The 57,671-nt window shown below is 52.5% G+C and carries 47 protein-coding genes and 1 other annotated feature (2 of these 48 running past the window's edge); of the genes, 20 read left to right on the top strand and 27 right to left on the bottom strand.

Annotated features, from left to right (window positions below; all coding sequences use genetic code 11):
- Window positions 1-396: the end of a metal ABC transporter substrate-binding protein gene (locus D5398_RS03850; protein WP_120506406.1), read on the top strand. It extends 483 nt beyond the left edge of the window; 396 of the gene's 879 nt are visible here — the last part of the coding sequence; the start codon falls outside the window, past its left edge; the stop codon is at window positions 394-396.
- A 125-nt stretch (window positions 397-521) separates the two neighbouring features.
- Here the strand turns inward: D5398_RS03850 and ykgO are convergent, their stop codons facing one another.
- The 4 genes from ykgO to D5398_RS03830 form a co-directional block, all read right to left on the bottom strand.
- Window positions 522-662 (bottom strand): type B 50S ribosomal protein L36, encoded by a 141-nt coding sequence (ykgO, locus tag D5398_RS03845; protein ID WP_015698299.1) that lies wholly within the window; start codon window positions 660-662, stop codon window positions 522-524.
- A gap of 20 nt (window positions 663-682) precedes the next feature.
- Entirely contained in the window at window positions 683-937 is a 255-nt protein-coding gene (locus D5398_RS03840; protein WP_120506405.1) for a type B 50S ribosomal protein L31, read from the bottom strand.
- A 119-nt stretch (window positions 938-1,056) separates the two neighbouring features.
- Window positions 1,057-4,209 (bottom strand): multidrug efflux RND transporter permease subunit AcrB, encoded by a 3,153-nt coding sequence (gene acrB / locus D5398_RS03835; protein ID WP_120506404.1) that lies wholly within the window; start codon window positions 4,207-4,209, stop codon window positions 1,057-1,059.
- Between the two features lie 16 nt (window positions 4,210-4,225).
- Window positions 4,226-5,401: an efflux RND transporter periplasmic adaptor subunit gene (locus tag D5398_RS03830; RefSeq protein WP_120132735.1), complete on the bottom strand. Its 1,176-nt coding sequence runs from the start codon at window positions 5,399-5,401 to the stop codon at window positions 4,226-4,228.
- A 141-nt stretch (window positions 5,402-5,542) separates the two neighbouring features.
- Between D5398_RS03830 and acrR the strand changes: the two genes are divergently transcribed.
- Both acrR and mscK read left to right on the top strand, forming a co-directional pair.
- The gene (gene acrR / locus D5398_RS03825; RefSeq protein ID WP_120506403.1) at window positions 5,543-6,181 is read left to right on the top strand and encodes a multidrug efflux transporter transcriptional repressor AcrR; all 639 of its coding nucleotides are present in this window, start codon (window positions 5,543-5,545) and stop codon (window positions 6,179-6,181) included.
- Window positions 6,182-6,398: 217 nt separating this feature from the next.
- Window positions 6,399-9,755, top strand: coding sequence for a mechanosensitive channel MscK (mscK, locus tag D5398_RS03820; RefSeq protein WP_415838485.1), 3,357 nt, complete (start codon window positions 6,399-6,401; stop codon window positions 9,753-9,755).
- 52 nt (window positions 9,756-9,807) lie between these two features.
- Here mscK and rsmS read toward each other — a convergent pair whose 3' ends face one another.
- Window positions 9,808-9,981 (bottom strand): pleiotropic regulatory protein RsmS, encoded by a 174-nt coding sequence (rsmS, locus tag D5398_RS03815; RefSeq protein ID WP_015690305.1) that lies wholly within the window; start codon window positions 9,979-9,981, stop codon window positions 9,808-9,810.
- Between the two features lie 95 nt (window positions 9,982-10,076).
- Window positions 10,077-10,613 carry a primosomal replication protein PriC gene (gene priC, locus D5398_RS03810; RefSeq protein WP_120506401.1) on the bottom strand — a complete coding sequence of 179 codons (537 nt, stop codon included), beginning with the start codon at window positions 10,611-10,613 and terminating at the stop codon, window positions 10,077-10,079.
- A gap of 123 nt (window positions 10,614-10,736) precedes the next feature.
- Here priC and D5398_RS03805 point away from each other — a divergent pair, with 123 nt between their 5' ends.
- Together D5398_RS03805 and apt are read left to right on the top strand one after the other, a co-directional pair.
- Window positions 10,737-11,105: a DUF454 family protein gene (locus D5398_RS03805; protein WP_120506400.1), complete on the top strand. Its 369-nt coding sequence runs from the start codon at window positions 10,737-10,739 to the stop codon at window positions 11,103-11,105.
- Window positions 11,106-11,289: 184 nt separating this feature from the next.
- Window positions 11,290-11,841 carry an adenine phosphoribosyltransferase gene (gene apt, locus D5398_RS03800; RefSeq protein ID WP_120506399.1) on the top strand — a complete coding sequence of 184 codons (552 nt, stop codon included), beginning with the start codon at window positions 11,290-11,292 and terminating at the stop codon, window positions 11,839-11,841.
- 59 nt (window positions 11,842-11,900) lie between these two features.
- Here apt and D5398_RS03795 read toward each other — a convergent pair whose 3' ends face one another.
- Entirely contained in the window at window positions 11,901-13,973 is a 2,073-nt protein-coding gene (locus D5398_RS03795) for an alpha-amylase (protein WP_120506398.1), read from the bottom strand.
- Window positions 13,974-14,294: 321 nt separating this feature from the next.
- On the opposite strand from D5398_RS03795, the gene dnaX reads away from it, so the two are divergent.
- The 7 genes from dnaX (at window position 14,295) to D5398_RS03755 (ending at window position 22,651) form a co-directional block, all read left to right on the top strand.
- Window positions 14,295-16,244 (top strand): DNA polymerase III subunit gamma/tau, encoded by a 1,950-nt coding sequence (dnaX, locus tag D5398_RS03785; RefSeq protein WP_120506396.1) that lies wholly within the window; start codon window positions 14,295-14,297, stop codon window positions 16,242-16,244.
- Window positions 15,580-15,644, top strand: a sequence feature (DnaX frameshifting element). It overlaps the preceding gene by 65 nt.
- 41 nt (window positions 16,245-16,285) lie before the next feature.
- Window positions 16,286-16,615 carry a YbaB/EbfC family nucleoid-associated protein gene (locus tag D5398_RS03780; protein WP_120506395.1) on the top strand — a complete coding sequence of 110 codons (330 nt, stop codon included), beginning with the start codon at window positions 16,286-16,288 and terminating at the stop codon, window positions 16,613-16,615.
- A complete protein-coding gene (gene recR, locus D5398_RS03775) occupies window positions 16,615-17,220 on the top strand; it encodes a recombination mediator RecR (RefSeq protein WP_120132727.1) in 606 nt (201 codons plus the stop codon). The genes D5398_RS03780 and recR overlap by 1 nt, the downstream gene beginning before the upstream one ends.
- Before the next feature lie 163 nt (window positions 17,221-17,383).
- On the top strand, window positions 17,384-19,249 hold the full coding sequence (gene htpG / locus D5398_RS03770) for a molecular chaperone HtpG (RefSeq protein WP_162940720.1): 1,866 nt from the start codon (window positions 17,384-17,386) through the stop codon (window positions 19,247-19,249).
- Window positions 19,250-19,430: 181 nt separating this feature from the next.
- A complete protein-coding gene (gene adk, locus D5398_RS03765) occupies window positions 19,431-20,075 on the top strand; it encodes an adenylate kinase (RefSeq protein WP_120506393.1) in 645 nt (214 codons plus the stop codon).
- Window positions 20,076-20,330: 255 nt separating this feature from the next.
- A complete protein-coding gene (gene hemH, locus D5398_RS03760) occupies window positions 20,331-21,293 on the top strand; it encodes a ferrochelatase (protein ID WP_120506392.1) in 963 nt (320 codons plus the stop codon).
- Window positions 21,294-21,331: 38 nt separating this feature from the next.
- Complete coding sequence (locus D5398_RS03755; protein WP_120506391.1) at window positions 21,332-22,651, top strand: inosine/guanosine kinase; 1,320 nt, start codon at window positions 21,332-21,334, stop codon at window positions 22,649-22,651.
- A 56-nt stretch (window positions 22,652-22,707) separates the two neighbouring features.
- Here the strand turns inward: D5398_RS03755 and D5398_RS03750 are convergent, their stop codons facing one another.
- The 7 genes from D5398_RS03750 to copA all read right to left on the bottom strand — a co-directional run bounded on the left by D5398_RS03750 (window position 22,708) and on the right by copA (window position 31,438).
- Window positions 22,708-23,952 carry a sensor domain-containing diguanylate cyclase gene (locus D5398_RS03750; RefSeq protein WP_120506390.1) on the bottom strand — a complete coding sequence of 415 codons (1,245 nt, stop codon included), beginning with the start codon at window positions 23,950-23,952 and terminating at the stop codon, window positions 22,708-22,710.
- Between the two features lie 146 nt (window positions 23,953-24,098).
- Window positions 24,099-25,790 carry a YbaL family putative K(+) efflux transporter gene (ybaL, locus tag D5398_RS03745; protein ID WP_120506389.1) on the bottom strand — a complete coding sequence of 564 codons (1,692 nt, stop codon included), beginning with the start codon at window positions 25,788-25,790 and terminating at the stop codon, window positions 24,099-24,101.
- A gap of 238 nt (window positions 25,791-26,028) precedes the next feature.
- A complete protein-coding gene (locus D5398_RS03740) occupies window positions 26,029-27,240 on the bottom strand; it encodes an MFS transporter (protein WP_120506388.1) in 1,212 nt (403 codons plus the stop codon).
- Between the two features lie 45 nt (window positions 27,241-27,285).
- Window positions 27,286-27,765 (bottom strand): Cys-tRNA(Pro)/Cys-tRNA(Cys) deacylase YbaK, encoded by a 480-nt coding sequence (gene ybaK / locus D5398_RS03735; protein WP_120506387.1) that lies wholly within the window; start codon window positions 27,763-27,765, stop codon window positions 27,286-27,288.
- 81 nt (window positions 27,766-27,846) lie between these two features.
- The gene (locus tag D5398_RS25420) at window positions 27,847-28,011 is read right to left on the bottom strand and encodes a hypothetical protein (RefSeq protein ID WP_162940712.1); all 165 of its coding nucleotides are present in this window, start codon (window positions 28,009-28,011) and stop codon (window positions 27,847-27,849) included.
- A gap of 4 nt (window positions 28,012-28,015) precedes the next feature.
- The gene (locus tag D5398_RS03730) at window positions 28,016-28,816 is read right to left on the bottom strand and encodes a TraB/GumN family protein (protein ID WP_120506386.1); all 801 of its coding nucleotides are present in this window, start codon (window positions 28,814-28,816) and stop codon (window positions 28,016-28,018) included.
- A gap of 90 nt (window positions 28,817-28,906) precedes the next feature.
- Window positions 28,907-31,438 carry a copper-exporting P-type ATPase CopA gene (gene copA, locus D5398_RS03725; protein ID WP_120506385.1) on the bottom strand — a complete coding sequence of 844 codons (2,532 nt, stop codon included), beginning with the start codon at window positions 31,436-31,438 and terminating at the stop codon, window positions 28,907-28,909.
- A gap of 193 nt (window positions 31,439-31,631) precedes the next feature.
- On the opposite strand from copA, the gene D5398_RS03720 reads away from it, so the two are divergent.
- From D5398_RS03720 to cueR, 3 genes are all read left to right on the top strand, one after another.
- Window positions 31,632-32,543, top strand: coding sequence for an extracellular solute-binding protein (locus tag D5398_RS03720; protein WP_415838487.1), 912 nt, complete (start codon window positions 31,632-31,634; stop codon window positions 32,541-32,543).
- Complete coding sequence (locus D5398_RS03715) at window positions 32,515-33,300, top strand: molybdate ABC transporter permease subunit (protein WP_208645866.1); 786 nt, start codon at window positions 32,515-32,517, stop codon at window positions 33,298-33,300. Before D5398_RS03720 ends, D5398_RS03715 begins: the two co-directional genes overlap by 29 nt.
- Window positions 33,301-33,363: 63 nt before the next feature.
- Window positions 33,364-33,771 (top strand): Cu(I)-responsive transcriptional regulator, encoded by a 408-nt coding sequence (cueR, locus tag D5398_RS03710; RefSeq protein ID WP_120506382.1) that lies wholly within the window; start codon window positions 33,364-33,366, stop codon window positions 33,769-33,771.
- Here the strand turns inward: cueR and D5398_RS03705 are convergent.
- The 6 genes from D5398_RS03705 to tesA all read right to left on the bottom strand — a co-directional run bounded on the left by D5398_RS03705 (window position 33,768) and on the right by tesA (window position 44,176).
- Window positions 33,768-34,223, bottom strand: coding sequence for an NfeD family protein (locus D5398_RS03705; RefSeq protein WP_120506381.1), 456 nt, complete (start codon window positions 34,221-34,223; stop codon window positions 33,768-33,770). The genes cueR and D5398_RS03705 overlap by 4 nt on opposite strands.
- The gene (locus D5398_RS03700; RefSeq protein ID WP_120506380.1) at window positions 34,223-35,143 is read right to left on the bottom strand and encodes an SPFH domain-containing protein; all 921 of its coding nucleotides are present in this window, start codon (window positions 35,141-35,143) and stop codon (window positions 34,223-34,225) included. The genes D5398_RS03705 and D5398_RS03700 overlap by 1 nt, the downstream gene beginning before the upstream one ends.
- A gap of 238 nt (window positions 35,144-35,381) precedes the next feature.
- A complete protein-coding gene (locus D5398_RS03695; protein WP_120506379.1) occupies window positions 35,382-41,384 on the bottom strand; it encodes a S6 family peptidase in 6,003 nt (2,000 codons plus the stop codon).
- A gap of 320 nt (window positions 41,385-41,704) precedes the next feature.
- Complete coding sequence (locus tag D5398_RS03690; protein ID WP_120506378.1) at window positions 41,705-42,562, bottom strand: co-chaperone YbbN; 858 nt, start codon at window positions 42,560-42,562, stop codon at window positions 41,705-41,707.
- A gap of 87 nt (window positions 42,563-42,649) precedes the next feature.
- Complete coding sequence (locus D5398_RS03685; RefSeq protein ID WP_120506377.1) at window positions 42,650-43,426, bottom strand: SDR family oxidoreductase; 777 nt, start codon at window positions 43,424-43,426, stop codon at window positions 42,650-42,652.
- Between the two features lie 120 nt (window positions 43,427-43,546).
- A complete protein-coding gene (tesA, locus tag D5398_RS03680; protein WP_120506679.1) occupies window positions 43,547-44,176 on the bottom strand; it encodes a multifunctional acyl-CoA thioesterase I/protease I/lysophospholipase L1 in 630 nt (209 codons plus the stop codon).
- Here tesA and ybbA point away from each other — a divergent pair.
- Together ybbA and ybbP are read left to right on the top strand one after the other, a co-directional pair.
- The gene (gene ybbA / locus D5398_RS03675) at window positions 44,147-44,833 is read left to right on the top strand and encodes a putative ABC transporter ATP-binding protein YbbA (protein ID WP_120506376.1); all 687 of its coding nucleotides are present in this window, start codon (window positions 44,147-44,149) and stop codon (window positions 44,831-44,833) included. The genes tesA and ybbA overlap by 30 nt on opposite strands.
- A complete protein-coding gene (gene ybbP, locus D5398_RS03670) occupies window positions 44,830-47,262 on the top strand; it encodes a putative ABC transporter permease subunit YbbP (RefSeq protein WP_120506375.1) in 2,433 nt (810 codons plus the stop codon). Before ybbA ends, ybbP begins: the two co-directional genes overlap by 4 nt.
- A gap of 41 nt (window positions 47,263-47,303) precedes the next feature.
- Here ybbP and purK read toward each other — a convergent pair whose 3' ends face one another.
- Both purK and purE read right to left on the bottom strand, forming a co-directional pair.
- Complete coding sequence (gene purK / locus D5398_RS03665) at window positions 47,304-48,368, bottom strand: 5-(carboxyamino)imidazole ribonucleotide synthase (protein WP_120506374.1); 1,065 nt, start codon at window positions 48,366-48,368, stop codon at window positions 47,304-47,306.
- Window positions 48,365-48,874 carry a 5-(carboxyamino)imidazole ribonucleotide mutase gene (gene purE / locus D5398_RS03660; protein ID WP_120506373.1) on the bottom strand — a complete coding sequence of 170 codons (510 nt, stop codon included), beginning with the start codon at window positions 48,872-48,874 and terminating at the stop codon, window positions 48,365-48,367. Before purE ends, purK begins: the two co-directional genes overlap by 4 nt.
- A gap of 180 nt (window positions 48,875-49,054) precedes the next feature.
- Between purE and D5398_RS03655 the strand changes: the two genes are divergently transcribed.
- Window positions 49,055-49,687, top strand: coding sequence for a MiaE family protein (locus D5398_RS03655; protein WP_120506372.1), 633 nt, complete (start codon window positions 49,055-49,057; stop codon window positions 49,685-49,687).
- Between the two features lie 111 nt (window positions 49,688-49,798).
- Here D5398_RS03655 and lpxH read toward each other — a convergent pair whose 3' ends face one another.
- Both lpxH and ppiB read right to left on the bottom strand, forming a co-directional pair.
- On the bottom strand, window positions 49,799-50,521 hold the full coding sequence (gene lpxH / locus D5398_RS03650; RefSeq protein ID WP_120506371.1) for a UDP-2,3-diacylglucosamine diphosphatase: 723 nt from the start codon (window positions 50,519-50,521) through the stop codon (window positions 49,799-49,801).
- 11 nt (window positions 50,522-50,532) lie between these two features.
- Window positions 50,533-51,027, bottom strand: coding sequence for a peptidylprolyl isomerase B (ppiB, locus tag D5398_RS03645; protein ID WP_120506370.1), 495 nt, complete (start codon window positions 51,025-51,027; stop codon window positions 50,533-50,535).
- A gap of 227 nt (window positions 51,028-51,254) precedes the next feature.
- Here ppiB and cysS point away from each other — a divergent pair, with 227 nt between their 5' ends.
- A complete protein-coding gene (gene cysS / locus D5398_RS03640) occupies window positions 51,255-52,646 on the top strand; it encodes a cysteine--tRNA ligase (protein WP_120506369.1) in 1,392 nt (463 codons plus the stop codon).
- A 91-nt stretch (window positions 52,647-52,737) separates the two neighbouring features.
- The gene (alkA, locus tag D5398_RS03635) at window positions 52,738-53,601 is read left to right on the top strand and encodes a DNA-3-methyladenine glycosylase 2 (protein ID WP_244216711.1); all 864 of its coding nucleotides are present in this window, start codon (window positions 52,738-52,740) and stop codon (window positions 53,599-53,601) included.
- A gap of 10 nt (window positions 53,602-53,611) precedes the next feature.
- On the opposite strand, the gene D5398_RS03630 is transcribed toward alkA, so the two are convergent.
- The 3 genes from D5398_RS03630 to D5398_RS03620 form a co-directional block, all read right to left on the bottom strand.
- Window positions 53,612-55,948 (bottom strand): diguanylate cyclase, encoded by a 2,337-nt coding sequence (locus D5398_RS03630; RefSeq protein ID WP_244216706.1) that lies wholly within the window; start codon window positions 55,946-55,948, stop codon window positions 53,612-53,614.
- 134 nt (window positions 55,949-56,082) lie between these two features.
- A complete protein-coding gene (mgtE, locus tag D5398_RS03625; protein ID WP_120506367.1) occupies window positions 56,083-57,522 on the bottom strand; it encodes a magnesium transporter in 1,440 nt (479 codons plus the stop codon).
- Between the two features lie 9 nt (window positions 57,523-57,531).
- Window positions 57,532-57,671 carry the 3' portion of a YfgG family protein gene (locus tag D5398_RS03620; protein ID WP_120506366.1) on the bottom strand. The gene runs 79 nt beyond the window's last position, so 140 of the gene's 219 nt are visible here — the last part of the coding sequence; its start codon lies off the right edge, out of view; its stop codon occupies window positions 57,532-57,534.

Genomic DNA, 57,671 nt, shown 5'->3' with positions numbered 1-57,671 from the left:
GAGCAACTGCAAAAACTTGATGCGTGGGCAAAAACGGAATTCACCGGTATACCCCAGTCAAAACGTAAAGTGCTGACCAGCCATGATGCGTTTGGTTATTTTGGTCAGGAATATCACGTCAGCTTTATGGCGCCTGTCGGTTTCTCAACCGAAGCTGAAGCCAGTGCCAGCGGTGTGGCTTCGTTAATTAAGCAGATCAAAGCGGAGAAAGTGAAAACTTACTTCATCGAAAACCAGACCGATCCCCGCCTGGTGAAACAGATTGCTGCGGCGAGCGGCGCGCAACCTGGTGGTGAACTGTATCCGGAAGCGTTGTCAGGCCCCCAGGGGCCGGCCACAACCTATATCAAAGCGTTCAAACATAACGTTGAGACGATTGTTGCCAGTATGAAATAAGATTTTCCCTCCTCACGGTGTATCTGTGAGGAGGTTTTACATCATGTCTTAACAGAAGAAAAAGCCCCGTCGGGCAAGCGGCGGGGCTTTTGTTTTTATGGCGGGCGTAAAGGCAAGGCGCGGTATTAACGCTTTTTCTTTTTGCCCTGTACGGCTTTAAAGCGCGGATTACTTTTACAGATCACATAAATGCGGCCTTTACGGCGCACTACACGACAATCCGGATGACGTTTTTTCGCTGAACGTAATGAACTCAGAACCTGCATAACAATTTCCCTGATGTTGTTTACTTCTTACCGAGGAAGCTGCCGAAGCGTTGATTGAATCGCGCGGTGCTGCCTTCTTTTGAATACTCTTTCTGCTTACCGGTGTAATACGGATGGGAAGCTGAAGAAACTTCAATTGTGATATAAGGGTAGGTAGCCCCTTCCAGTTCAATGGTGCGGTCTGTCGAGATAGTTGAACCGACCTTGAAGTACTCATCAGCACTGGTGTCGTGGAAAACCACGGTGCGATATGCAGGATGGATAGTGGGTTTCATAATGCCTCAATTTGTTATGTTATACTATAACAATAAGTATGCACCCATCTGTTTTCCGGTTCAAGACTCAGGCGAAAAAAAAGGCCGCATAAGCGGCCTTTCGTCAGGTTGAGGATCCGTTACAGCGTCGGATGCTCTGGTTTGTGCGTATGTTCAATGTCCTCGTTCTTCTTACCGAAGCGGCGACGAACCACCACGAAGAAGACCGGAACAAAGAAGATCGCCAGCAGTGTCGCCGTGATCATCCCGCCCATTACGCCGGTACCAACAGCGTTCTGAGAACCGGAACCCGCGCCGGAGCTGATAACCAGCGGCATTACACCGAGGATAAACGCCAGTGAGGTCATCAGTATCGGACGAAGACGCATACGAACCGCTTCAAGCGTGGATTCGATCAGACCCTTACCTTCTTTGTCCATCAGGTCCTTGGCGAATTCGACAATCAATATGGCGTTCTTCGCGGACAACCCAATGGTGGTCAGCAGGCCTACCTGGAAGTAAACGTCGTTACTGAGTCCTCGCATCGTTGCTGCCAGAAGCGCACCCACAACCCCGAGCGGAACCACCAGCATTACCGAGAACGGTATTGACCAGCTTTCATACAACGCTGCCAGACACAGGAATACGACAATCAGGGAGATAGCATATAAGGCCGGAGCCTGGTTTCCTGATAAACGTTCCTGATAGGACAAACCGGTCCAGTCATAGCCGATACCGCTTGGCAGTTTGGAAGCCAGAGACTCCATCATTTCCATAGCAGCACCCGAACTTTGGCCCGGAGCTGGCTGACCCAAAATTTCCATTGATGGCAGACCATTATAACGTTCCAGACGCGGTGAACCGTATTCCCATTTCGCGCTGGAGAATGCGGAGAACGGCACCATCTGGCCTGCGCTGCCACGGACATACAAGTTATTGATGTCTGACGGCAACATACGGTATTTATTTTCAGCCTGAACGTACACTTTCTTCACACGACCGCGGTCGATGAAGTCGTTGACGTAGCTACCACCAATCGAAGCACCCAGAGTGGTGTTGATGTCGGAAATTGAAACGCCAAGTGCCGTTGCTTTTTCCTGATCAATTTCGATTTTGAACTGTGGCGTATCTTCCAGACCGTTAGGACGAACCTGAGTCAGCAAGTCCGGGTGTTGAGCAACCATGCCCAGCAACTGGTTACGTGCTTGTGTCAGTTTGTCATGCCCAAGGTTAGCCTGGTCAATCAGCTGGAAGTCGAAGCCTGTTGCCGTACCCAACTCAACAATCGCTGGTAAGTTGAACGGGAACACCAGTGCATCTTTAATGGTGCTGAATGCACCCATTGCACGGCCTGCTATTGCAGGAACTTTGTTCTCGGAGCCATTACGTTCGGACCAGTCTTTCAGACTGATAAACGCAATACCGGTGTTCTGACCACGACCTGCGAAGCCAAAGCCGTTAACCGTAAACACGGAGTTCACGTTGGCTTTTTCTTTCGTCAGATAGTAGTTGCTGACTTCATCGAGCACTTTCTGCGTACGTTCCTGGGTTGCACCTGCTGGCAACTGCGCCATGGTCAGGAATACACCTTGGTCTTCTTCCGGCAGGAAGGAGGTTGGCAGGCGGATAAACAGGAAGGCCATGCCGACAACGATCAACAGATAAATCACCAGATAGCGACCGGTGCTGCGCAGAATGTTGCCTACGCTGTCGGTGTAGTGGTGTGTGCTTTGGTCGAATTTCTTGTTAAACCAACCGAAGAAACCTTTCTTCTCGTGATGCTCACCTTTGGCAACCGGCTTAAGCATGGTCGCACAAAGTGCAGGCGTCAGGATCATCGCCACCAGAACTGACAGCACCATGGCAGAAACGATGGTGATGGAGAACTGACGGTAGATAACACCGGTAGAACCGCCGAAGAAGGCCATCGGGATGAATACTGCGGACAGCACCATTGCGATACCGACCAATGCCCCTTGGATCTGCTCCATGGATTTTTTGGTGGCTTCTTTCGGAGGCAGGCCATCTTCGACCATGACGCGTTCGACGTTCTCGACGACGACGATGGCGTCATCGACGAGCAAGCCTATCGCGAGCACCATCCCGAACATCGTCAGGGTGTTTATCGAATAGCCAAACGCTGCCAGGATTGCAAAGGTACCGAGCAAGACCACCGGCACCGCAATGGTTGGGATAAGCGTTGCGCGGAAGTTTTGCAGGAACAAGAACATGACCAGGAATACCAGGACGATGGCCTCGAACAGCGTTTTACCTACTTCTTTAATCGAGATTTTTACGAACGGCGTGGTGTCGTATGGGTAAACGACTTCCAGGCCAGCCGGGAAGAACGGCTCAAGCTTAGCCAGCGTAGCTTTTACAGACGCTGCGGTGTTCAGGGCGTTCGCACCGGTTGCCAGTTTGATACCCAAACCTGACGCGGGTTGTCCGTTGAAACGGGCAATAACGTCGTAGTTTTCACCACCCAGTTCGATTTTAGCCACATCTTTCAGGCGAACCTGAGAACCATCCTGATTTACTTTCAGAATGATTTTACCGAATTCATCTGGTGACTTCAGACGGGTCTGCGCCACGATAGAGGAGTTCAGCTGCTGGCCAGGAACCGGTGGAGTACCACCAAGCTGACCTGCTGCGATCTGGTTGTTCTGAACCTTGATGGCGTTGATAACATCGACCGGCGTCAGCTGGTAGTTATTCAGTTTGCTCGGGTCCATCCAGATACGCATCGCGTACTGAGCACCGAACAGCTGAACGTCACCTACACCCGCAGTACGGCTAATAGGATCCTTGATGTTGGAACCTACGTAGTCGGCGATGTCATCCTGGGTCATTGAACCGTTATTGGAAATAAAGCCGGCTACCATCAGGAAGCTGCTGCTTGATTTCTCAACCGAAATACCCTGTTGCTGAACTTCCTGCGGCAGCAATGGTGTCGCCAGCTGCAGTTTGTTCTGAACCTGTACCTGCGCGATATCCGCGTCAGTACCGGAAGCAAAGGTCAGGGTAATCTGAACAGTACCTGATGAATCACTGGTCGACGACATGTACATCATGTTGTCGATACCGTTCATGTTCTGTTCGATAACCTGAGTAACGGTATCCTGTACGGTCTGCGCATCCGCGCCCGGATAAGTTGCTGTCAGCTGAATTGCTGGCGGTGCAACGGTTGGATACTGTGCGATTGGCAATTTAAGTATTGCCAATCCCCCTGCCAACATGATGATGATCGCAATTACCCATGCAAAGATGGGACGATCTATAAAAAACTTAGCCATGAATTACCGGCTCCTATTAAGACTTCGTCGCTGTAGCGGGTGCTGCTGCGTTTTGATCGACTTCCTGTGCAGTAACCTGTACGCCTGGCTTAATTTTTTGCAGACCTGTCACGATAACCTTATCGCCACTTTTCAGGCCGTCTGTCACAACCCATTTGTCGCCAATTGCCTGCGTTGTGGTCACAGTACGAAGTTCAACTTTGTTGTCCGCACCAATCACCATCGCCGTTGCATCACCACGTGGGTTACGGGTAATACCTTGCTGAGGAACCAGCAGAGCGTTGTCGTTTACCCCTTCATCCAGACGCGCGCGCACAAACATGCCTGGCAGCAAGGCGTCATTTGGATTAGGGAAGATGGCACGCAAAGTAATGGAACCAGTAGTTTCATCAACAGTCACATCAGAGAATTCTAATGTACCCGGCTGTGAATATTCTTTACCGTTATCCATCAGCAACTTGACCTGGGCTTTACCGTCAACTTGTTTCATTGCACCGTCAGCGAGTTCCTGTTTCAGACGCAGGAAATCGTTGCTCGACTGAGTGACATCAACATAGATAGGGTCCAGTTGTTGCACAGTCGCCAGCGCATTGGTCTGACCGTTAGAAACCAGTGCACCTTCAGTCACAGAAGATTTACCGATGCGTCCGCTGATAGGGGAGGTGACTTTGGTATAAGCGAGATTGATACGTGCAGTTTCAACTGCGGCTTTTGCACTCACTACGGCTGCATCAGCCTGAGCTGCCGTGGCTACAGCGGTATCGTAATCTTGCTTACTGATGTAGTTAGTACCAAGCAGTGGTTTGTAACGGGTGACGGTGAGGCGTGAAATTTGTGCGTTAGCCTGAGCTTTTACCAGATCGCCTTTAGCGCTGTCATACGCGGCCTGATAAGTGGCTGGATCAATCTGATATAAAGAGGTCCCGGCTTTAATGTCGCTGCCTTCAACGAAGTTGCGTTTTAAAATAATACCGCCAACCTGAGGACGTACTTCAGCAATGCGAAAAGCAGCAGTACGACCAGGAAGTTCGGTAGTCACATTTAACGGTGCAGTTTTGAGAGTAACGACGCCAACCTGCGGAGCATGAGGTGCACCTTGTTGAGCTTCTTTATCGTTACATCCTGTAAGTGCTAAGCTTCCGGATAGCATCAGAACTACCGCCAGAGGCGTTAACCCTCTGTTTTTGTTCATAAATAAACCTCAAGTGTCCGATTTCAAATTGTCCAATGGATCACAACATTCCAAATCCATTGCTGCGCTTTTAGTATGTGCGTGCTATGTTACATACATTCAAGAATGTATGTAAATCAAACTCCCCTTAAAGATAAACCTATGGCACGAAAAACCAAATCACAGGCGCTGGAAACCAGACAACAGATTCTGGATGCCGCTGTACGTGAGTTTTCTGCCCGTGGGGTATCGTCGACATCACTGACTGATATTGCGAATGCAGCCGGTGTGACGCGGGGCGCAATTTATTGGCATTTCAGGAACAAAGTGGAACTGTTTAACGCGATCTGGGAAGCCTATGAATCCCGGATAAAAGTGCTCGAAGTAGAGTATCAGACAAAGTTTCCGAATAATCCACTGCGTATTTTACGCGAAATCCTTATTTACATACTGGTCGCCACTGTGACCGATACCCAGCGTAAGGCATTGATGGAAATTATATTCCATAAATGTGAATTTGTTGGGGAGATGACATCAGTTCATGAAGCCCGCAAAGCGCTCTACATGGAAGGGTACGGTAAAATCGAACGTATTCTTGTTCGTTGTATAGAAGAAAAGCAGCTCCCGGAAGATCTCGATACCCGCCAGGCCGCCATTATTCTTCGTGCTTATCTCACCGGACTGATGGAAAACTGGCTTTTCATCCCTGAAAGCTTTGATTTAGAAGGTAATGCTGGCAGGTTTGTGGATACGTATATTGATATGCTTCGCCATTCCGCCTATCTCACCGCTGTAAAATAATGTCTTAATACTTTCCGGTTAATTAATAAGCCTGCAAATATTTACCCCCACCTGATGACTTAATCAACGTGCAAATGTTGTATTCAGATACGCTTTTCCCCTTCCTTTCATCACGAACGCTGCTATTGTCATCTTTATATTATTCATTTAGTAAATGAGCTGACGCAGACGTATGTTTATCCGGTTTTTTGCCGCCTCTTCTGACGTAATTCCAACCATGAAAAGAAATGGGATTTCGCGTTTTTTTATGTTTGTGATGTGCCTCGCACTGCTGGTTATTTCCCTTCCAGGGCAGGCGGCTTCTAATGACATTCCTACCCGTAATGAAGTTCAGAACCAGCTGGATGCGCTGAATCGCCAGAAAAACCTGACGCCGGTCGACAAACTGTCCCAACAGGATTTGATCCACACGATTGAATATCTGGATGCGCTCGACAGGGTGAAACAAGACGCCAGCCAGTTGCAAAAACAGGTAGCCGAAGCGCCGCAGAAATTACGGATGGCAATTGGTGGTCTGGATCAGCTTAAAAACAATCCTAAAGATGATGCAGATAAAGCGCAGCTGTCGGCGCTTTCATTACGTCAGCTGGAAAACCGCCTAAATGATACCCTCGACGATTTGCAATCTTCGCAGGAAGATTTATCGACGTTCAACACCCAGCTGATTTCGCTGCAAACTCAGCCTGAGCGCGTACAGAACGCGATGTATACCTATTCTCTGGCGATTCAGAAGATCCGCAATCAGCTTAACGGCATGTCACCCGGCCAGCAGGATTTACGCAACACCCAACAAAACATGCTGGTTACGCAGCAAGCTTTGCTGAATGCGCAAATCGACTTACAACGTAAAAGCCTTGAAGCCAATACGACTTTGCAGGATCTACTGCAAAAACAACGCGATTACACCAACGCCCATATCAATCAGCTTGAACACACCGCCCAGTTATTGCAGGAAGTGGTCAACGGTAAACGGTTGATTTTGTCCGAACGTACAGCGAAAGAAGCGCAAACGCCGGACGACACCTCGAATATCCAAAATGATCCGCTGGTGGCACAGGAACTGGGGATTAACCGTAAACTCAGCGAACGCCTGATTGCCGCAACCGAAGAAGGCAACCAGCTGGTGCAGAAAAACATCACAGTGAAAAACTGGCTGGATCGTTCGGCGCAGGCTGAACATGACCTTAAAGAGCAGATCACTGTGCTGAAAGGCAGTTTATTACTGTCACGTATTCTGTATCAGCAACAGCAAAACACCACACCACCTTCTGGTCTGGTCACGGACATGAGCACGCGCATTGCTGATTTACGCCTTGAACAGTTCACCATCAATCAGCAACGCGATGCATTATTCCAGGGCGACAGTTACATTCAGGGCGTGGTCGGGAACAGCAAAGAAACGATTAATGCCGATATCAGTGATGCGCTCGATCAGATTGTCGATATGCGCCGCGAACTGCTTGATCAGCTGAATAAACAGCTCGGAAATCAGCTCTCACTGGCCATCAATTTGCAGATTAACCAGCAGCAATTGCTGAGTATCAACCAGTCGCTGACAGAAACGCTGACTCAGCAGATTTTCTGGGTTAGCAGCAACAAACCAATGAACTGGGAATTCATTAAGTCATTGCCGGATGATGTAAAAAATCAGCTCAGCAGCCTGAGTCTGAATATTCCGCCAGGTGAATTAATGATGGGCGCAATACATTCATTGCCGGTCACCCTTCCTTTGCTTGTCGCGATTTTGCTGCTGCTCTGGCGGCGGAAATACATTGATCAGCGCATTGAAAAACTCACCAGTGATGTCGGGCAGCTTAAGCGCGACAGCCAGCTGCATACGCCGCAGGCCCTGTTATTGATGGCTCTGAACGTCTTGCCGGGCGTATTGCTGATGCTGGGTGTGGGCTACTGGCTTTCGCAGTGTGATATCGAACCGAGTGATTTTTTATGGACGCTGGCGCAACGGCTGGCTGTATTCCAGCTGGTCATGGGCTTTTGCTATCGCATTCTTAAACCGGGCGGGATCAACGAGCGGCACTTCAATACGCCTGCGGCGACCTGCGCGCATTATCGCCGGTCTGTCATTCGCCTGAGTCTGGTGATGTTGCCGCTGATTTTCTGGTCAGTGCGTGGTGAAAAAGCCCCGCTTGGTCTGGTGGATGACATCATCGGGCAGGTGGTGATTTTCCTGACGCTGCTTGCGCTGACGGTGCTGGTCTTCCCGATCGCACGGGATGGCTGGCGCGAAAAAGATTCTCACAGTATTCGTCTGGTAGTGGTCACGGCAATTGCGCTGGCACCGGCTTTCCTGGTCGGGCTGGTGGTCACCGGATATTTTTATACCACGCTGCGTCTGGCGGGGCGCTGGATTGACAGTCTTTACCTGCTGATTTTCTGGAACATTATTTATCTCACGGCGCTGCGGGGATTAAGCGTTGCAGCACGGCGTCTGGCTTATCGTCGTGCGCTGGCTCGCCGTCAGACAAATGCCGCGAAAGAAGGCGCTGAGGGCAATGAGCCGGTTGAAGAACCGCAGATCGGGCTGGATCAGATTAACCAGCAGTCGCTGCGTCTGACCACCATGGGGCTGTTCTTTATCTTCGCGACGGTGTTTTACTGGATTTGGTCGGACCTGCTGACGGTGATTTCGTATCTGGACAGCATTTCACTCTGGCATTATTCCAACACCGTGGCGGGCGCAGTGACTCAGCAAACCGTGACGCTGGGCAATATGCTGCTCGGTTTCCTGGCTGTGATTGTGGCGTATGTTTTGACAAGAAACCTGCCGGGGCTGCTGGAAGTTGTCGTGCTCTCACGGCTGCAATTGCGGCAGGGGACGTCGTATGCCATCACCACTATCCTGACTTATTCGATCACGGTGATCGGAGCAATCACGGCGCTCGGTTCGCTCGGGGTTTCGTGGGATAAATTACAATGGCTGGTGGCGGCACTGTCGGTCGGGCTGGGGTTTGGTTTGCAGGAAATTTTTGCAAACTTTGTCTCGGGTCTGATTATCCTTTTCGAACGCCCGGTACGTATTGGCGACACCGTGACCATCGGAACATTTTCCGGCACGGTCAGTCGTATCCGTATTCGCGCAACGACCATTATCGATTTTGACCGCAAAGAAGTGATCATTCCGAACAAAGCCTTTGTGACGGAACGGCTGATCAACTGGTCGCTGAGCGATACCGTGACGCGCGTGCTGATCAAAATTGGCGTGGCGTACGGTTCAGATCTGGATAAAGTGAAAGAGATCTTGTTACAGGCGGCGCATGAAAATACCCGTGTGATGAGCGACCCGGCACCGCTGGTCTTCTTCCTGAATTTTGGTGCCAGCACGCTCGATCATGAACTGCGAGTCTATGTGCGTGAACTGGGTGACCGCAGTTATACCGTCGATGAGCTGAACCGCAGCATTGATAAACTTTGCCGCGAGAACGACATCAATATCGCCTTCAATCAGCTGGAGGTGTATCTGCATAATCAGAACGGCAGCGAGGTTCAGGAAGTTAAGCGCGTGTTGAGACAACCGGGTGATGAGCCGGATGCGTTGTCTCAGGGCCAGGGATAATCGGGCAATTCAGGGGAATGGGAAGGTCCCCTGATACAATCAGCCGGACGGCTTAAAGATAGCTGATCGACAGCGTGCTTTTGCTGTTTTTCAGCTTTTCCTGATAATCGCGTTGTACGATTTCCAGTGCTGCAAGAGCGGTTTCCGGTGCAATTTCGTTGCACTCAAGCAGATAGATCAGATCAACAGCAAGCTGAAGTTCGGGAGGCGCATTTTCTACGGACATATTGGCCAACATTATTATTAGCAGGTTTTGGACTTACCATTATAGATAAGAAAATGCCGGGCCTGAACGCCTGATTAAAAAAATGTGATAAAGATTCAAAAACCTTTTTCCTGCCTCTCGATTTGCCTCTCAATTTTGGCTAGCGCCTGACGACAACGCATTAAGCGTCCTTCCAGTGCGGCCAGTTCCTTTTGCACCCGCTGCTGATCGCTGAATGTGGCGAGTTGCCCCAGCGTGGTTTCCCGATCTTCAATCATGGCAATCAGGCGACGCTCGAACTGCTGAGTTTCCGCCAGTTTGGTATAATTATCATGACTTTTGCGTTCCGGTGTCTGATGCGTTTTACGCAGCGTTTGCGTAGCCAGTTCCCGCTGCATAGCGGTGATTTGTGCCACCAGTCGCTCGGCGATAAACGCCACCTGCGCAGAACGTTTCTCAACCACTTCCTGATTCAGTTGCTGTAAATTCACCTTAATTTCTGCCAGATAATCGCGCAGACGGGTGCCTTTGGTTGAAAAAAGGGCGATATCAAACCGGGCCTGCGAAGCAGAAACATGGCCGATGGGTTCGATTTCCCGCGCCAGAGTTTCTATCTGCTGATCAAGGACATGTAAAATTCGTTCAGTGCTCACAGGTTATCTCCATTAATGACATTCATAGCTTACCTGCAACCGGCGGTTATGACACCTTCGCTGCACTTGTATAAACTGTGGGGCAGATTTTTCTGGCAATTTGTGCGAATCAAAAGGAACTGCATGAAGCGCATATTACTGATTATGGTCGGCTGGCTGAGCGTGGTACTGGCCACGCTGGGCGTGGTGCTGCCACTTTTGCCCACCACGCCGTTTTTACTGCTGGCTGCCTGGTGTTTTGCCCGTTCATCGCCACGCTTTCATCACTGGCTGCTGCATCGTTCATGGTTTGGCAGCTATTTACGTCACTGGCACGCGCACCGAGCGTTGCCGAAAGGAGCGAAACCCAAAGCCGTTGCGCTGATTGTGATCACTTTCTCGATTTCGATCTATTTTGTCCCGCTATTATGGGTACGCATTTTATTGGTTTGCATGATGTTTGCGTTATTGATCATGATGTGGCGATTACCAGTGGTTGACCTTGAGCAATAAAACAGGCGATCATGTCCGGCTGCGGGTTGCTTTTTAAAGCAGCTTTGCATAGATTTGGGCATCTCGTACGTCGGTGCGCTCCCAATTTCCTTCCTTGAACGACATGCTTTAAAAGGGCATGACGGGGGACATTTGACCGCCCGCGTTTAAGTATGAACAGCAGCTTTATCAGGCAATTAACATTATGACCGCTACCGCACAGCAGCTACAGTTTATTAAAGACAGTATCAAGACCATTCCTGACTATCCGAAGCCAGGCATACTGTTCCGTGACGTCACCAGCTTGCTGGAAGACCCAAAAGCTTACGCTGCAAGCATTCAGTTACTGGCCGATCGTTACCGCGATGCGGGTGTCACCAAAGTGGTGGGCACCGAAGCACGTGGTTTCCTGTTTGGCGCTCCGGTTGCGCTGGTTTTAGGTGTGGGTTTTGTTCCCGTGCGTAAACCGGGTAAATTACCGCGTGAAACCATCAGCGAAACCTACGATCTGGAATACGGCACTGACAGCCTTGAGATCCACACTGATGCCATTCAGCCGGGTGAAAAAATTCTGGTGATTGACGACTTGCTGGCAACGGGTGGCACTATTGAAGCCACCGCGAAACTGATCCGCCGTCTGGGTGGGGAAGTGACTGATGCAGCATTCATCATCAATTTGCCGGATCTGGGCGGTGAAAAACGCCTGAACGATTCCCATATCAACTGCTACAGCCTGGTGTGTTTCGACGGGCACTGATTCGACGTTTGCAGTGTGATGTAAAAAGGCCCCGCCGTTCACGCGAGGCCTTTTTGTTTTCAGCGCGACTCTTTTGCGCTTTCTTCTGTCCAGACCACCATCACTTTGTCGTCACCGTGCTCGCGGCTGAAGGCGTAATATTGCGTCGTCTGCTGTGATTTCTGAGTGCCCGCACCGATTGCCGGATGCTGCTCTCTGAATTTCCCCAATTTTTGCCAGTGCTTCAGCAACGCCTGTTTTGCGCCGTTCAGCTCATTCCAGTTCATGTCCGATCGCGTTCCCTGTAAAGGGTCTGATCCCGTCGGGCCGAACTGACGTCCGCTTTCATCACCGTAATAAATCTGCACCGCGCCCGGTGCCAGCAGTAAAAGATCCGCTGCACGTTGTTGCAGGGGAACCGACCCTTTGGCGTCATCGGCGAAAAACAATCGGGTATCGTGTGACGAAAGATAACTTAGCACATTGAAATCCTGCATTTTCTCCGCCATCAGCTGATACGTGGCGTCGATACTGGCAAAACAATTCAGCGCTGCCGAAGCCTGATCCTGAAAATCAAAGTTGATCATCGCATCAAAGCCGTTGGCGTAATAATCACTTTTCATCACGCCATGGCCCCAGGCCTCACCCGTCATCCAGAATGGTGCGTCGTCCAGCGCCTGGGAAGGATTGGCGGCTTTCCACTGTTTCAACGCCTCGGCAGAACGGGCTTTCAACAAAGCCAGCGTCGGTTTCTCCACATGCTTGGCGGTATCGACGCGGAAACCGTCGATGCCGTAATCGCGCACCCACTGACTGAGCCAGGTCACCAGATAATCGCGCGGCGTGGCGTCCGGGATTTCACGGGCAGCGGTATCCGGTTTGTTGCGATAGAAAACGGGCAGGCCGCTGGCCTGTGTGGACTCAGTTTTAATATCCGGCAGGAACGCCAACGACATGGTCAGATCGTCATAACCGGGTGAGTCATAATCTCCGATGTCGGTGCGGATCCATTTTTTGCCCCACCAGGTGCTCCAGGCGTTTTTGTCGCTGAAATTGATGTAATCATTAAAACTGTGCCAGTTCTGGCCGGGGCCGGGTTTCCAGTCGGTCCAGTTTTTGCCCAGCGTTTTTTCGATTTCACTGTCTTTGAGATACAGCGAGCCGAAATGGAACGTTTGCATATCCGCCAGCGTGGCGTAACCGGTGTGATTGACCACCACGTCAAACAGAATGCGGATCCCGCGTTTGTGCGCTTCGCTGACCAGCTTTTGTAAGTCTTCGCCGGTGCCCATATTGGCGTCGAGTTTTGTCCAGTCGAGCGTGTAGTAACCGTGATAGGCATAATGCGGGAAATCACCTTTGGTGCCGCCGCCTACCCAGCCGTGGATCTGCTCCAGTGGCGAACTGATCCACAAGGCGTTCACGCCCAGTTGTTGTAAATAATCCAGCTTGCTGGTCAGCCCGGCCAGATCGCCGCCGTGGAAAGTGCCGATTTCCTGCATTCCGTCACTGTGTCGGCCATAGCTGTGATCGTTATCCGGATTACCGTTCTCGAACCTGTCGGTCAGAACGAAATACACCGTGGCGTTCTGCCAGCTGAAGGTGGCGGGCGTTTTACGCGCGGCGGATTCAAGCAACAGCAAACCGCCGCTGGCCGGATCGGGCGTCATCGTAATGTGACCATTAGCAACCTGTACGCTCTGGCCGGAATAAAAATCCCGCACTGTTTCGCCATCGCTAAAAGTACCGGAGACATCCACAGTCAGCGGTTTGTCGTCCCGGCGCGGACACGTTTTTGCTACCGCCGCGACAGCTTCCTGCGCCGTTTTCAGGCTCAGCTGAAGTGTGGGTGTGCCACTGCGGGTATCAATTCGTACCTGATAATCGCCCGCGCGAAACTGCTTCCAGTTCACCGGCGGATGACTTTCGCAGGGTTGCAGCGACAGCATCTCATTGAGTTTTACTGCGTCAGAAGGCTGCCAGCACTGATTGTCCTGATGTAATTCCAGCTGGCGCTGGCCTTTGGACAAAGTGGCATTGCTGGTGAATATTCCGCTGACCGGTTCGGCAAAGGCAGGGAAGCCTTCCAGCGCCCAGCTAGCGTGTGCGGCGGGGGAAACGAGCAGTAATAAAGGCAGGGTCAGGTATTTCATGGCTCTCCTTACGCGGGGCAGGAAGCATTATCAGAACAGAGGTGAATTGAGTGTAATCAGTGCGCAAAAATTGCCCTCATCCCTGAACGCGAAAAGTCAGGAGGAGGACGAAGGGGGAGAAACTGCGGCGCAGTACCCGAAAAGTAAAGTAATAGGAATGATGGCGACCCTGCTGGTACACTAAGAAGTGGCAGTCTGGCGCGGGCATCATTATGCTTACCCTTCTGTCTGTGATTCGCCGACCCGCGCAGAAAGTCGGGTTAAACGATGTTTTTTCGTGTATCGTCAAATTATTCATTATAAATCAACGATGAAGTGTTAATGAGCTATCAGGTTCTTGCCCGTAAGTGGCGCCCCCAAACTTTTGCCGACGTCGTCGGACAGGAACATGTGCTGACCGCGCTGGCCAATGGCCTGTCGCTCGGGCGCATCCATCACGCTTACCTGTTTTCCGGTACCCGCGGCGTGGGGAAAACCACCATCGCCCGTCTGCTGGCCAAAGGGCTTAACTGCGAAACCGGCATCACATCAACGCCTTGTGGCGTCTGCGATAACTGCCGTGAAATTGAGCAGGGCCGATTTGTCGATCTGATTGAAATCGATGCTGCTTCCCGCACCAAAGTCGAAGATACCCGCGAACTGCTCGATAACGTGCAATATGCACCGGCGCGTGGCCGCTTCAAAGTTTACCTGATTGACGAAGTACACATGCTCTCGCGTCACAGCTTCAATGCGCTGTTGAAAACGCTGGAAGAGCCGCCTTCGCACGTTAAATTCCTGCTGGCGACCACGGATCCGCAAAAACTGCCGGTCACGATTTTATCGCGTTGTTTGCAGTTCCATCTGAAAGCCTTAGATCCGGAACAGATACGCAAACAGCTCGACAATGTATTAACTCAGGAAACCATTGCCACTGAACCGCGCGCGCTTCAGCTGCTTTCCCGTGCTGCCGACGGCAGTATGCGTGATGCACTGAGTCTTACCGATCAGGCGATTGCCATGGGGCAGGGCGCCGTCACTACCGAAACTGTGGCACAAATGCTCGGTACGCTGGACGACGAACAGCCGCTGGCGATGCTGGAAGCGCTGGTCAGCGCCGATGGCGGTCAGATGATGGCTCAGGTTGAACAGGCCGCGTCCCGTGGCGTGGACTGGGAAAACCTGCTGGTTGAGACTCTGGCGCTGCTGCATCGCATTGCAATGGTTCAGCTGTTACCGTCGGTGCTCGATAACCATTATGCGGCGATCGAACAGCGTCTGCGGGAACTGGCGCGTGTTATTCCGCCAGCGGACGTGCAGCTTTACTACCAGACAATGTTGATTGGCCGCAAAGAGCTGGCCTATGCGCCGGACAAACGTATGGGCGTTGAAATGACGCTGCTGCGTGCGCTGGCCTTTCATCCGAAAGTGATTATTGCTGAACCGGCTCCGCAGCCCGTCGCGGCACCGGCCTATACTGCGCCACAGGTGCCGTCGCAACCGGCAGTGCCGCGCAATGCACCGCCGCAGCAAAACTACAATGCTCCTGCGCCACAGGGCAATGCAGAACCGGCCGCCATGCCCGATTCCACCGCGCAACTTTTACAGGCGCGAACACAATTGCTCAGGCAGGGGAGTACCACCCCAAAAAAAGCTGAGCCGGCAGCGCCAGGAAAAGCGCGGCCGGCAACCTCAGCACTGGAGCGCCTCGCTTCGGTGACTGAACGTGCGCAGACATTGGCGGTGAAGAAAGAACCTGCCGCGCCGGTAAAAGAAGAAGCGTATCGCTGGAAAGCGATGATGGAACCGGAAGAAGCGCCGGAACCGGTGGCAACGCCCAAAGCTTTGCGTACCGCGCTGGAACATGAAAAATCGCCGGAGCTGTCTTCCCGTCTGGCGGAAGAAGCGATTGAACGCGACGAATGGGCGGCTGAAATCAGCCGGATGCCCCTTCCTAAACTGGTGCAGCAACTGGCGCTGAATGCGTACCGTGAGCAACCGGAGCCAGGCAAAATTTGCCTGCACCTGCGTTCTTCACAAAGGCATCTGAATTCTCCGTCCGCGCAAAAGGTACTGACGGACGCCTTATCGGCATTGCATCAGACGCCGGTTGAACTCACCGTGCTGGAAGATGATAATCTGGCGGTGAAGACGCCGCTGGAATGGCGACAGGCCATTTATGAAGAAAAACTGGCGCAGGCGCGTCAGTCTATTATTGCGGATAACAACATTCAGACGCTGCGCCGTTTCTTTGACGCTGATCTGGATGAAGAAAGTATCCGCCCAATTTAAACGCCGCGATTGTGACGCGGCCATTGCTGAGAGAGAAGACTATGTTTGGAAAAGGCGGCATTGGTAACCTGATGAAACAGGCCCAGCAAATGCAGGAAAAAATGCAACAGGCTCAGGCAGAAATCGCTCTGCTGGAAGTGACCGGTGAGTCAGGCGCTGGTATGGTGAAAATCACTATCAACGGTGCACATAACGTGCGTCGCGTTGAAATCGATCCAAGCCTGCTGGAAGACGATAAAGACATGCTGGAAGACCTGATCGCTGCGGCGTTCAACGATGCAGCACGTCGTATCGAAGAAACTCAGAAAGAAAAAATGGCAGCCGTTTCTGGCGGCATGCAGTTGCCACCAGGCTTTAAGATGCCGTTCTGATGCAAACCAGCCCTCTCCTTGAGTCTTTAATGGAGGCGTTGCGTTGCCTGCCGGGCGTTGGCCCGAAGTCCGCGCAACGTATGGCATTCCAGCTGCTGCAACGTGATCGCAGCGGTGGAATGCGGCTGGCGCAGTCTTTAACGCGTGCCATGTCTGAAATTGGCCACTGTGCCGATTGCCGTACTTTTACCGAACAGGAAATCTGTACCATTTGCGCCAATCCACGGCGTAAAGAAAATGGTCAGATTTGCGTGGTGGAAAGTCCGGCTGACATCCATGCGATAGAACAAACCGGTCAGTTTTCTGGTCGCTATTTTGTGCTGATGGGCCACCTGTCACCGCTGGATGGTATCGGGCCAGACGACATTGGCTTGGGCCGTCTGGAAGAGCGCCTTGAAAGTGAAAGCATTCAGGAAGTGATTCTGGCGACCAATCCGACGGTCGAAGGTGAAGCGACCGCCAACTATATTGCTGAAATGTGCGGCCAGTTTGGCGTGCTGGCGAGCCGTATCGCGCACGGTGTGCCGGTCGGGGGCGAACTGGATATGGTTGATGGCACCACGCTGTCCCATTCCCTCGCCGGGCGTAATCCCTTCCGGTTCTGACTGTTATGCGGGCGCAGTCTTCTGCGCCCGTTTTATTCTATCCCTCTGCATTTCTTCTTAAATATTTCTTCCTGCGCTTGAAAAGCCTGACATATAACCCCACTTATTCTTCAGCGTCTGATTTGGTCAATAACAGTATCTGGATTGAGGTAATTTGATGAGTATGAAAGGACAAGAGACACGTGGCTTCCAGTCTGAAGTAAAACAACTGCTTCATCTGATGATCCATTCTCTGTATTCAAACAAAGAAATTTTCCTGCGCGAGTTAATCTCTAACGCCTCGGATGCCGCTGATAAACTGCGTTTCCGCGCGCTGTCTGCGCCGGAGCTTTATGAAGGTGACGGCGAGCTGCACGTTCGTCTGGCGTTTGATAAAGAAAAACGCACCCTGACGCTGAGCGATAACGGCATCGGTATGAGCCGCGATGAAGTCATCGATAACCTCGGGACTATCGCGAAATCCGGCACCAAAGCGTTCCTGCAATCTGTGGGTTCTGAGCAGGCGAAAGACAGCCAGCTGATTGGTCAGTTCGGCGTCGGGTTCTATTCTGCCTTCATCGTGGCCGATAAAGTCACTGTACGCACCCGTGCAGCCGGTGCCAGCGCGGAAGAAGGTGTGTTCTGGGAATCTGCCGGTGAAGGTGAGTACACCCTGGCGGACATCGAAAAAGCCGACCGCGGTACCGAAATTACCCTGCACCTGCGTGAAGATCAGGACGAATTCCTGGATGACTGGCGTGTGCGCTCCATCATCAGCAAATACTCTGACCACATTGCGCTGCCGGTTGAAGTCGAAACCCGCAACGAAGAAGACGGCACCGTTACCTGGGAGCAGATCAACAAGGCTCAAGCCCTGTGGACCCGCGGTAAATCGGAAGTCACCGACGAAGAATACGTTGAGTTCTACAAACATATTTCCCATGATTTCAGCGATCCGCTGAGCTGGAGCCACAACCGTGTGGAAGGTAAGCAGGAATACACCAGCCTGCTGTATATCCCTTCACAGGCGCCTTGGGATATGTGGAACCGCGACCATAAACATGGCCTGAAACTCTATGTTCAGCGCGTATTTATCATGGACGAAGCCGAGCAGTTCATGCCGAACTACCTGCGTTTCGTTCGTGGCCTGATAGATTCCAACGATCTGCCGCTGAACGTGTCCCGTGAAATTTTGCAGGACAGCCGCATTACCCAGAACCTGCGCAGTGCACTGACCAAACGTGTTCTGCAAATGTTGGAAAAACTGGCGAAAGACGATAACGAAAAATACCTGCAATTCTGGAAACAGTTTGGTCTGGTATTGAAAGAAGGTCCGGCAGAAGACGGCGCGAATAAAGAAGTGATCGCTAAACTGCTGCGTTTCGCCAGCACCCGCAACGACAGCAGCGAGCAGACTCTGTCGCTGGAAGAGTATGTGGCGAGCATGGTGGAAGGTCAGGACAAGATTTATTACATCACTGCCGACAGCTACGCCGCCGCGAAGAGCAGCCCGCATCTGGAACTGTTCCGCAAGAAAGGCATTGAAGTCCTGCTGCTGTCTGACCGCATCGACGAATGGATGATGAGCTATCTGACAGAATTCGATGGCAAAGTCTTCCAGTCCGTCAGCAAAGCCGATGACACACTGGACAAACTGGCTGACGAAAGCGAAGAGCAGAAAGAAGCTGAAAAAGCCCTGGAACCGTTCGTTGAGCGCGTGAAAACGCTACTGGGTGAGCGTGTGAAAGAAGTGCGTCTGACGCACCGTCTGACTGACACGCCAGCCATCGTTACCACCGGTGCTGACGAAATGACGACGCAGATGGCAAAACTGTTTGCTGCTGCCGGGCAGGAAGCGCCGGAAGTGAAATATATCTTTGAGCTGAATCCGGAGCACGCGCTGGTGAAACGTGCATCTGATGTGGCTGACGAAGACCAGTTCAGCGAGTGGATTGAGCTGCTGCTGGATCAGGCGTTGTTCGCAGAACGTGGCACGCTGGAAGATCCAAACCTGTTCATCCGTCGTATGAACACGCTGTTACAGGCGTAATTAACTGAAATAACACTGAAAAGGGCGTCGTGAAAACGAGGCCCTTTTTTTATGGTCACACTGTTTCCTGCTGCGTTAACCTTGTGCCCGAAGGGGTTGTTCCTTGAGCTAAAGTGCTCAGAATGGTAAGGTTGACCCGTTTTCGAAATTCATAATAATTACATGCAAGGGGATTTACGCAATGCGTATCATTCTGCTGGGCGCTCCGGGCGCAGGTAAGGGTACTCAGGCTCAATTCATCATGGAGAAATTTGGTATTCCGCAAATTTCTACCGGTGATATGTTGCGCGCCGCTGTTAAGGCCGGAAGTGAGCTCGGCAAGAAAGCAAAAGAGATTATGGATGCCGGTAAACTGGTAACCGATGAACTGGTTATCGCACTGGTGAAAGAACGTATTCAGCAGGAAGATTGCCGTAAAGGTTTCCTGTTAGACGGTTTCCCTCGCACCATTCCACAGGCTGACGCTATGAAAGAAGCGGGCATCAGCGTGGATTATGTGCTGGAGTTTGATGTGCCAGACGAACTGATCGTTGATCGTATCGTTGGCCGTCGCGTACACCCTGGTTCTGGCCGCGTGTACCACATCCAATACAATCCACCGAAAGTGGAAGGCAAAGACGATGTGACTGGCGAAGAACTGATCACCCGTAAAGATGATCAGGAAGAAACTGTTCGCAAACGTTTAGTGGAATACCATGAGCTGACTGAGCCATTGGTCTCCTACTACGGTAAAGAAGCGGAAGCGGGTAACACCAAATACGTCAAAATTGACGGCACACAGCAAGTTTCAGCTGTGCGTGACGAACTGGCTGCAATCCTGAGCTGATCGTCTTTACTGCGCGCTATCACGGGGTGACTTCGGTCGCCCCGTTTGTTTTTCTGCACCAACACATCTGCCGTTTGAAGTATGAAGGGTATTAATAACAATTCGCATTGATAGCTACTGCCGTTGTTCCGATCCTCTTTGATTTCGTTACAATGGCCTGCGCCTCTTTTCAGCATCACAAACGGCAGTATCACAAAACGGTGGCGCCCATCATTTTTCACACGGCTTCAATGCCTTAAATTTAGGATATTCAGCATGACGCAGACTAAATTCGGTGTTCTCCTGGTCAATCTCGGAACACCGGAAGCACCGACTCCGCAGGCCGTTAAAAAATATCTGGCTGAGTTTTTGAGTGATATCCGCGTCGTGGATACGCCCCGTCTGCTGTGGTGGCCTATCCTGAATTTTGTGATCCTGCCGCTGCGTTCTCCGCGCGTTTCCAAACTGTACAAAGCGGTCTGGATGGAAGAAGGCTCGCCGCTGATGGTGTACAGCCGTCGGCAGCAGAAAGCGCTGGCAGAACGCCTGCCGGGCACGCCGGTTGAACTGGCGATGAGCTACGGCAAACCGGGGATGAAAGAACCGATTGAAAAACTGCTGGCGCAGGGCGTGACGAAAATGGTGGTGCTGCCGCTGTATCCGCAATATTCGTGTTCGACCAGCGCCGCGGTATTTGACGGCGTGGCGCGCGTACTGAAATCTCAGCGCCGCCTGCCTTCACTGAGCTTTATCCGCGATTACGCCACCCATCCGGCGTACATTTCTGCGCTTAAAGCCAGTATTGAACGTTCCTTTGCTCAGCATGGCGAGCCGGATCGTCTGGTGCTGTCCTTCCACGGCATTCCGAAGCGCTTTGTCGCTGAGGGCGATGACTATGAACAACGTTGTCGCGATACCGCACAGGCGCTGACCGATGCCCTGCAACTGCCGTCGGGCAAAATAATGCTGACCTTCCAGTCGCGCTTTGGCCGCGAGCCGTGGCTGACGCCTTATACTGATGAAACGCTGAAAGGTCTTCCGGCTCAGGGCGTTAAGCATATTCAGATCCTGTGCCCTGGTTTTGCGGCGGACTGTCTGGAGACGCTGGAAGAGATCAAAGGCGAGAATCGTGAGATTTTTATTCATGCAGGCGGCGAGCGCTTCGAATATATTGACGCCTTAAACGACCAGCCGGAGCATATCGATCTGCTGCAACAACTGGTCACTCAGCACTTCTGAATGAAGTCTGATTTTTTTGAATTTCCCGAGAATAATGAATGAAATTTCCTGGTAAACGTAAGTCTAAACACTATTTTCCGGTCAGCGCGCGTGACCCTCTATTGCGTGATTCTATGTTGCAGGAAATGCAGCCGGAATCTGAAGCGGGGACATCGTACATCGTCGGGATCGACCAGACGCTGGTGGATATCGAAGCGCGCGTGGATGAAAATTTTGTGGCCCGTTACGGCCTGACGCCGGGTGAATCCAATATTCTCGACGATGAAATGTCAGAAGCGCTGTATCAGGAACTGATGAGCCAGCAGCTGATCACTCATCAGTTTGCGGGCGGCACCGTCGGAAATACGTTGCACAACTACTCCGTGCTGGCCGATGACCGCTCAGTGCTGCTGGGCGTGATGTGTAACAACGTTAAAATCGGCGATTATGCTTACCGCTATTTGTGCAACACCTCCAGCCGCGTGGATCTTAACTTCCTGCAAGGCGTGGACGGTGCAATTGGCCGCTGTTTCACACTGATCAGCGATACCGGCGAGCGCACATTTGCTATCAGTCCGGGCAAAATGAATGAATTGCATTCGTACAGTGTGCCGGAAGAGGTGATTGCCGGGGCTTCCGCGCTGCTGCTGACGTCGTATCTGCTGCGCAGCAAACCGGGCGAGCCGATGCCCGAAGCCACCATGCAGGCCATTGAGTACGCGAAAAAATACCATGTGCCGGTCGTGTTAACGCTGGGGACGCAATATGTCATCGCCGATGATCCGCAGGCATGGCGCGATTTCCTGCGGGATCACGTGTCGATTCTGGCGATGAACGAAGATGAAGGTTTTGCACTGACCGGCCTGAAAGATCCGCTGATGGCGGCGGATAAAGCGCTGGACTGGGTGGATCTGGTGTTGTGCACTGCCGGACCGAACGGCCTGTTTATGGCCAGTTATACCGAAGAAGCCTTCAAACGCACTACTCAGCATCCGTTGCTGCCGGGCGCGATTGCCGAATTTAATCAGTACGAATTCAGCCGCGCAATGCGTCGTGAATGCTGCCAGGATCCGTTGAAGATTTATTCTCACATCGCACCGTATATGGGCGGACCGGAAAAAATCATGAACACCAATGGCGCGGGTGATGGTGCGCTGTCTGCACTGCTGCATGACATTGCGGCCAACGGCTTCCACCGCACTTCCGTGCCGAATTCCAGCAAACATTCCCGCGAGTATCTGACCTATTCCTCACTGGCGCAGGTGTGTAAATACGCCAACCGCGTGAGTTATCAGGTGCTGAACCAGCATTCTCCGCGCCTGACGCGTGGTTTGCCGGAGCGTGAAGACAGTCTGGAAGAGAGTTATTGGGAACGATAAACGTTGCCGGAAACGAAAAGTGAAAAGGGCGGGGATTAAATCTCCCGCCCTTTTTTTCAGCCTGACTGCACCTGATTCCTTCCCGATGTTTTCGCACGATACAACGCGTCATCCACCCGTTTAAACAGACTGGTAAAGTCTTCGCCGGTTTCGTACTGCACCACACCGACGCTCACCGTCATCGATGGCAGATCCGGCTGGGCAAACTGGTTTACGGCTAAGCGCAGCGCTTCTGCCACATGCAATGCGCCTTCCAGACCGGTCAGCGGCAGCAAAATCAGAAACTCTTCGCCACCCCAGCGAAACACGGTATCGCTTTCGCGGATCCCCGTTTCCAGCGTTCTCGCCAGCATCACCAGCGCATCATCGCCTTTGTTGTGACCATACTGATCGTTAATTGCTTTGAAGTGATCGGCATCGACCAGCATCAGACTGAAATTATGTGTCCGCTGCGGATTTTGCGTCCGCGCATTCTCCACCAGTTGCATAAACTGGCGGCGGTTGCCTAATCCGGTGAGCGGATCGCGTAGTGCGGCGTGTTCCAGTTCCTGCTCAAGACGCTTCTGCTCGGTAATATCGTGAATAATGCACAACATCAGCCGGACGCCATCCACGTCAACGGGACCGGCATAGGTCTGCACATGGCGCAGATTTCCGTCCGCCAGTTTATGCACGAACGTCAGCGGTTTATGTCCGCCGGGCAGGCGGGCGATTTCATGCATCACGGGCAAAACGTCCTGGCCCATCGCATTGATTTCCCAGGTATGCCTCATGCACATTTCGTCGCGTGAATAACCATAGAATCGCGTTGCTGCCAGATTCGCATCCACAATTTGCCCGTTGTTATCCGGGTCGATCAGCAGCATCGGCGCGGTATTGGTCTGGAAAAATCGCTCATAGAAACCGCTTTGGTCTCGGCGGTAAGGTCTGGCTTCGCTGAGGAAAGAGCCAGACACCGGCACATTGGCCGCTGAGGTATGCGTTCCCTCAAACACGATAGCCGGTTCCTGCACGCCAAACTGCGCGAGCGACAGGCGACAACTGAGCGGAAAGGCGCGGCCTTCTTTGTGGATGGTCCAGATTTCTATGACCTGATCGCCTTTCTTCAGATGCGGCAGATAGGACTCGAGGCATTGCAGAGAATGGACGGAGAACTGACCGTTGCGCAGCGGTGCCAGCAGACTATTCCCCGCCAGCTTTCTGGCCGCTGTATTGGCGAAAAGAATTTGCTGGTTATGTACTGAGACCACCCAGACTGGCGTGCTCAAAATGTTTAACGTTTCCAGATGGGATAGCAACATCGCAGTACCGGTCAATTTTTGGCATAAAAATAGAATACAGCGAAATGATCAGATTTGGCGTTTTTTATGTCGCGCAAGTTAAAGGAATTTTGCGCAGGAAAGGGAAGGGCGCAGCCAACATTCTGCGCCCGCATTTCAGAATCTGATCAGACAGGACAAAATGGCCGTTTTTCGTCTTCGGTCATTTTGTCGATTTGCAGCATGTCCACCATACTGTTGGCGATTTCCCGCTCTCCCATCACCACGCGATCCGCGCCGCGCTCCATGATGTAGGTGACTTCATCGTCATAATGCGCACGGGCGATAATCTCAATATTAGGCCGTTTGGTACGGGCTGACGCCACGATTTCCCCGGCTTCGTAACCATTTGGAATGGTCACCAGCAGCCAGCGGGCGCAATCAAGACGCGCCAGATCCATCACTTCCTGATTGGCGGCATTGCCCAGCACCGTACTGATCCCCTGATCGCGCAGTGCTTCGACGCGCGGACGCGAATTCTCAATCACCACCAGCGGAATACCGGCAGCCTGAAGTTTCTCGCCGAGCAGGCTGCCGACGCGACCATAACCGACCAGCAGCGCGTGATTGCACAAATCGAACGGGATTTGCTTCTCGTCTTCCACAGCTTCTTCAATGCTCTGATCTTCAATGGTTTCCGTTTTTGCCAGATACTTTTCAAGCAACGTGAATAGCAACGGGTTAAACATAATCGACAGAATGGCTCCCGCCAGCACCAGATTACGGCCATGCTCCGACAGTAATCCGAGCGAAATTCCCAGACCCGCGAGGATAAAGGCGAACTCTCCTATTTGCGCCAGACTGACGGAAATTGTTAGAGCGGTGCGTTTGGAATGCCCGAACATTTTTACCAGTAGGAACGCCGCGATGGATTTACCGAACACGATAATCGCCAGCGTCGCAATCACGGTCAGCGGTTCGCGCACCAGAATCATCGGGTCAAACAACATGCCGACGGAGACGAAGAACAGCACCGCAAATGCATCACGCAGCGGTAAGGTATCGTGCGCCGCACGCTGGCTGAGTTCGGATTCGTTGAGCACCATACCGGCGAAGAACGCGCCGAGGGCGAACGACACATCAAAGAATTCTACTGCGCCGTAAGCGATGCCCAGGGCTAATGCCAGAACAGACAGTGTAAACAGTTCGCGCGAACCGGTACTGGCCGTTTTAGCGAGGATCCACGGCACGACGCGGCGACCGACCACCATCATCAGCACCATGAACGCAATCACTTTGCCGATGGTCACCGCCAGCCCGGTCAGCAGTTCGACCGGGCTTGAGTGATGGCTTTCCAGCATACCGCTGAACGCGGGCAGCAGAACCAGCGTCAGCACCATCACCAGGTCTTCCACAATCAGCCAGCCAATGGCAATTTGTCCGCGCTGGCTTTCAATCAGTTGCCGTTCTTCAAGCGCACGCAGCAGCACCACGGTACTGGCGGTCGACAGACATAGCCCGAACACCAGTCCGGTGGCCAGATCCCAGCCCATCAGACTCGATAAACCCATCCCAAGCAGCGTCGCTACCGCGATTTGCGCTACAGCGCCGGGAATGGCTATCGACTTTACGGCGAGTAAATCTTTCAGAGAAAAATGCAGACCGACGCCGAACATCAGCAGAATGACGCCGATCTCAGCCAGTTCCGGTGCCAGCGACGTGTCAGCAACGAAACCGGGCGTAAAGGGGCCGGCCAGCACGCCAGCGGCGAGATAGCCAACCAGAGGAGATATTCGCAGGCGGTTGGCAAGCATTCCTAACAGGAAAGCCAGTACCAGACCGCCAACGATGGTAGTGATGAGAGGCGTAGAATGATGCATTCAGACTCCTTCTGGTTATGCATAAAGCAAATATGTTGCTGATTGTTTCTAAGTTTATGGTAAAAATCGTCTCGGCGTTGGGGAATTTTGGCCTTTTTTATCAAAAATCATCAGCAGACGATAAAAAAAATTCCAACGCAGGATTTAAATGGGTTTTATCAGGAAGATATCAAGAGAATAAGGGGTTCAGACGCTGCCGATATTTAACTATCGGCAGCCGGGAAGGAAAGGTTAAAGGCTATTTACGTTCTATATTCGGCAGGAATGCGGTCAGGATCCCGAGCAACGGCAGGAAGGCACAAATCTGATACACCAGCTCGATGCTGGTTTTATCTGCCACATAGCCGAGAACCGCAGCGCCCAGCCCGCCCATACCAAAGGCCAGACCGAAGAACAGACCGGAAACCATACCGACTTTGCCCGGCATCAGTTCCTGAGCAAACACCAGAATCGCCGAAAATGCCGAGGCCAGGATCACGCCGATAATCACGCTCAGCACGCTGGTCCACATCAGATTGGCGTGTGGTAAAAGTAGCGTAAATGGCGCGACGCCCAGAATTGAGGCCCAGATGACGTATTTGCGCCCAATCCTATCGCCCACCGGGCCGCCGATAATCGTGCCCGCCGCGACGGCAAACAGAAATATGAACAAATGGATTTGCGCGTTTTGTACCGACACACCAAATTTATGAATCAGGTAAAAGGTGTAATAGCTGCTCAGGCTGGTCAGGTAGAAATACTTCGAAAACACCAGCACCAGCAGAATACCCAGTGACATCGCCACCGTTTTACGCGGCAGCACAGTGATATTGCTGCTCACCGGCCCCCGCTTTTTGGCGATCTGATTTTGCTGTCGATACCATTTGCTGATTTGCAACAGCACCACAATCCCCAGTAATGCTGCCAGCGAGAACCATGCGACGTTGCCCTTTCCGTAAGGCGCGATAATCAGTGCCGCAAGCAACGGCCCGAGTGAAGAACCGAAGTTGCCTCCGACCTGGAACAGCGACTGCGCCAGCCCGTGACGTCCGCCGGAAGCCATACGCGCCACGCGTGAAGATTCGGGATGGAACACCGAAGAGCCTGTCCCGACCAGCGCCGCCGCCAGCAATACCACCGGGAAACTCTGCGCGACCGCCAGCAACAGAAGGCCGGAGAGCGTAAAGCCCATGCCGATTGGCAAGGAATATGGCTGCGGATGTTTGTCGGTGTAATAGCCGATCAGCGGCTGTAGCAGCGACGCAGTGATCTGATAGGTCAGGGTAATCAGCCCGATCTGCGTAAAGCTCAGGGAAAACTCGTTTTGCAGCAACGGATAAATCGCCAGTATCAGCGACTGAATCATGTCATTGAGCAGGTGGGAAACGCTGATAGCCGCCAGAATAGAAAATGCAGTCTTTTTGACTGCGTCTTTCTGCGGGGTTTCTGGCGTAGCTATATTGTCAGTCATAGCAGGCATGCCTTTATTATATTAGGAGTACAGATATTCTGGCCGTCAGTCGATTTTAGCGATATCAGCAAACTGGCCTTTGAGTAAACGGCAAAGATCGCCTGCCGACAGTTCAATATCAAGCCCGCGTTTACCGCCTGAAACATAAATCGTCGAAAATGCCTGCGCCGGACTGTCGATCACCGTTGGCAGCAGTTTTTTCTGACCCAGCGGACTGATGCCGCCAACCAGATATCCGGTGACGCGCTGGGCAATCGTCGGATCTGCCATATCGGCTTTTTTGGCTTTCAGGGCTTTGGCGACTTTTTTCAGATCCAGCTTCGATGCCACCGGTGTGACGGCTACGGCCAGATTTTTGGCATCGCCGTTGAGTGAAACGAGCAATGTTTTATAAACCTGGCGCGCATCCAGCCCGAGTTTATTCACGGCTTCGTCGCCAAAATTCGTTTCATCGCTGCTGTGTTCGTAAGGGTGAAGGGTAAAGCTGACTTTGTTTTTTTCCAGGAGGATGACCGCGGGTGTCATGATTACCGCCTATTTTATTTACTTTTTTGTTCGGAAAATCGTCATCAGCTCAATCTGATGAAAACAAACAATAAAGTATGATTACTGAGCGAGGAAGAAATAGTAGAGCAATGAATGGTTATTGCCAAGACCCGCCGCAGATTGATACCCTGTGCGCGCCGGTGCTGTGCCTGCAAAGGCCGGTACTGAAGCTATAACTAATAAAATGAAATTCCTCTTTGACTGGCCGATAGAAATATCGGCCATTTTTTTATCCTTTGAGTAATTCCGGTAAATTCCCCTCGCCGTACAAATGCAGTGCACCAACGGCTACCACGTAGTTTCCCGCAGGTAAGTCCAGCAGCTGTTTTTTCCAGCGCACATTTCGCTGATTCATCAGCACATCATATAAATCACTGCTGAACGTATTCGGCAGTTGTTCGACCGCCAGCCCCGGTTTGGTGTCCAGCCACCAGCTGATCATAGTTTGCAGCAGGCGGGCGTTGGTGTGCCAGTGCGTCAGGGTATCTTCCAGCAGCCCCAGTCCGTCGTCAGGAAGTTGTTGCAACAACGCAAACTGCTCCTCTGGCCCTTCAAGTTCAATGACCGGGGTTGCCTGCTCTTTGGCGGTCTGCAATAACTGATAATCGATGCCGTAATTTCCGCGCAGCCCAAGACGCTGCGCCTGCGTGGCCTGTAACATCAGCGCGACCTGCCATGAAGGCAAAGGATTGAGCGTCCACATTGAAACACCGAGTTCTTCGCATAAGCGTTCGACGTGCAGATATTGGGATTCAGGAAGGCGTTCGGACAGCGGAGGAAATTCTCCGGTCATACTGAAAGGGGAATCGGTGCCGCTGATATCCGCCTCGACAATCAGCGCATCGGCTTTTTTCAGGCGGCGCAACAATTGGGCAGGCAGCGGTTGCATATCCTGCGTGCCCATATGAATGCTGCCAACCAGATGCAGAAATCGGTTGCCGGGGAGCCGGATATCAATAGCGGGATAGGAATACTCTGCGGGGAACAGCTGACGAAGCCAGCTGAATGCCCGGTTTAAGAACGGCGCCATAATGCAGGGTCTCCCGAAAAATGAGAGACCATGCTAACGCGCCTGCGGTTTAGCGAACAGAGGAAACGTCTTGTTTTTTCGGCGTGTTTTTCATGACTGCCCTTTTTTAGGTGAAAAGCGCAACAGACGGTTTGCGTTGGCCACCACAGTGATGGAGGACAGCGCCATCGCCGCACCCGCCACTATCGGGCTGAGCAGGGTTCCGGTCAGCGGATAAAGCACACCGGCGGCGATCGGGATACCAATCACGTTGTACACAAAGGCACCCAGCAGGTTCTGCTTCATATTACGCAGCGTGGCCTGAGACATCGCCAGTGCATCGGCGACACCGTGCAGGCTCGGGCGCATCAGCGTAATGGCCGCGGTTTCGATCGCGACATCGCTGCCGCCACCCATCGCAATCCCTACATCCGCCTGAGCCAGCGCCGGGGCATCGTTAATGCCGTCACCAATCATGGCGACCTGCTGCCCTTTGGCCTGCAAAGCTTTGATGGCATCGGCTTTCCCTTCAGGACGCACACCGGCAATCACCCTATCAATCCCCGCCTGGGCCGCAATAGCTTGCGCGGTACGCGGATTGTCACCGGTCAGCATCACCAGCTGATACCCCAGCTGATGCAGGCGCTGCAACGCGCTGACGCTGTCTTCACGCAGCGGATCACGCAGGGCAAACAGCGCCGCAATTTTTCCGCTGGCGGCCAGTAATACCGGCGTTGCACCTTCTCCGGCCAGTTTGTCCAGCAGCGCATCGGCCGCCTGAGTATCGACGCCGTTTTCCTGCATCAGCGCCTGATTACCCAACAGCAGGGAATGTTCTTGTGCCTCGCCGCGCAAACCCAGCCCGCCAAGGGTACGGAAATTCGCGATCATGGGGATTTCCATTCCTTCTGCTTTTTCGACAATCGCCTGTGCCAGAGGATGATGTGAACCTTTTTCCAGTGCGGCGGCAAACCGTAAAGCCTGCTGCTCAGTGAAACCGCTGAACGTGTGAATGTCTGTCACTTTCGGCAGGCCTTCGGTCAGTGTTCCGGTTTTATCAAATACCAGCGTGGAAAGCGTACTGGCTTTTTGCAGCGCATCGGCATCACGCACCAGCACGCCAAACTCCGCGGCGCGTCCGACACCGGCGGTAATCGACATCGGTGTCGCCAGACCCAGCGCACAAGGACAGGCGATGATAAGCACCGTGGTGACAATCACCAGTGTGTACATCAGCTGTGGTTGCGGACCAAAGAAGTACCAGATGGCACCACTGAACAACGCAATCAGCACCACTACCGGTACGAAGACGGCTGAGATTTTATCTGCCAGCTTACCGATTTCAGGTTTACTGCTTTGAGCTTCGCGCACCAGATTAATAATGCGGGAAAGAGTGGTCTGGCTGCCGATGGCATCTGCGCGGAACAGCACGCTGCCGTCTTTGACCAGCGTACCGGCATGTACTTTTTCACCCTGAGATTTCTGCCGGGGGATCGGTTCGCCGGTCAGCATCGCCTCATCCATCCAGGCTTCGCCACTTTGAATTTCGCCGTCAACGGGTACGCGGTCACCGGTCGTCAGGCGCAACGTCATACCTTGCTGAACGTCAGCCAGCGGCAGAGTTTTCTCTCCCTGTTCGGTAACAACGCGTGCGGTCGGTGGCGTAAGATCTAACAGACGTTCGAGAGCCTGAGAGGAGCGCTGGCGTCCGCGTTGTTCCATCGCATGTCCGAGGTTAATCAGACCGATAATCATCACGCTGGCTTCGTAATAAAGATGCCGCGCCTGCATCGGGAACGCTTCCGGCCACAGACTGACCGCGAAGGAAAATATCCAGGCCGCGCCGGTACCGAGCGACACCAGCGTGTCCATATTGGCGCTGCCGTGCATCAGGCTTTTCCAGGCACTCCGGTAAAAATGGCCACCCGCTACTACCATGATCAGCAGCGTCAGCACACCGACGAAAAGCCAACCGGTCTGGTTACTGGCGGTCACCATCATTTCCCCGCCGAGTAATCCCCATAACATCATCGGGATACCGGCGGCTAAGCCGACAGCGGCCTGCCAGCTGAAGCGGATCATGCTTTTACGTGAGGTTTGTTGCTGGCGCTCACGACGTTTAGTTTCGTCGATAATAATTTCAGCGCCGTAACCGGCCTGTTCAACGGCGGCAATCAGGGCATTCTGATCAGCATTACCGCTGACCAGCGCACTGCGTTCAGCCAGATTGACCCGCGCCCGTTCGACACCGTCCACGCCTTCCAGCGCCCGCTGCACTTTACTGACGCAGCTGGCGCAGCTCATCCCGCTGAGCAACAGCTGTACGCTGTCGTCTGTGGTTTGTGTGGCATGAGTTTCTGCCGGAACAGGTGACGCCGCCGCTGACAGGGGTTCCGGCAAAACTTTCGCCTTATCGGTCAGCGGCTCAGATTTTGGGGATGCGTCTTCCACCACCTGTGCTTCATAACCGGCGTTAACCACGGCATCGACCAGGCTCTGGCTGCTGGCATCGCCTTTTACGATGGCTTTATCCAGAGAAACTTCAACGGCAGTCGTGCCTTCCACAGCTTCCAGCGCTTTACGCGTTGAAGCCACGCAGTGCCCGCAGGACAGGCCTTGCAGAGATAATACGGTGGTCGTCATGATTATTTTCCTTGGGTTAACTTCACTAAGGACAGAGGATAAACCTTCCAGCAAGGGGAAGGTCAAGCCGCAGTATTCGTTATTTTCATTTATCGTCCATTTACAATTTATTTAGAAACTTCTCAGCAGATTGGCTTATCGTTATCTCCCAAATTATATAACGATGAAGGGTAAGGGGATTTCGATGGCAAAGATGCAGACAACGCTTCTGCTGATGGCGGGATTAATGGCGGCACAGGTTTCACAAGCTGCTGACGATTTTCGTGTGACATACGCCGGTTCGATGGGCGTGGTAATGGACAAATATCTGGGTCCGGATTTCGCGAAAGAGAAGAAGGTAAATTATCAAGGACAAGGGCAGGGCGCTTACGGCATGGCGAACTTGCTGGCATCGAAAAAAGTCGTGGCGGACGTGTTTGTTTCAATCACGCCGGGGCCGGTTGAAATCCTGCAAAAAGCCGGAATGGCCGGGCAGGCAATCCCGGTTGCCAGCACCAGCATGGTGATCGCCTACAATCCGAAAGGCAAATACGCCGAAAAATTTGCAGCCATAAAAGACGGAAAAGCGGGCGCAGAACCGTGGTGGAAAGTGCTACAAACGCCGGGGCTGCAATTTGGCCGTACTGATCCGGTGAGCGATCCGCAAGGTCAGAACATCATTTTCACCATGATGCTGGCGGAAAACTACTATAAACAACCGGGGCTGGAAAAAGCGTTGCTGGGCGACGTGCAGAACCCTGAACAGATTTCCGGTGAAGGCGGACTGCTGACGCGACTGGAAGCCGGTCAGGTTGATGCCGCATCGGGCTACGAAAGCGCCACCCTTTCTGCCCATCTGCCGTACATCAAATTGCCGGATGAAATTAACCTGAGCAATCCGCAGATGAGCAAAGACTGGTACAGCAAAGTGACGTTCAATGTGAAAGATGCGACCGGCAAAGAGAAAAAGCTGAGCACGCAGCCGCTGGTGTTCTACGCGGTGGTGCTGAATAACGCGCCGCACCCTGAACTGGCGAAAGAGTTCATCAGCTATATGCAAAGCGCGAAGGGTCAGAAACTGTTTGAACAAAATGGTTATGACAAACCGAAAGGCGGAAACCTTTAAGTTGCGCGCGTCAGGACTGGCGGTTCCAGCGCTGGCACTGCTGATGGTGCCGTTTGTTACGCTGCTGTTCCTGACGCCGTGGTCAGATTTTCATCTGGCTTACGGCGACAGCCATGCGGTGGCGGTGTCGCTCGGACTCAGTCTGATTTCAGTGGGGCTGATTGTTCTGCTGGGTTTGCCGGTGGCATTCTGGCTGGCGAAAACGTCATCGCACTGGCGCAATGTTGTGGAAGTGCTGGTGCTGATCCCACTGCTTACCCCGCCGCTGGCAATGGGGATTTTGCTGGTGTCGGTTTACGGGCCTTACGGCTCGGTCGGGGAAATCCTGTCCGCTATCGGCATGACGCTCAATAACAATGCGCCCGCGTTCGTGCTGGCGCAGATTTATGGTGCGTTGCCATATTTTATACTCTCTGCGAGAGGTGCGCTGGAAGCGGTGCCGAAGGATGTGGAGGAGGCAGGGAAAACGCTCGGTGCTTCACCGTTTCAGGTGTTTATCCGCCTCACATTCCCGCTGGCCTCACGCGGGATTGCCGCCGGTGTGGCGATCGCCTGGGTGCGCGCTATAGGAGAGTTTGGCATCGTGATGGTGTTCTGCTATTTCCCGCAGGGCATTCCGGTCAAAATGTTTATTAACCTGCAAAACGACGGCGTGACTTCAGTGTATTCACTGCTGTGGATCCTGCTGATTGTGACGTTGCCTTTGCCGATGTGGCTGCTTCTGCGCACCAAAAAACACACCGTTGATTACAGCTGATCGTCTCGGATGGCGTATGATGTCCGTATCATGCGCAAAAAATCAGGTTGTCATGGAGGCGAAATGAACATCAGTGATGTGGCAAAAAAAACCGGTCTCACCAGTAAAGCGATTCGTTTTTATGAAGAGAAAGGGCTGGTCACGGCACCGGCCCGCAGCGAGAACGGCTACCGCAGCTATGCACAAAAACATATCGAAGAACTGACGTTATTACGTCAGGCGCGGCAGGTCGGATTTACGCTGGAAGAATGTCAGGAACTGGTGGCGTTATTCCACAATCCGGATCGCCACAGCGCGGACGTGAAAGCGCGGACATTAGAAAAGGCCGCCGAAATTGAGCGGCACATTGCAGAACTGAAAGCGATGCGTGAGCGCTTACTGACGCTGGCGGATGCTTGTCCGGGTGACGAAGGGGCGGACTGCCCGATCATTGATAATCTGTCCGGATGCAGCCACCAAAAGCAGCATTAACTGATATCGGGTTCTATGCGCAGCGTCGCGCCTTCCACGCTGGTGATAATCACTTTATCGCCGACGTTCAGCGGCGAGGCGCAAATTGCACGCCAGCTGCTGTCACCGATTTGCACCCGCGTGAACTGATTGTTCAACGGTTCCAGCACGGTGGCATGCGTGCCCACTAACTGCTGACCACGCTGGTTCAGCGCTGAATTTCCCGCAGATTTGTCCACCCGCTGATTCAGCCACTTCCACCACAGCCACGCCGCCAGAATAGTCAGCAGCGCAAATGCGGTACCCTGCCATTCCCATGGCAGCGGAATTATCCACGTGACAGCGCCTACCACCGCCGCTGCCACGCCGCTCCACAGCAAGTAACCACTCGCACCCACCAACTCTGCCGCCAGTAACAGGCCACCCAGAGACAGCCAGAATACGTGCGGATTTGCCATGAAATCATGCAGCATTATTTGCCGCCTTTGGTTTCTTTCAGCAGCTCAGCAATCCCGCCAATGGAGCCCATCAGACTGGTGGCATCCAGCGGCATCATGATGATTTTGCTGTTATTAGCCGTACCGATTTTGGTCAGCGCATCAGTATATTTTTGTGCCACGAAGTAGTTAATCGCCTGCACATCACCGGCCGCAATCGCTTCAGACACCATTTTGGTCGCCTGTGCTTCTGCTTCTGCCGCACGTTCACGCGCTTCAGCTTGCAGGAACGCCGACTGACGTTCACCTTCTGCTTTCAGAATTTGCGACTGCTTCTCACCTTCAGCACGTAAAATGGCGGACTGACGCACGCCTTCCGCTTCCAGAATATCGGCACGTTTTGTACGCTCGGCTTTCATCTGCGCGTTCATCGCGGAGATAAGTTCAGCAGGCGGACGCACGTCACGGATCTCGATACGGGTGATTTTTACGCCCCACGGATTGGTAGCTTCATCGACGATATGCAGCAAACGTGCGTTGATGTTGTCGCGTTGTGACAGCATTTCGTCAAGTTCCATTGAACCCAGAACTGTACGAAAATTAGTCATTGTCAAATTGACGATCGCCTGCTCAAGATTGCTGACTTCATACGCTGCGCGCGCCGGGTCAATCACCTGAATAAAGCAAACGGCGTCGATGGCCACATTGGCGTTATCGCGGGAAATCACTTCCTGGGAAGGAATGTCCAGCACCTGTTCCATCATATTGATTTTACGGCCGATACGGTCCACAAATGGCACGACCAGATTCAGGCCTGGCATCAGAGTCTTGGTATAGCGACCAAAGCGCTCGACGGTCCACTGATAACCCTGTGGCACGATTTTGATCCCGGCGTAAACCACCAGCAACGCCAGCACGATCAGAATAAGGATAGGAATGGGGATCAGATCAAACATAGTGTGAAACTCCTGTAAAACGGTGCACTGACTATTCCGGATGAAATAATCGAGTAAAAACATGTCCCTGGCACATCCGCCAACCGGCATAGTGTGTGTTCAATTGTCGCACAAATAACGGTTACATCGTATTAATAAAGGATAGTTCAGGGGACACAACTCGTGAAAAAGGCTGCGAATGATACGCAGCCTTTGAGTGGGTGGACGTTAAGCAGAGAAATGACCCGCTAACTTTTCATCAGAACTTATATTTCACCTGAATCATTCCTTCCTGAGACTGGTATCCCTGTTGCCAGCTGCCGGTGTAGCTCAGCATGGTGTGCAGATTTGGTGTGAGTTTGACGTCGACTCCCAGAGAATATTCGGCAATATCACGCCCTAAGGTGTTACCTGCAACACCAAATTCAGTGCCGTCATTGCTGTAAACTGTGCTGCTATTGTCATCCATCAGTTCCCGGCGATACGTCAGGTTGAGGTTTGGCGTCACCTCTTTGCCAGCAACAGTGAACGTGTTGTAAATACTGATACCTACATTCGGTTGTACACTTTGGTAGTTATCTGAATCACCACGAACTTTCATTTTGCCAATGACCGACCGGAATATTTCTTTGTCAGCCGACATGCTTTCGTCAAAGCCAGAATAATGAACATTCAGAGTATCTATGCCGATTTGCGGAACAATTTTGGTTTCCCCCAAAGCCAGCGGCCAGCTGACACTGAGCGCCGTAGAAATCGCTTCGGATGAAAAAGTACTTTTCCCTTCGCCCAGCGTGATGCCACTGCTGGTGACCTGACGCGTTGTATCGACAGGTGCATGGGTATATCCCAGCGAACCGCTCAGCACAAAATCTTCAAATCTCTCTGATGCAAAGGCATTGACGGCATAACGACTTGAAGAAGATGAAGCGCCGTCTGTAGAAAGGTCAAAATCTGAGTAATCGACAGAGAGACCGACGCGGCTATCCAGACCTTCGATATAACCGCCGACAGAAATCCCAGTGATGTCGGCGTCCAGAGCGGAATTGCCAGAACCTTTGCTGGTGTGCGGCGTAATCCACATTGCATCGTCACTGAAGCATTCACCTGAAATATTACAGGCCGATTTGGTGATGGGATTTAATGCCCAGTCAACCTGCTGCAGGCTGCGGGTGGTCGGTTTTTGCAAACCAATAGCCAGCATTTGCGGGTCATAGGCGTGAATATTGGCGGGGAGCACAACAAACGTTGGCTGTGGTTCTGCAGGTTCCGTCGGATCAACAGGATTTACCGGGTCGACAGGAATTACCGGGTCAACAGGGTCGACTGGAGTTACCGGGTTAACAGGGTCAACAGGAGTTACCGGGTCAACAGGGTCAACAGGAGTTACCGGGTCAACAGGGTCAACAGGAGTTACCGGGTCAACAGGGTCGACAGGAGTTACCGGGTCAACAGGGTCTACAGGAGTTACCGGGTCAACAGGATTCACTGCTGTCGTAAGCGTTACGCTCCTGTCAGTATAGCTCAAAGACTGGCTCATACTGTCGTTGCCCGTCTGAAGGTTATCATCAAATATTCCCGTGACACCACCGCCAGCGGTCAGAATTTCATACGTGCGTTCTGTGTAAGTGCCGGGCGCAAACAGTGTCTGCAAATGTCCGGCTAATTCTGCAACTCCAGTGATGGCCAGTTTTGAGGCACCCAGCAGGGGATCAATATCGATGAAAAGCGTGGCATCAGCGGTCTGGCTGTATTTGCCTTTAACACTAAATGTTTTTCCTGCGCCTGCCGGTCGGACATTGCCGTTATTGTAGACATTTCCGCCGACCGTGCCGTAGCCCTGCAATGTACCGAAAGGATCAACATTGATATTTCCGGCTAATTGCGCGTTGGTATGCGTTGCATCACCAACCATCAGTGTGCCTTCCTGAACCACTGTTTCCTGATTAAACGTATTCACTGCGTTGAGCACTGTGCTCCCCGAACCTTGTTTAAGAATGCTCCCGGCTGTGCCACTGATAATATTATTCAGGATCAGATCTTCATCGCTGTCGAACGCCAGACTGCCGCCGGTTATTTTAATTTTCCCGCCAGTGAGGGATTGCGCTGTTCCAAAGGCTAATTGTCCTTGACTGACTTCCAGTTCATTGACATAACCCTGGTTATTTCCGATAAGGACAAGGCTTCCTATTCCTTGCTTAACCACTTTACCCGTTCCTTCAGATTTGATATTTGCTGCAAGTTTCATGTCCTGCGCGGGAGCTAAATAAGCAATGCCTTTATTTTTCAGCAGTAAATCACCTGTAAAACCTGACGTATCGCCATAAAAACTGACACCCTGATTGCCGGAAATATTGAGTGTTCCGTTGCCGGTCAGCGTGCCATAAAGGCCGAGAACTTTTTTGAAAGAGTTATTATTTCCGACTAACGTTCCGCTGCTGGTGATATTAATATCACTTCGAAGTTTTGCCCCAGCACCGCCGCCATTGCCGTTAGTGCCTGATGCAATAGTACCGCCATCAAGAACCAATGTTTTTGCCGGCCCGGAAGTTTGGTCTAAATCCCGTAATTCGAGAGTTGTTCCTTTTCCGACTGTGAAGAAGCCCGTGCTGTTGCTTAACAAGCTGTTGTTACCGGTCCATTCCACTTTGCTTTGATTGAAAGTAATATCTCCGTTATCAAAGGGTGATGCGTCTAACTTGGTGGAAATATTATCAACGGTGAGGTGATGTCCATTTAGCTGATAAGCACCAATGGTTGCTTTATCGGATGTGCTATTGAATGTCATTATACTGTCATTTTTAAGGTTAATGCCCCCGATGCTGACAGCGCCGGAACGGGTATTCAGTAAACTGCCCGAGTCCAGTGTTATTGTATTTTCAAGGCTATAACCTGACAGATCAAGGATCGCATCTTTAGCCACAGTCACGTTATTAGTTGCCAGACCAAATCCAAGACTGTTATTGAGAACGGTTTTCCCGGATCTTAATAAGGTATCCCCGCTGAAGGTATTTGCACCTGTCAGAAATAAAGTGCCAAGCCCCATTTTATTCAGATGGATATTTGCCCCGGAGATAATACTGTTAAGTGTAATGTCGGCATTAACCAGCAAATTAAGTACTGAATCTTTATTATCTTGCGTTGAAATTATTTTGGAGAGTTGACTGCTTTTTTCAATATCCAGAGATGCGGTATGGCCGTTAAGATCGAGAATACTGCCATCTTCTAATATTAAGCGCGCCTTGTTGCCAATTGCTTCATCAACGCCCAGCTTCAGGGTTTCGTCACTTTTCATTGAAGATGCATTACTGGCATTGTAGCCCCGCAAGGTCACCAGACTTTGTAAATCATTTGCCTGGTTCAGAGTAATGACACTGCCCTGATTATCCTGCGCATCAATAGTAAGATTTTCATTTTTATCCAGAGTACTGTTTATCAGCACATCACCCGCCCCCGAGAAGTAATAGCCGGTTTTCGTGGCAGTGAGTGGCTGGTCAAGCATCAGCGTTTCGCCGGCCAGTGCTCCTAACGCTAACTTATCGAAATCACTGAGGTCGAAATCAAATTTTTTCGCCTGATCGATGTTGATCATTCCGGCAGAATCACGGGTGATATTTGATAAGAATTTTGAGCTGGCTGTTGCACCGTAACTCACCTTCAGGGTGCCATCTCCGAGAGAATCGTCAAAATCACCCATGAGGGTAATTCCTTGCCGTAACTCAATGTTTCCTAGCCAGTTGTCGTTGTGACTTTCTATACGAACGATGCCGTGGCTTTCCCCATTTCCCAGATACAACGCGTCGCCTAACGAGAGGCTACCTTTGATACCGACTGTGCCATCACCGCCCCCCAGATAGAATTCATCGGAGCTTGTCGTCAGTTTCTGTCCGAAAGTGCCGAGCGATAAATAATTACTGCTGCCGATATACAGTTCATCCGTCAGACTCTTAATATCAGCGGAAGAGGTTATAGCGCCATTGAGCGCAAGCACGCCCCGGGATGTGTCAGATATTGTATCCAGAATACTGGCGATGCTGCCGGCGTTGTCACCCACATCCAGAACACCTGTTTTCTCTATCGTCCAGCCGTCATGCTGTGAGCCCAGACCGGCGAGCGTGCTTACGATCACCCGGCCATCTGAAATCAGGCTGTTTCCGGTGAGCATATTGATACCGGTGATGAAAAGGGTGCCTGCACCTTCTTTGATGATGCGGCCTTTACCGGTTAAATCGGCATTGATTTGCACCCTGAACTTGTCGTCAGGTGTGACCCGGAGAGTAGAATTTTTTGTTGTTAAGTTAACACTACCGTCCAGATAAGCCCCTTCAAGAACACCTTGGGCATCACTGCTTGTCTCACCGCGCGAATCGACGACCAGGGTCGATGTATCATCTAGAACGAAATGTCCACGCGCTGTTGCATTGCGCCCGACGGTAAAACTGGCGTCAGTCAGATTGACCAGGCTGTCGCCCAAATCAAAGGTGGCTTTTTCATACTGAGTCGGGTCGATATATCCGCCGGCATGCAGGGTCAGAGCACCCTGAACCGCCAGTTTACCGGACGTAATATCCATTCCGCCGCGGGTATTGATATACCCTTTCAAAGTCCAGGATGAATCTTTGGTCGTCGGGGCATATACAAGATGTAGCAACCCGTCCTGAAGTGAGCCACCGTCGATAAAATTGCCCAGGTAGGTTTTAGGTCCGTTGCCGGTGAAGGTGAAAGTGGACTGCGCACCTGATTTTGTGGCAGCAATCGTCGCGCCGTTATCCATGTGGATAATGTCGTCCCAGCTAAGCGACTGGCCGTAGAGGTCAAGGATGCCGCCTCGGGTGCCGAAACCGACCTGGGTTCCGTCGAGCTGACCGGCGGCACCGAGCCGTACCGTACCGCGACCACTGCTGATATGTAATGTTTTCAGCGCTGATCCGCCGGCGCGTTGTAAAATAGTCAGCCCTTCACCGATGTTTAATCCCGCTTGATTATTTCCGTTACCGGCGATGATGAGCGTGCCTTCACCGAGTTTTCGCCAGATATCACCCACGCCACCGGTAAGTAAACTGGTGACAACAGCGCCTGCATTGATGATATAACCGGCACTGTTGAGCCTGCGACTGCTGTCGCCGCCGTCAGAAAGAGTATAATTCGAATTAAAGGTGATGGAACCTGCCCCTAAATTCAAATTACCTGAATTCAGCCGGAGAGTACCCCCCGCGCCCCCGAGGATCAGGTTTTTATTATTTTTAAAATCCGCATCGGCCAGAGTGGCTGAATCGATATCAGTACGTATCCCGTGATAATTAATGTATTTGCCATTGAGTATGAAATGACCTTCTCCGGTATACATATCCTGATAACCGACATCAATAATGTCATCGCTATTTAGCGTATTAATAGCGGGATCGTTAAAACTTTCAATAGTGGCTAGTGTCCAGTCCGGGGCTGCCCTTCCGATATTTGTCAGCGTGTCATATTGTTGTGCTCCGCTATGCGCCGAATGAATGCCAAGAAGTTTCCAGCTTTGTGATTTAGAATCCCAGCCCCAAATCCCGCTGCCGCTGTCGCCGGACATCGCACCGACATCTAATGCCGTTTTTTGCTGTTCAGTTAATTTATAATTGAAGGTGTAAACATCGCCGTTCTTGCTGATGTTGGTGATAATATTTGTACCACCAGCCAGTGGACCATAATCAATGGTGTCAGCGCCACCTCCCGCAAAAGCAATTGTCAGATATCCTCCACCTACGCGTGCAATTGCTAAGCCTTTCTTTAACTGGGATATATCGGTGAATAACTCCGAAGGCGCAGCATCCGTTACCAGCGTTCGTAACCTTGTCAGCTTATAGTCATCTCCCGCACTGATATCATAAGCGCGTTCAGTCACTTCATTCATTAATGTATAACTTGAAGCATTTTCGGCACCACTGAATAAGGTCGCATCAAGTTGCTGAAAACGTTTAGCAAAGGTGAGGTTGTCTGTGTAATTAACATGCGCTGCAGAAGGCGCAACCTGAGAAGTAATTAAGGTTGAAAACCCCCCGTCTGCACTTGAGCTAAAATCAGGAATAACGTTGAGGATGCCACTCATTGAACCATCTATATGATAGACCGGAACATTTAGCGCACCAGGAGAAAATACCCCGCGGTTTTCTGCGTAATCACGATAGACTTGTACGCTAATATCATCACGCATTAAAGCCGCTGACACATAATTTATTTGGCCGACGAATAGCATTGAAGAAATGAATGTTTTTTTAAATTTCATATAAAAACTCCATGTTTATGAAATATCACCAGCTTGGTGGTTTTAAAAAATTTTATTTTGTTACTTTTTTTGTTTTCTAGTAGACAGGCGGGCTACGTGGTTTTTTTTTGTGGGAGGTATACTACGGTTTTAATTAGTGGATGGGAATGATATTTGGTGATATAGGGCTATTCTGCTAGGTAAAATATTAATTAATTTGTATGCTTTATAATTGGTAAATGATGAATATAATTTAGTAATTAAAATGATAATTAGTTATTTATATGTGAGCATAAAAAAACCGGCACGAGGCCGGTGTTTGTAATTATAATTCTTGTGAATTAATACAGCAGGGAATATAACTGGCGGCGATATTTAGCAGCCAGCGCATCGCCGGTACCGAGAGCGGCCATAATATCCATCAGCGTTTTACGCGCCGCGCCGTTCGCCGCGCTTAAATCTTTTTTCAGCGGTGCTATCAGCAGTTCCAGGGCTTCTTCGTTACGCCCGACCTGATGCAATTGCAGGCTGAGCTTGACGATGAGTTCAGCGTTCTCAGGATCTTGTTGTAATTCCTGTTGCAGCAGCTGAATTTCCGGCGTATCAGCCGCCTGTTTCAGCAATTCAATTTGCGCAATCAGCCCCTGATAACGGGAGTCTTTATCCTGTAACGGAATGGTCGCCAGCACGGCTTGCGCATCTTCGGTGCGGTTTAAGTGAATTTGCGTTTCTGCCAGCAACAGACCGATATCACTGCGCTGATTGCTCAGCTGCCATGCATCTTTGAGCAACGGCAGGGCTTCAGCCACATTGCCGGCCTGCAACAGTTCCTGCGCCTGAGCCAGTTTCAGCTCTTCTTCTTTCGGCAGCACTTTTTGCAGCAGTTCGCGGATCACTTCTTCCGGCTGCGGCCCCTGGAAACCATCGACCGGCTGACCGTCTTTAAACAGGTAAACCGCAGGGATCGAACGCAGACCAAACTGCTGGGCAATCATCTGCTCGGTATCGCAGTCCACTTTCGCCAGAATCAGCTGACCGGCATATTCCACCGCCAGTTTGTCGAGGATCGGCCCCAGTTGCAGGCAGTGCTGGCTGCGTTCAGACCAGAAATAGAACATTACCGGCACAGACATGGATTGTTCCAGCGTCTGGTGCAGGTTTGTTTCGTTGATATCGATTACTGTAGGTTGTGCAAGCATGAATTCGTTCTCTCTGACTAAGGCGTTTAAAGCATTAAAAATAAGATGGGGGCGACTCGTGCCGCTTCAACCCCTTATCGCTTTTACTTAGCTGTTTCCGCGTAATATTTTATCCAGCAAACGGGCTGGCAACAGGCGCTTAAGCACTGCCAGTGCATGGGCGACCAGCGTGACCGGATAACGAAAACGCGCGCGCGGGTTTTCTAAAGCATGGTGCAGTTTTGGTAAAACTGCCTCTGGCTTGAGCGTAAATCGGCGGGCAATACCCGGATTTTCTACCGGCTGGTCGGCCTGCGACTGATTGACGTTCGCGGTGAAGTTACTGCTCAGCGGGCCGGGTTCAATCAGGCTGACCTGAATCCCCGTGCCATGCAACTCCATACGCAGCGTGTCGGACCAGGCTTCCAGCGCAAATTTACTGGCGGCATAAACGCCACGACGCGGCGTGGTAATCAGCCCCATTACCGAACTGGTCTGGATAATGCGGCCTTCGCCGTGCGGCAACATGGCGGGCAGCAGAAGCTGCGTCAGCTGATGTGTGCCGAAAAGATTCGTGGAGAATTGCTGCTCGAACTGCTCACGGCTGACGGTGCTGAGCGTGCCGTAAACACCATAACCGGCATTGTTAAACAGGCCGTACAGGCGGTTTCCCGTCAGCGCAATCACCTCGGCGGCGGCGAGTTCGACACTCTGTTTATCATCCAGATCTAACTGAATAGTTTCAAAACCCATTTGTTGCAGCGTGTCGATATCCTGCGTTTTACGACATGCCGCCAGTACCCGGTAGCCACGTGCGCGCAAATCCTGGGCGGCGACTAACCCGATACCACTGGAACAACCGGTGATTAATACAGCTTTTTGCATAACTTTACCTGTGGGATGTCCCTATTTTTTATGACTGTGATTTACTAGGGAGTCGGATGAAAAGGTAACGTCTTGGTTTTACTCACGTCCCGGTATTATTTTATTCGTCGTATTTTAAACTTAATGCGTCAGTAACGGCGTGAGTTTTTCAGACATCCAGTCGGCAATAAACGACTGTGCTGCCAGTGCCGGATGTAATCCGTCATCCTGCATCCATTCAGGTTTTACGGCGACCTGTTCCATAAAGAACGGCACCAGCGGGATGTTTTCCTGCTTCGCCAGCGCCGGATAAATGGCGTAGAACGCATCGCCGTAGCGGCGGCCATAATTAGGCGGCAGACGGATTTGCATCAGCAGCGGCTCGGCATTGGCCTGTTTTACCTGACTGATAATCTGCGTCAGCGTTTGCGAAATGGTCTGCGGCGCAAACCCGCGCAACCCGTCATTGGCGCCCAGTTCAATCAGCACCCAGCGCGGATGATGCTGTTGCAGCAAGGTTTGCAAACGCGCCAGCCCTTGTTCAGCGGTATCGCCGCTGATGCTGGCGTTAATGATGGTGGGCTTCCCACCTTCTTTTTGCCATTTGTTATTCAGTAATGTTGGCCAGGATTCGGCTACAGGAAGTCGATAGACAGCACTCAAACTGTCGCCAATAATCAGCAAGTTATCAGCAGCAACGGCGCGAAAACTCAATAATCCTAACAACATAAGGAAGGGGAGATGCCAGCGGAAAATGTTCTTGAAGTTCATCATCTAAGTAAGCACGTCGGTCAGGGTGAAGGTCAGCTCACCATCCTGTCCGGTGTGGAGCTGGTTGTCAAACCTGCCCAGACAATTACCCTGATTGGCGAATCCGGTTCCGGTAAATCCACCTTACTCGGCATTCTTGCCGGGCTGGATGACGGCACCAGCGGCGACGTGAAGTTGCTGGGCAAATCTCTCGGTGAACTCAATGAAGAAGGGCGCGCGGAGCTGCGGGCAAAAAATGTCGGCTTCGTGTTCCAGTCTTTCATGCTGGTGCCGACGCTTAACGCGCTGGAAAACGTGCAGCTTCCTGCGCTTTTACGCGGAGAAAGCGACAGCAGCAGCCGTCAGCAGGCGGTGCAGTTGCTGGAAAGCCTCGGGCTGGGCGGGCGTCTGCATCACCTTCCCGCACAGCTTTCCGGTGGTGAACAGCAACGTGTGGCGCTGGCGCGGGCGTTTATCGGCAAACCAAAATTACTTTTCGCCGATGAGCCGACCGGTAATCTGGATCGCGCCACGGGTGAACGTATTGTCGACTTGCTGTTCTCCCTGAACCGCGATGCAGCGACGACGCTGATCCTGGTCACGCATGATGAGCAGCTGGCGGCGCGTTGCCAGCGGCGGTTACGTTTGCGCGACGGGAAATTGTGGGAGGAAGCATGATCTGGCGCTGGTTCTGGCGGGAATGGCGTTCGCCATCGCTGCTGATCGTCTGGCTGGCTCTGACACTGGCGGTGGCCTGTGTGCTGGCGCTCGGCAGTATCAGCGACCGTATGGATAAAGGGCTGAGCCAGCAAAGCCGCGAGTTTATCGCCGGTGACCGCGTGCTGCGTTCCGCCCATCCGATTACCGAAGCCTGGTTACAGGATGCGCAGTCGCAGGGGCTGAAAGTCAGCCGTCAGCTCTCTTTCATGACCATGACATTTGCCGGTGAAACGCCGCAGCTGGCGGCCGTCAAAGCCACCGATTTGGCGTATCCGCTGTATGGTGCGTTACAAACTGAACCGGCAGGGCTGAAACCTCAGCCGGGCACCGTGCTGGTTGCGCCGCGTTTGCTGGCGTTACTGAATGTGAAAGTCGGCGACAATCTGGATGTCGGCGACACCACGCTGAAAATTGCCGGTGTGATTGTTCAGGAGCCGGATTCGGGTTTTAACCCGTTCCAGACTGCGCCCCGCGTAATCATGAATCTGGATGATGTGCCGAAAACCGGTGCCATTCAGCCGGGAAGTCGCCTGACCTATCGTTATATGTTCGCCGGTTCACCGCAGGCGATTCAGACCTACGGTGAGGCAATTAAAGGGCTGCTCAAGCCAGATCAGCGCTGGAGCGGAATGGAAGACTCCGAAGGCGCGCTGGGTAAATCGTTGCAGCGTTCCCAGCAGTTCCTCACGCTTTCTGCACTGCTGACGCTGATGTTGTCGATTGCCGCCATTGCTGTTTCGATGGGGCATTATTGCCGCAGCCGTTACGATCTGGTTGCCGTGCTGAAAACATTAGGTGCCGGGAAAAAGGCACTGCGAAAACTGATTATCGGTCAGTGGCTGGCGGTGCTGGTGCTGGCCGGAATTTGCGGCAGCGTGGTCGGCCTGGTATTTGAGGCCGTACTAATGAAAGTGCTGGCACCGGTTCTGCCTGCGGCTTTGCCACCTGCCGGTGGCTGGCCGTGGGTATGGTCGATGGGCGCGATGGTGGTGATCTCCCTGCTGATTGGTATTCGTCCGTATCGTCAGTTGCTGGCGACCCAGCCGCTGCGGGTGCTGCGTCAGGACGTGGTGGCCAATGTCTGGCCGCTGCGTTATTTCCTGCCGGTGATGGTGCTGGTCGTCGTCGGTTTGCTGGCGGCGCTGATGGGCGGCAGTTCATTGCTCTGGTCGCTGCTGGCGGGCGTGCTGGTGCTTTCGCTGTTGCTGGGCGTAATTGGCTGGGGCGCGCTGCTGCTGTTACGCAAACTCACGTTCCGTCAGTTGCCGCTGCGCCTCGCCGTTAACCGCCTGCTGCGCCAGCCGTGGGTGACGCTCAGCCAGCTGGCGGCATTCTCGATGTCGTTTATGTTGCTGGCATTGCTGCTGGTGATGCGCGGAGATTTGCTGGATCGCTGGGAGCAACAGCTGCCGCCGGATAGCCCGAATTACTTCCTGCTCAATATCACCAAGGAGCAAATTCCGCAGGTCACGGATTTCCTGCATCAGCATAAAGCGGAGCCGGAAACTTTCTATCCGATTGTGCGGGTTCGCCTGACGAAGATTAACGATAAGGTCGCCACCGATATCATCAAGCCGGATGATGCAGGCGGGGAAGCGGTGAACCGTGAGCTGAACCTGACCTGGATGGAAGGGCTGCCAGATCATAATCCGCTGGTCGCAGGCAATGCGCCACCGAAAGCCGGTGAAGTGTCGATTGACGAAGGGCTGGCTGGACGTCTGGGGCTGAAACTCGGCGATACCGTCACATTCAGCGGCGATACCCAGGAGTTCAGTGCCAAAATTACCAGCCTGCGGAAAGTGGACTGGGACAGCCTGAAGCCGAATTTCTACTTTATCTTCCCGCCAGGAGCGCTAGACGCACAGCCGCAAAGCTGGCTGACCAGTTTCCGTTATCACGGCGATGTCAGCACCATTACGCAGCTAAACCGCCAGTTCCCGACGCTGAGTTTGCTGGATATCGGTTCCATACTGCGTCAGGTCGGACAGGTATTACAGCAGGTAAGTAGGGCGCTGGAAGTGATGGTTCTGCTGGTAATGCTGTGCGGCGGATTGCTGCTGCTGGCGCAAATCCAGGTTGGCATGCGTCAGCGCCGTCAGGAGCTGATCGTTTACCGCACGTTGGGTGCCAGCAAAAAAATGCTGCACCGGACGCTGTGGTGTGAATTTGCCGTGCTCGGGCTGGTCGCAGGCATCGCCGCCGCAATTGGCGCGGAAGCCGCATTATGGTTGCTGCAACGCAAAGTGTTCGATTTCCCGTGGGAACCGAATTACCTGATGTGGATTGCGGTACCGGTGGTCAGCGCGGTGCTGTTGTCCGTCTGCGGTGGCTGGCTCGGTGTGCGGTTGCTGCGGGGGCGGGCATTGTTCAGGCAGTACGACAGTTGATGGTTTTGCTCCTCCCCTTCGCAGGGGAGGAGCCGATCAAATCAAAGCTTTTCTACTGCCCATTCAATACCGCTGGCATATTCTTCCGGCAGCATCGGGATCAGTGCGTTGAGGTTTTCTTTCAGCAGGCTGGCACTTGCGTCGTTAATATTCAGGTGTCCGACTTTACGGCCCGGACGCACCTCTTTCTCGTACCAGTGCAGATTGACCAGCGGCAGGTTCAGCCACTGTTCTGACACATCCGTACCAATCAGATTCACCATCACCGATGGCGTACTGACTACCGGTTTCGGCAGCGGCAGGCCGAGGATCGCGCGCAGGTGCATTTCAAACTGGCTGTAGGAGGCGCCGTTTTGCGTCCAGTGTCCGCTGTTATGAACGCGCGGAGCCAGTTCGTTTATCAGCAAACCTTCGCTGACCACGAAACATTCCATCGCCATCACGCCGACATAATTCAGTTCGTTGAGGATGGCCGACAACATGCTTTCCGCCTGCTGTTGCTGGGCGGCGTCCGGCTTCGGCAGTGCCACGCTGGTGCGCAGAATGCCGTCCTGATGCAGGTTATGGGTCAGCGGATAAAACACGGTTTTGCCGTCATGTCCGCGCGCACCCACCAGCGAAACTTCGCCGGAGAAATTGATGCCCTGTTCAACGATACATTCGCCGTAGCAATCCTGCGGCAGTGTATTTTCTTCGCCGGAACGCAGACGCCACTGACCACGGCCGTCGTAGCCGCCGACGCGGCGTTTAACAATCGCCAGTTCGCCAATCTCAGAAAATACCTGAGGCCATTCGGCGGCATCAGCCAGCAACTGCCACGGCGCGGTCGCCAGACCGAGCTGATCGAGCAATTGTTTTTGCGTCAGGCGGTCAGCCAGACGCGGGAAAATCTCGCGGTTAACAAACGCATTGTGTGTCGCCAGTTCGCGGGTCAGCGCGGTCTCCGGCCAGCGTTCGATTTCTGCGGTGATGACGCTTTGCTGATACGGCACGGCTTCCGGTTCGGCATCAAGCCCGACGGGATAAACGGCGATCCCCAGCGGTTCACCGGCCTGACGCAGCATTCTGCCTAACTGGCCGTTTCCGAGTACGCAAACCGGCTTCATACTTCCTCCCGCGGATCGGGATTGTTCAGCACTTCGTCAGTTTGTGCTGTGCGCCATGCGGCCAGATTTTTAGCAATCTCAGCATCGTGCAGGGCAAGGATTTGTGCGGCCAGCAAGGCGGCGTTAGCGGCACCGGCTTTACCAATCGCCAGTGTACCGACCGGAATACCGCGCGGCATTTGTACGATGGAATACAGGCTGTCGATGCCGCTCAGCGCAGCACTTTGCACCGGCACACCCAGCACCGGCACCAGGGTTTTCGCCGCCAGCATGCCCGGAAGATGTGCCGCGCCGCCTGCGCCTGCGATGATCACATCAAAACCATTGGCGGAAGCCTGCTCAGCGAAAGTGAACAATTTGTCCGGCGTGCGGTGAGCGGAGACGATATCGACATGGAAAGGAATATTCAGCGTTGTGAGGACTTCGGCGGCAAACTGCATGGTCGCCCAGTCACTTTTAGACCCCATAACGATGGCGATTTTTGCCGGGGTAACGTTGGATGACATGTCTTTAAAGCTCCTGTGGTTCGGAAATAGAAACTGCGAGGGCGCAAATGATAGCATGCTCCGCGAGGGAGGAAAACGGTTGCGTCGCCGGAAAACGGCGCATTTTTGATGAGAAGTTTGCCGCAGATTTGTATAATCCGAGTCAATATATTAATGACTAATTTTATTGGAAACTGATTTATGACGCAGGCTTTACTGGCACCGATTTATGATTTTCTTCACTGTGAAACCCCCGCATTGTGGGTGGATGTGGCGCTGGAAAATCAGACGGTCATGCTGATTGACCACGCTAACTGTGAAAAGAAGGCGGCGGCGACGGCGATGAGCCTGATGACTAAATATCTGGATCGCACCGAGTTGCTGTTTTGTGCGGCGCGTCTGGCTCGCGAAGAGCTTCACCACTTTGAGCAGGTGGTGGAAATCATGCAAAAACGCAATATTACCTATACCCAGCTTTCGCCGTCGCGCTATGCCAGCGGTATGATTAAACATACCCGCCATCACGATGACCTGAATATTCTGGTCGATCGGCTGATTATCGGGGCGTATATCGAAGCGCGTTCGTGTGAGCGTTTCGCCAAGATTGCACCGCATCTCGATGAAACCCTGTCGCGCTTTTATACGTCGCTGTTGCGCTCAGAATCACGTCATTTTGCCGATTATCTGGCGCTGGCCGAACAATATGCGGGAACGGATATCAGTGAGCGTGTGGAAGAGTTTGGCAGGATTGAAGCGGAACTGATCCTCACACCGGATGAACAATTCCGCTTCCATTCAGGCGTACCCGTTACCCTTCATACTTCGAGCTGCTGATGCGTTGACTGCGCTCATTCACCCCGGTCACTTAGTCAGCTAAATTCCCAGGGATTCATGAGCTTGTCGCCTTCCAGCAACTCGAATTATTTCGGGTAATTTTGAGATGACTTAAAACGGGAAGCTGATCAGCTCGACGTTATCGGCGGTGACTTTCACCATCGAACCTTCTTCGTGCCATGCGCCGAGTACCACGCGGTGGCCGGTTTTATTCTCCAGCGGCACATCGTGGATCGCCGGGCGATGGGTGTGGCCGTGGATCATCCACTCGACGCCTGCCGCCTGCATTTCGCTGACCACCGCCTGCGGGTTCACATCCATAATTTCCAGTGGTTTTCCCTGATTAGATGCTTTGCTGTTGGCGCGCATTCTGGCGGCAATACCCAGTCGCCATTTCAGTGGCAGCATCAGGAACAGTTTCTGAATTAACGGATTGTGGACTTTTTTGCGGAAGTTTTGATAAGCGACGTCGTCGGTACACAGCGTGTCGCCGTGCAGTATCAGAACGCGGCGGCCATACAGCTCCAGCACTTTTTTCTCTGGCAGCAGCGTCATCAGACTGTCGCGCGCAAAACGTCTGCCGAGCAGAAAATCGCGGTTGCCGTGAATGAAGAAGCAGGGCACACCTTGCTGGTGTAACTGATTGAGTGCGGCAGAGATTTCGGTGTGAAGAGGCTGCGGATCGTCGTCACCAATCCAGGCTTCGAACAGATCACCGAGAATGTACAGGGCATCGGCCTGCGGCGCATCTTCACGCAGAAAACGCAGAAAACCGGCAGTGATTGCCGGTTCCTGTGCGCAAAGATGGATATCTGCGATAAAAAACGTGGTCATCCCGACGTTGATTATTCGCTGACTGTGACGCTTTTGATCACAACATCTTCTTTTGGAACGTCCTGGTGCATACCGCTGCGGCCCGTTTTGACGGCTTTGATTGCGTCAACAACGTCCTGACCTTCAACCACTTCTGCAAATACGCAGTAACCCCAACCTTGCGCATTTTTGCCGCTGTGGTTGAGGAAATCGTTGTCAGTGACGTTGATAAAGAACTGCGCAGTAGCAGAATGTGGATCGTTGGTACGAGCCATCGCCAGCGTGCCTTTGGTATTTTTCAGGCCGTTGTCTGCTTCGTTGTTGACAGGTGCATCCGTGTTTTTCTGGTTCATGCCTGGCTCAAAACCGCCACCCTGGATCATGAAACCGTTAATGACACGGTGGAAAATCGTGTTGTCGTAGAAGCCTTTACGGCAATAGTTCAGGAAGTTTTCAACCGTGGCTGGCGCTTTGTCAGCGAAAGTTTTAATGACGATGTCGCCGTGGTTGGTGTGGAAAGTGACCATGTTTATCATCCTGCTAATGTTGGTGTGTGCTCTTGGTTAGAGCGGCTACTATAGCCTTTTCTTATACCATAACTCAAAAGTTGCCGTCAGCAGCGCCTTTGTGACCACTAAACCCCGTCCGGCGGCCTTATGCCGTTTCGGTGAAATCATTTTCGTTATATTATGGCCGTTAGTGTCGCTTAAATGCGCCAACGTCATTTTCTACGCCCAACACACGGAATAGCCTGATGCTGAAGATTTTTAATACCCTGAGTCGCCAAAAAGAGGAATTCAAGCCAATTCATGCCGGTAAAGTCGGGATGTACGTGTGTGGGATCACTGTTTACGACCTGTGTCATATCGGCCATGGTCGCACCTTTGTGTCTTTCGACGTGGTATCGCGTTACCTGCGTTACGTCGGTTATGACCTGAAGTATGTGCGTAACATCACCGATATCGACGATAAAATCATTAAACGTGCCGCTGAAAATGGCGAAACCTTCATGGCATTAACCGATCGAATGATCGCAGAAATGCATGCGGATTTTGCTGCGCTGAACATCCTGCCACCGGATTCTGAGCCGCGCGCGACCGGGCATATTCATGAAATCATCGATATCGTGCAGAAGTTGATCGACCGTGATCATGCGTATGTGGCCTCAAACGGCGATGTGATGTTCTGGGTGGAAAGCGATCCGGATTACGGTGTGTTGTCCCGTCAGGATCTGGATCAGTTGCAGGCAGGGGCACGCGTCGAAGTCGAAGCCAACGTGAAACGTAATCCGATGGACTTCGTGCTGTGGAAAATGTCCAAGCCGGGCGAACCGAGCTGGACCTCGCCGTGGGGCGAAGGCCGTCCGGGCTGGCATATCGAATGTTCGGCGATGAACTGCAAACAGCTCGGCGCGCATTTCGACATTCACGGTGGGGGTTCTGACCTGATGTTCCCGCACCACGAAAACGAAATTGCTCAGTCCAGTTGCGCGCATGACGGCCCGTATGTGAACACCTGGATGCACTCCGGCATGGTGATGATCGACCGCGAAAAGATGTCCAAATCGCTGGATAATTTCTTTACCGTGCGCGATGTCCTGAAATATTACGATGCTGAAAGCGTGCGTTACTTCCTGATGTCTGGCCATTACCGCAGCCAGCTGAACTACAGCGAAGAGAACCTGAAGCTGGCGCGTACCTCGATGGAACGTCTGTATACCGCGCTGCGCGGGACTGACGCCAGTGCAACGCCAGCCGGTGGCGAAGCGTTCGTGGCGCGTTTTCGTGCCGCAATGGACGACGATTTCAACACGCCTGAAGCCTATTCCGTGCTGTTCGATATGGCACGCGACATCAACCGCCTGAAAACGGAGGATTTGTCTGCGGCAAACGGTCTGGCAGCAGAACTGCGTCAGCTGGCCGGTGTGCTGGGCTTGCTGGCGCAGGATCCGGAGCAGTTCCTGAAATCCGGTGCGCAGGCGGATAACGACGATGAAGTCGCTGAAATAGAAGCCTTAATTAAACAGCGTAACGATGCCCGTGCCAGCAAAGACTGGGGCATGGCAGATAAAGCGCGTGATCGCCTGAATGAAATGGGTATTGTCTTAGAAGATGGGGCAAACGGAACCACCTGGCGCCGTAAATAATCTCCTTCAGACTCCGGTTATTTTGGAGATGCGGGATCTCAATAGCCTCCTTTTCAGGAGGCTTTTTTATAAGGATTATTCTGTGACTCAAATGCTTCTGACGTATCAGCCTCCGTATGACTGGCAGTGGATGACGGCGTTTCTCGGCGCGCGGACATTGCAGGGCGTTGAGCAACAGGACGGCGACTATTATCAGCGGACGCTGGCGGTGATGCACAACGGCGTACGGCTGACCGGCTGGTTGCGGCTGCGGCCTCTGGCGGATGTTAATAGCGTCGAACTTGAGATTTCGCCATCGCTGGTGCCGGTTGCGGATAATGTGGCCAGGCAGGTACGGCGGTTACTGGATCTGGACGCGCAGCCACTGCTTATCGCCGAGGGTTTAGGCGCGCTGGCGGAAAACGCGGTGGGATTGCGTCTGCCGGGTTGTATAAACCGTTTTGAGCTGACGGTCAGAGCTATTCTCGGACAGCTGGTGAGCGTAAAAATGGCGGCGACGCTGGCGACGCGGCTGACCGAAAAATGGGGTGAATCTGTCACAACGCCTTTCCCGGCGCTGACGCATCTGTTCCCGTCTCCTGCATCGGTCGGTAAATTAACGGTGGATGATTTGCGCGGTATCGGCGTGCAGGCCAAACGCGCGGCGTGTCTGATCAATCTTGCGCAGGCCGTGGAAGAAGGGCGGTTACCGCTCGATGAAATTACCGATGTGCAGGAAGGTGTCAGACAATTGCTGGCGATGCCGGGGATTGGTAGCTGGACAGCCAGTTATGTGGCGATGCGGGCGTGGTCCGCGCCGGATGTTTTTCTGGGTGGCGACTATCTGATTAAGCAGCGTTTTCCGGGCATGACACCGGGGAAAATTGCCCGCTATGCAGAACTCTGGAAACCGTGGCGTACCTACGCCACGCTGCATTTGTGGTTCAATAACGACTGGCAACCGGATACCCCTTAACCGGCCCCGGTTAATGCTTATCGGTCGGGAACACGCTGTTGTCAGTATGAACGGTGGCGGTTTTCTGTTCCGGTTCGTAGCGGAAAACCCGTCCGCGTCCGTTATTTTTAGCGGTATAACAGGCCTTATCCGCCTGCGCCATGTATTCGCTGCTACTGACATCGGGGTCATTCATCTTCGTTAATCCGGCGCTGGCACCGATGCGGTAGAATTTGTCTTCCCAGATAAATTCGAACTGATTGATTTCACTGACCAGTTTCGCAAGCGTGCTCAATCCCTGTTCCGCCGGACAATCAAATAAGATCAGCGCAAATTCATCGCCGCCCAGCCGCGCGAGGCGGTCGCTGTTGCGGATGTGTTCCTGCATCAGCGTGCTTATCTGGCGCAGCAGTTCGTCACCGGCGGCGTGCCCTGCCGTATCATTAATTGCTTTAAAGCGATCCAGATCGATAAACGCCAGACAGTGCGACTGATGCGCAGTGACTATCAGATTCAGTGCTTTTTTCAGGCTGGATTCGAAACTGCCACGGTTCGACAATCCGGTCAGTAAATCGTGAGACGCGCTGTAGCTGAGCTTGCGCATCAGCTCGCGGGATTTACTGACGTCCTGCAATACCAGCACGATGCCAATCGGTTCATCTTTCAGGGTACGCAGCGGGGAAACCGCCAGCTGGACATCAAACAGACCGGTGTGATAGCCGTGCAGCACCAAGGATCGCTCAATGGAAGAGTGAAGATTTTCATTAATATCAAATTGCAGCAGGTTGTCGATAAGCGGGCCATCCTGCCCTTTGCTGATGAGCACAATGCGGTTCACCGGCTGACCCTGCGCCTGTTCTTCCGTCCATCCGGTCATTTTCTCCGCCACCGGGTTCATAAACGTGATGTTCATATTCCGGTCGGTAGAAATTACGGCTTCGTTGATGGAATTGAGGGTGATGTGCAGCAGCTCTTTCTCTTCATGCAGCGCTTCCGAAAGACGCTTATTGGTCACTTCGGTGTGCTTGAGGTCGTTGATATCCTCTATCTGAGAAATGAAATACAGCGGGTTATGCTCTTCATCGCGCACCAGCGACACCGCCAGTAACGCCCAAATCACTTCACCGCTGCGACACAAGTAACGTTTTTCCATGGTGTAGTTCTGAATTTCATCGTTAAGCAACTGCCCGAGCAATGTCAGATCCTTACCCAAATCTTCCTGATACGTAATTTCCTGAAAGGTCAGCGTGGTGAGATATCTCGCCTCATAACCCAGCAAATTACACAGCGATTTATTTACCTGTAACAGTTTGCCCTGCGGGGAAACCAGCGCCATGCCAATCGCCGAATATTCCATCGCGTTGCGAAAGCGATTTTCACTCTGCGTGATATGCGACTTCTCTGCCCGCAGGGCGTGCATCGCCATCGCCATCGCGTTTGCGGGAGTGAGGATCAGCAGCAACGGCAGGAAAATAAGTCCCTGCGGAATTTGCACGACGGTATGCGGCTGCACGGAAACAATGCCGCTGGTGTGCAGTAAAGTAATCATCAGCGTCATCGACAGAAAAATGATGAATGCTTCGACGCGGGGTAAACGGATGGCACACCATAACAACGGAATGGTGATGAAGGCGAAGGTATAAGGCAGCCATTTGAGCGCCAGAAAACCTGCAACCAGCGTGATAACGAGCGTCAGAAGTAACCCGAAAAAACGGTCCGGAGTCAGGTTTTTCCTGAAATAACCGCGCTGATAAATCAGCCCGAGCGGGGTCAGCGCCAGGATCGCCACAGCCTCAGACATGAACCAGGTGGCAAAACGACTTTGCAGTTCCACCGGCGAATGAACATGCAGGATAAACAGCATCATGATAAATGAGCTGACCAGCGGGCATAAAATGACCGCTATCAGCAGGAATCTGATCCAGTAACCGAGGCCGGAGAGGGGATCCTGCGCCGGTAACATCCGGCGCAAAAGAGACGCACAAAGCGAGGCTTCAAAAAGGTTGTTGAGCATATAGGGCAGATAGCGCAGGAAAGGTGTGCCCAGAACAGTATGCGCTGCGGCAATACCCAATGCGCTGGCGCACAGCAATGGCAGCCAGTCGCGGTAGCGGTGATGAAACAGCACCGGGATCATCAGCGCTGTCGGCAACCACAAACCCGCCAGACTCGATGATTTCTGAATCACGCTCATGCAGGCGAGCGCAAGCAGGCAAACTGAAATGCCTAGCAGTACGTGAGATGTCCAGTTCGCCCGATTGACTAAGATCGAGGGTGGTTTGCTTTTTTCCACGGTGAAAACCTTTTTCAGGCTGGAGTTTGGATCCAGAACAGTTGCAGTGATGATGGTTTTTCTGTTTTTTATCACTTACGCGTCACCATGAGCACTTAAGGTGACAGGTACTATCAGTATCGGAAAAGCGCGACTAATTATTAATTTAAATTCTACATTACGTTGTAATAGTTAACGAATATTCCGGCCGGGTGGCCGGAGTTCATGGGTCAAAGCAGGAAAATAGTGGCGAGGCCAAGGAAGATAAAGAATCCGCCGGTATCGGTCAGCGCGGTGATCATCACGCTGGAACCGACCGCAGGGTCACGCCCCATACGCACCATAGTCAGCGGGATAACCACGCCCATCAGCGCAGCCAGCAGCAGGTTCAGCACCATCGCCAGCGTCATCACAGCGCCCATTTCCCAGTCACTGTACAGCAGCCATGTCACGACGCCCATCAGTCCGCCCCAGACCAGACCATTGATCAGCGCCACACCCAGTTCCCTGAACATCAGGAATTTCAGGTTGCCGAGCTGGACATGGTGCAGGGCCAGCCCGCGGACAATCATGGTGATGGTCTGATTACCGGTATTCCCGCCGATGCCGGCAACAATCGGCATCAGTGCAGCCAGCGCCACCAGTTGCGAAATCGTATGCTCAAACAGGCCAATCACGCGCGAGGCGATAAACGCGGTACACAGATTGATTGCCAGCCACGCCCAGCGGTTACGCACGGCTTTGGTGACCGGTGAAAACACATCCTCTTCAGGGCTCAGACCGCCCATGCGGCGTAAATTGCTGTCGGTATCGTTATTGACGAAATCGACGATTTCTTCCACCGTCAGGCGACCCATCAGCTTGCCTTTTTTGTCCACTACCGGCGCGGTGATCAGGTCATAACGTTCGAACGCACTGGCAGCGTCCTCGGCTTTATCTTCCGGCTCAAAACTGGTGAGGTCGGTGACCATGACGTCTGACACCAGCGTATGTGGCGGGTTAAGCAGAATCGCAGTCAGCGGTAATTCGCCCAATAACGTATTTTTACGGTCAGTGATAAACAGCTTATCAGAAGCTTGTGGTATGGCTTTGTTCAGGCGAAGAAAGCGCTGTACGGTGCCAAGTGAAACGTCAGGTCGAACCGTCAGCAGCTCAAAGTCCATGATCCTGCCCACGCACTCTTTACTGAACTTCATCACTTCACGGACTTTATCGCGCTGGCGCGGATCCAGTGAAGTGAGAACGCGGCCCGTCAGGTCGCGCGGCAGATATTCAGCCAGATAAACCTGATCGTCCACATCCAGCAGTGACATGGTTTTCAGCAGGTCTTTGTCGCTCATTTCTTCAATGAGGCTGTCCCAGACGGTTTCTGAGACTTCGACCAGCGCCTTACCGCGGGCAGCCGGTTCCACCAGTCGCCACAGCGCCAGGCGTTCATGAATGGGTAAGGCTTCCAGCACATCCGCTACGTCGGCGGCATGGAGTTTTTGCACCCGCGAGCTCAGCTCTGCGGTGTTGTCCATCAGTCTGGCGCGGGTGACATCATCAACGTCAATCTCTTCACCGAGAATGCTGTCAGCAAGGTCATCGGTATTCAGAAGGAGATCGAGGATCCGGCGGCGACTCTCGGCGAGTTTTTGGCCGTAACTTATCGGTTTTTCGGCAGACATTCGGGATCCTTAATCCTTATGGTAGCGGCAGGTCTTGAGTGTGCCGGTACAAGCTTTGTCGGAAGTCGGTTCCTGAGGTGCTACGGTTTGCCCATCGGTTTGCTGTTGTTTTTGATTCTGATGGTGGGAATACGCGCCGATACCGGAAT

Origin of the sequence: Rahnella bruchi (assembly GCF_003614975.1) — a bacterium.
GTDB lineage: Bacteria > Pseudomonadota > Gammaproteobacteria > Enterobacterales > Enterobacteriaceae > Rahnella > Rahnella bruchi.
The sequence above is the reverse complement of the archived record's forward strand: the minus strand, read 5'-3'. Positions and strand labels throughout refer to the sequence as shown.

Excerpts from the sequence above, each read along its gene's own strand:
- adk (WP_120506393.1), top strand. The coding sequence starts at position 19,431 with ATGCGTATCATTCTGCTGGGCGCTCCGGGCGCAGGTAAGGGTACTCAG.
- D5398_RS03830 (WP_120132735.1), bottom strand. The coding sequence starts at position 5,401 with ATGAACAAAAACAGAGGGTTAACGCCTCTGGCGGTAGTTCTGATGCTA.
- recR (WP_120132727.1), top strand. The coding sequence starts at position 16,615 with ATGCAAACCAGCCCTCTCCTTGAGTCTTTAATGGAGGCGTTGCGTTGC.
- htpG (WP_162940720.1), top strand. The coding sequence starts at position 17,384 with ATGAAAGGACAAGAGACACGTGGCTTCCAGTCTGAAGTAAAACAACTG.
- D5398_RS03690 (WP_120506378.1), bottom strand. The coding sequence starts at position 42,562 with ATGCTTGCACAACCTACAGTAATCGATATCAACGAAACAAACCTGCAC.
- alkA (WP_244216711.1), top strand. The coding sequence starts at position 52,738 with ATGCTTCTGACGTATCAGCCTCCGTATGACTGGCAGTGGATGACGGCG.
- hemH (WP_120506392.1), top strand. The coding sequence starts at position 20,331 with ATGACGCAGACTAAATTCGGTGTTCTCCTGGTCAATCTCGGAACACCG.
- lpxH (WP_120506371.1), bottom strand. The coding sequence starts at position 50,521 with ATGACCACGTTTTTTATCGCAGATATCCATCTTTGCGCACAGGAACCG.
- mgtE (WP_120506367.1), bottom strand. The coding sequence starts at position 57,522 with ATGTCTGCCGAAAAACCGATAAGTTACGGCCAAAAACTCGCCGAGAGT.
- cueR (WP_120506382.1), top strand. The coding sequence starts at position 33,364 with ATGAACATCAGTGATGTGGCAAAAAAAACCGGTCTCACCAGTAAAGCG.
- purK (WP_120506374.1), bottom strand. The coding sequence starts at position 48,368 with ATGAAGCCGGTTTGCGTACTCGGAAACGGCCAGTTAGGCAGAATGCTG.
- D5398_RS03705 (WP_120506381.1), bottom strand. The coding sequence starts at position 34,223 with ATGCTGCATGATTTCATGGCAAATCCGCACGTATTCTGGCTGTCTCTG.
- D5398_RS03700 (WP_120506380.1), bottom strand. The coding sequence starts at position 35,143 with ATGTTTGATCTGATCCCCATTCCTATCCTTATTCTGATCGTGCTGGCG.
- D5398_RS03750 (WP_120506390.1), bottom strand. The coding sequence starts at position 23,952 with ATGTTGCTATCCCATCTGGAAACGTTAAACATTTTGAGCACGCCAGTC.
- ybaL (WP_120506389.1), bottom strand. The coding sequence starts at position 25,790 with ATGCATCATTCTACGCCTCTCATCACTACCATCGTTGGCGGTCTGGTA.
- D5398_RS03720 (WP_415838487.1), top strand. The coding sequence starts at position 31,632 with ATGCAGACAACGCTTCTGCTGATGGCGGGATTAATGGCGGCACAGGTT.
- ybaK (WP_120506387.1), bottom strand. The coding sequence starts at position 27,765 with ATGACACCCGCGGTCATCCTCCTGGAAAAAAACAAAGTCAGCTTTACC.
- D5398_RS03655 (WP_120506372.1), top strand. The coding sequence starts at position 49,055 with ATGACGCAGGCTTTACTGGCACCGATTTATGATTTTCTTCACTGTGAA.
- ybbA (WP_120506376.1), top strand. The coding sequence starts at position 44,147 with ATGCCAGCGGAAAATGTTCTTGAAGTTCATCATCTAAGTAAGCACGTC.
- D5398_RS03805 (WP_120506400.1), top strand. The coding sequence starts at position 10,737 with ATGAAGCGCATATTACTGATTATGGTCGGCTGGCTGAGCGTGGTACTG.
- copA (WP_120506385.1), bottom strand. The coding sequence starts at position 31,438 with ATGACGACCACCGTATTATCTCTGCAAGGCCTGTCCTGCGGGCACTGC.
- acrR (WP_120506403.1), top strand. The coding sequence starts at position 5,543 with ATGGCACGAAAAACCAAATCACAGGCGCTGGAAACCAGACAACAGATT.
- D5398_RS03715 (WP_208645866.1), top strand. The coding sequence starts at position 32,515 with ATGACAAACCGAAAGGCGGAAACCTTTAAGTTGCGCGCGTCAGGACTG.
- ybbP (WP_120506375.1), top strand. The coding sequence starts at position 44,830 with ATGATCTGGCGCTGGTTCTGGCGGGAATGGCGTTCGCCATCGCTGCTG.
- mscK (WP_415838485.1), top strand. The coding sequence starts at position 6,399 with ATGAAAAGAAATGGGATTTCGCGTTTTTTTATGTTTGTGATGTGCCTC.
- D5398_RS03780 (WP_120506395.1), top strand. The coding sequence starts at position 16,286 with ATGTTTGGAAAAGGCGGCATTGGTAACCTGATGAAACAGGCCCAGCAA.
- purE (WP_120506373.1), bottom strand. The coding sequence starts at position 48,874 with ATGTCATCCAACGTTACCCCGGCAAAAATCGCCATCGTTATGGGGTCT.
- D5398_RS03795 (WP_120506398.1), bottom strand. The coding sequence starts at position 13,973 with ATGAAATACCTGACCCTGCCTTTATTACTGCTCGTTTCCCCCGCCGCA.
- D5398_RS03755 (WP_120506391.1), top strand. The coding sequence starts at position 21,332 with ATGAAATTTCCTGGTAAACGTAAGTCTAAACACTATTTTCCGGTCAGC.
- D5398_RS03730 (WP_120506386.1), bottom strand. The coding sequence starts at position 28,816 with ATGGCGCCGTTCTTAAACCGGGCATTCAGCTGGCTTCGTCAGCTGTTC.
- cysS (WP_120506369.1), top strand. The coding sequence starts at position 51,255 with ATGCTGAAGATTTTTAATACCCTGAGTCGCCAAAAAGAGGAATTCAAG.
- tesA (WP_120506679.1), bottom strand. The coding sequence starts at position 44,176 with ATGAACTTCAAGAACATTTTCCGCTGGCATCTCCCCTTCCTTATGTTG.
- apt (WP_120506399.1), top strand. The coding sequence starts at position 11,290 with ATGACCGCTACCGCACAGCAGCTACAGTTTATTAAAGACAGTATCAAG.
- rsmS (WP_015690305.1), bottom strand. The coding sequence starts at position 9,981 with ATGTCCGTAGAAAATGCGCCTCCCGAACTTCAGCTTGCTGTTGATCTG.
- dnaX (WP_120506396.1), top strand. The coding sequence starts at position 14,295 with ATGAGCTATCAGGTTCTTGCCCGTAAGTGGCGCCCCCAAACTTTTGCC.
- acrB (WP_120506404.1), bottom strand. The coding sequence starts at position 4,209 with ATGGCTAAGTTTTTTATAGATCGTCCCATCTTTGCATGGGTAATTGCG.
- ppiB (WP_120506370.1), bottom strand. The coding sequence starts at position 51,027 with ATGGTCACTTTCCACACCAACCACGGCGACATCGTCATTAAAACTTTC.
- ykgO (WP_015698299.1), bottom strand. The coding sequence starts at position 662 with ATGCAGGTTCTGAGTTCATTACGTTCAGCGAAAAAACGTCATCCGGAT.
- D5398_RS25420 (WP_162940712.1), bottom strand. The coding sequence starts at position 28,011 with ATGGCCGATATTTCTATCGGCCAGTCAAAGAGGAATTTCATTTTATTA.
- D5398_RS03695 (WP_120506379.1), bottom strand. The coding sequence starts at position 41,384 with ATGAAATTTAAAAAAACATTCATTTCTTCAATGCTATTCGTCGGCCAA.
- D5398_RS03685 (WP_120506377.1), bottom strand. The coding sequence starts at position 43,426 with ATGCAAAAAGCTGTATTAATCACCGGTTGTTCCAGTGGTATCGGGTTA.
- D5398_RS03740 (WP_120506388.1), bottom strand. The coding sequence starts at position 27,240 with ATGACTGACAATATAGCTACGCCAGAAACCCCGCAGAAAGACGCAGTC.
- D5398_RS03840 (WP_120506405.1), bottom strand. The coding sequence starts at position 937 with ATGAAACCCACTATCCATCCTGCATATCGCACCGTGGTTTTCCACGAC.